At 61.4% G+C, this 56,702-nt stretch carries 50 protein-coding genes, 1 tRNA gene and 1 pseudogene (1 of these 52 running past the window's edge); 23 read left to right on the forward strand and 29 right to left on the reverse strand.

From position 1 onward, the window contains the following. The first annotated feature begins 62 nt into the window (after positions 1–62). Together E8E75_RS10905 and E8E75_RS10910 are read left to right on the forward strand one after the other, a co-directional pair. Positions 63–1,218, forward strand: a pseudogene (locus tag E8E75_RS10905) (IS3 family transposase). Positions 1,219–1,356: 138 nt separating this feature from the next. Then, positions 1,357–1,596 (forward strand): HNH endonuclease signature motif containing protein, encoded by a 240-nt coding sequence (locus E8E75_RS10910; protein WP_280358749.1) that lies wholly within the window; start codon positions 1,357–1,359, stop codon positions 1,594–1,596. Positions 1,597–1,713: 117 nt separating this feature from the next. Here the strand turns inward: E8E75_RS10910 and E8E75_RS10915 are convergent, their stop codons facing one another. The 8 genes from E8E75_RS10915 to rpsU form a co-directional block, all read right to left on the reverse strand. Then, entirely contained in the window at positions 1,714–2,364 is a 651-nt protein-coding gene (locus tag E8E75_RS10915; protein ID WP_153920424.1) for an RloB family protein, read from the reverse strand. Beyond that, complete coding sequence (locus E8E75_RS10920; RefSeq protein ID WP_153920426.1) at positions 2,364–3,683, reverse strand: ATP-binding protein; 1,320 nt, start codon at positions 3,681–3,683, stop codon at positions 2,364–2,366. The genes E8E75_RS10915 and E8E75_RS10920 overlap by 1 nt, the downstream gene beginning before the upstream one ends. Positions 3,684–4,112: 429 nt before the next feature. Beyond that, on the reverse strand, positions 4,113–4,883 hold the full coding sequence (locus tag E8E75_RS10925; RefSeq protein ID WP_153920428.1) for an NERD domain-containing protein: 771 nt from the start codon (positions 4,881–4,883) through the stop codon (positions 4,113–4,115). Positions 4,884–5,089: 206 nt separating this feature from the next. Beyond that, positions 5,090–5,166: transfer RNA gene (locus E8E75_RS10930), tRNA-Ile, on the reverse strand. Positions 5,167–5,181: 15 nt separating this feature from the next. Then, the gene (locus E8E75_RS10935) at positions 5,182–8,919 is read right to left on the reverse strand and encodes a bifunctional diguanylate cyclase/phosphodiesterase (protein ID WP_153920430.1); all 3,738 of its coding nucleotides are present in this window, start codon (positions 8,917–8,919) and stop codon (positions 5,182–5,184) included. A 138-nt stretch (positions 8,920–9,057) separates the two neighbouring features. After that, positions 9,058–10,911 (reverse strand): RNA polymerase sigma factor RpoD, encoded by a 1,854-nt coding sequence (rpoD, locus tag E8E75_RS10940; protein WP_120653330.1) that lies wholly within the window; start codon positions 10,909–10,911, stop codon positions 9,058–9,060. Positions 10,912–10,978: 67 nt separating this feature from the next. Continuing rightward, on the reverse strand, positions 10,979–12,967 hold the full coding sequence (gene dnaG, locus E8E75_RS10945; RefSeq protein ID WP_153920432.1) for a DNA primase: 1,989 nt from the start codon (positions 12,965–12,967) through the stop codon (positions 10,979–10,981). 189 nt (positions 12,968–13,156) lie between these two features. Continuing rightward, positions 13,157–13,372, reverse strand: coding sequence for a 30S ribosomal protein S21 (gene rpsU, locus E8E75_RS10950; protein ID WP_003085057.1), 216 nt, complete (start codon positions 13,370–13,372; stop codon positions 13,157–13,159). 206 nt (positions 13,373–13,578) lie between these two features. Between rpsU and tsaD the strand changes: the two genes are divergently transcribed. Continuing rightward, complete coding sequence (gene tsaD, locus E8E75_RS10955) at positions 13,579–14,604, forward strand: tRNA (adenosine(37)-N6)-threonylcarbamoyltransferase complex transferase subunit TsaD (RefSeq protein WP_153920434.1); 1,026 nt, start codon at positions 13,579–13,581, stop codon at positions 14,602–14,604. 29 nt (positions 14,605–14,633) lie between these two features. Here the strand turns inward: tsaD and plsY are convergent, their stop codons facing one another. Continuing rightward, a complete protein-coding gene (plsY, locus tag E8E75_RS10960) occupies positions 14,634–15,203 on the reverse strand; it encodes a glycerol-3-phosphate 1-O-acyltransferase PlsY (protein ID WP_120653327.1) in 570 nt (189 codons plus the stop codon). A 51-nt stretch (positions 15,204–15,254) separates the two neighbouring features. Here plsY and folB point away from each other — a divergent pair, with 51 nt between their 5' ends. Continuing rightward, positions 15,255–15,608: a dihydroneopterin aldolase gene (gene folB / locus E8E75_RS10965; protein ID WP_120653326.1), complete on the forward strand. Its 354-nt coding sequence runs from the start codon at positions 15,255–15,257 to the stop codon at positions 15,606–15,608. After that, a complete protein-coding gene (gene folK, locus E8E75_RS10970; protein ID WP_120653325.1) occupies positions 15,599–16,141 on the forward strand; it encodes a 2-amino-4-hydroxy-6-hydroxymethyldihydropteridine diphosphokinase in 543 nt (180 codons plus the stop codon). The genes folB and folK overlap by 10 nt, the downstream gene beginning before the upstream one ends. Here folK and E8E75_RS10975 read toward each other — a convergent pair. The 12 genes from E8E75_RS10975 to E8E75_RS11030 all read right to left on the reverse strand — a co-directional run bounded on the left by E8E75_RS10975 (position 16,114) and on the right by E8E75_RS11030 (position 30,762). After that, a complete protein-coding gene (locus E8E75_RS10975; protein ID WP_153920436.1) occupies positions 16,114–17,346 on the reverse strand; it encodes a multifunctional CCA addition/repair protein in 1,233 nt (410 codons plus the stop codon). The two genes, folK and E8E75_RS10975, sit on opposite strands and share 28 nt — an antisense overlap. 32 nt (positions 17,347–17,378) lie before the next feature. Further along, on the reverse strand, positions 17,379–17,888 hold the full coding sequence (locus tag E8E75_RS10980) for a DUF4136 domain-containing protein (RefSeq protein WP_120653323.1): 510 nt from the start codon (positions 17,886–17,888) through the stop codon (positions 17,379–17,381). Between the two features lie 64 nt (positions 17,889–17,952). Beyond that, on the reverse strand, positions 17,953–19,518 hold the full coding sequence (locus E8E75_RS10985) for a SpoVR family protein (RefSeq protein WP_120653322.1): 1,566 nt from the start codon (positions 19,516–19,518) through the stop codon (positions 17,953–17,955). 13 nt (positions 19,519–19,531) lie between these two features. Next, the gene (locus E8E75_RS10990) at positions 19,532–20,803 is read right to left on the reverse strand and encodes a YeaH/YhbH family protein (protein WP_120653321.1); all 1,272 of its coding nucleotides are present in this window, start codon (positions 20,801–20,803) and stop codon (positions 19,532–19,534) included. A 98-nt stretch (positions 20,804–20,901) separates the two neighbouring features. Then, entirely contained in the window at positions 20,902–22,824 is a 1,923-nt protein-coding gene (locus tag E8E75_RS10995; RefSeq protein ID WP_120653320.1) for a PrkA family serine protein kinase, read from the reverse strand. 287 nt (positions 22,825–23,111) lie between these two features. Next, positions 23,112–23,441: a thiosulfate sulfurtransferase GlpE gene (glpE, locus tag E8E75_RS11000; RefSeq protein ID WP_153920438.1), complete on the reverse strand. Its 330-nt coding sequence runs from the start codon at positions 23,439–23,441 to the stop codon at positions 23,112–23,114. Then, positions 23,434–24,261: a symmetrical bis(5'-nucleosyl)-tetraphosphatase gene (locus E8E75_RS11005; RefSeq protein WP_153920440.1), complete on the reverse strand. Its 828-nt coding sequence runs from the start codon at positions 24,259–24,261 to the stop codon at positions 23,434–23,436. Before E8E75_RS11005 ends, glpE begins: the two co-directional genes overlap by 8 nt. A 10-nt stretch (positions 24,262–24,271) precedes the next feature. After that, positions 24,272–24,652, reverse strand: coding sequence for a Co2+/Mg2+ efflux protein ApaG (gene apaG / locus E8E75_RS11010; protein WP_120653317.1), 381 nt, complete (start codon positions 24,650–24,652; stop codon positions 24,272–24,274). 30 nt (positions 24,653–24,682) lie between these two features. Next, a complete protein-coding gene (rsmA, locus tag E8E75_RS11015; protein WP_120653316.1) occupies positions 24,683–25,489 on the reverse strand; it encodes a 16S rRNA (adenine(1518)-N(6)/adenine(1519)-N(6))-dimethyltransferase RsmA in 807 nt (268 codons plus the stop codon). 121 nt (positions 25,490–25,610) lie between these two features. After that, positions 25,611–26,609 carry a 4-hydroxythreonine-4-phosphate dehydrogenase PdxA gene (pdxA, locus tag E8E75_RS11020; RefSeq protein WP_153920442.1) on the reverse strand — a complete coding sequence of 333 codons (999 nt, stop codon included), beginning with the start codon at positions 26,607–26,609 and terminating at the stop codon, positions 25,611–25,613. Positions 26,610–26,684: 75 nt separating this feature from the next. Then, a complete protein-coding gene (locus E8E75_RS11025) occupies positions 26,685–27,977 on the reverse strand; it encodes a peptidylprolyl isomerase (RefSeq protein WP_280358733.1) in 1,293 nt (430 codons plus the stop codon). Beyond that, entirely contained in the window at positions 27,958–30,762 is a 2,805-nt protein-coding gene (locus tag E8E75_RS11030; protein WP_153920444.1) for an LPS-assembly protein LptD, read from the reverse strand. The genes E8E75_RS11025 and E8E75_RS11030 overlap by 20 nt, the downstream gene beginning before the upstream one ends. A 126-nt stretch (positions 30,763–30,888) precedes the next feature. Between E8E75_RS11030 and E8E75_RS11035 the strand changes: the two genes are divergently transcribed. Genes E8E75_RS11035 through E8E75_RS11045 form a run of 3 tightly spaced genes read left to right on the forward strand, consistent with a single transcriptional unit; the run spans position 30,889 to position 33,351 of the window. Beyond that, entirely contained in the window at positions 30,889–31,914 is a 1,026-nt protein-coding gene (locus tag E8E75_RS11035) for a phosphotransferase (protein ID WP_153920472.1), read from the forward strand. Further along, a complete protein-coding gene (gene murU, locus E8E75_RS11040; RefSeq protein WP_120653312.1) occupies positions 31,911–32,582 on the forward strand; it encodes an N-acetylmuramate alpha-1-phosphate uridylyltransferase MurU in 672 nt (223 codons plus the stop codon). The genes E8E75_RS11035 and murU overlap by 4 nt, the downstream gene beginning before the upstream one ends. A gap of 1 nt (position 32,583) precedes the next feature. After that, a complete protein-coding gene (locus E8E75_RS11045) occupies positions 32,584–33,351 on the forward strand; it encodes a TerB family tellurite resistance protein (RefSeq protein ID WP_120653311.1) in 768 nt (255 codons plus the stop codon). A gap of 4 nt (positions 33,352–33,355) precedes the next feature. Here E8E75_RS11045 and E8E75_RS11050 read toward each other — a convergent pair whose 3' ends face one another. Further along, positions 33,356–34,372 carry an alpha/beta hydrolase family protein gene (locus tag E8E75_RS11050; protein ID WP_120653310.1) on the reverse strand — a complete coding sequence of 339 codons (1,017 nt, stop codon included), beginning with the start codon at positions 34,370–34,372 and terminating at the stop codon, positions 33,356–33,358. 135 nt (positions 34,373–34,507) lie between these two features. Here E8E75_RS11050 and E8E75_RS11055 point away from each other — a divergent pair, with 135 nt between their 5' ends. The 12 genes from E8E75_RS11055 (at position 34,508) to trpC (ending at position 47,783) form a co-directional block, all read left to right on the forward strand. Next, positions 34,508–36,898 (forward strand): sensor histidine kinase, encoded by a 2,391-nt coding sequence (locus E8E75_RS11055; protein WP_153920446.1) that lies wholly within the window; start codon positions 34,508–34,510, stop codon positions 36,896–36,898. Further along, positions 36,895–37,524, forward strand: coding sequence for a response regulator transcription factor (locus E8E75_RS11060; protein ID WP_120653308.1), 630 nt, complete (start codon positions 36,895–36,897; stop codon positions 37,522–37,524). The genes E8E75_RS11055 and E8E75_RS11060 overlap by 4 nt, the downstream gene beginning before the upstream one ends. 151 nt (positions 37,525–37,675) lie before the next feature. Next, on the forward strand, positions 37,676–38,785 hold the full coding sequence (locus E8E75_RS11065) for an ABC transporter ATP-binding protein (protein ID WP_077520863.1): 1,110 nt from the start codon (positions 37,676–37,678) through the stop codon (positions 38,783–38,785). A gap of 49 nt (positions 38,786–38,834) precedes the next feature. Further along, complete coding sequence (locus E8E75_RS11070; RefSeq protein ID WP_120653307.1) at positions 38,835–39,866, forward strand: ABC transporter substrate-binding protein; 1,032 nt, start codon at positions 38,835–38,837, stop codon at positions 39,864–39,866. Positions 39,867–39,978: 112 nt separating this feature from the next. Continuing rightward, positions 39,979–41,226 (forward strand): ABC transporter permease, encoded by a 1,248-nt coding sequence (locus E8E75_RS11075; RefSeq protein ID WP_153920448.1) that lies wholly within the window; start codon positions 39,979–39,981, stop codon positions 41,224–41,226. Between the two features lie 13 nt (positions 41,227–41,239). Further along, on the forward strand, positions 41,240–42,067 hold the full coding sequence (locus E8E75_RS11080; protein WP_120653305.1) for an ABC transporter permease: 828 nt from the start codon (positions 41,240–41,242) through the stop codon (positions 42,065–42,067). A gap of 139 nt (positions 42,068–42,206) precedes the next feature. Then, a complete protein-coding gene (gene rpe / locus E8E75_RS11085; RefSeq protein WP_153920451.1) occupies positions 42,207–42,875 on the forward strand; it encodes a ribulose-phosphate 3-epimerase in 669 nt (222 codons plus the stop codon). Position 42,876: 1 nt separating this feature from the next. Next, entirely contained in the window at positions 42,877–43,716 is an 840-nt protein-coding gene (locus E8E75_RS11090; protein WP_120653303.1) for a phosphoglycolate phosphatase, read from the forward strand. Between the two features lie 93 nt (positions 43,717–43,809). Then, positions 43,810–45,297: an anthranilate synthase component I gene (gene trpE / locus E8E75_RS11095; RefSeq protein WP_120655293.1), complete on the forward strand. Its 1,488-nt coding sequence runs from the start codon at positions 43,810–43,812 to the stop codon at positions 45,295–45,297. Between the two features lie 10 nt (positions 45,298–45,307). After that, on the forward strand, positions 45,308–45,901 hold the full coding sequence (locus E8E75_RS11100; RefSeq protein ID WP_120653302.1) for an aminodeoxychorismate/anthranilate synthase component II: 594 nt from the start codon (positions 45,308–45,310) through the stop codon (positions 45,899–45,901). Beyond that, the gene (gene trpD / locus E8E75_RS11105; protein ID WP_120653301.1) at positions 45,901–46,950 is read left to right on the forward strand and encodes an anthranilate phosphoribosyltransferase; all 1,050 of its coding nucleotides are present in this window, start codon (positions 45,901–45,903) and stop codon (positions 46,948–46,950) included. Before E8E75_RS11100 ends, trpD begins: the two co-directional genes overlap by 1 nt. Beyond that, the gene (gene trpC, locus E8E75_RS11110; protein WP_120653300.1) at positions 46,947–47,783 is read left to right on the forward strand and encodes an indole-3-glycerol phosphate synthase TrpC; all 837 of its coding nucleotides are present in this window, start codon (positions 46,947–46,949) and stop codon (positions 47,781–47,783) included. The genes trpD and trpC overlap by 4 nt, the downstream gene beginning before the upstream one ends. A gap of 60 nt (positions 47,784–47,843) precedes the next feature. On the opposite strand, the gene crp is transcribed toward trpC, so the two are convergent. Next, entirely contained in the window at positions 47,844–48,488 is a 645-nt protein-coding gene (crp, locus tag E8E75_RS11115) for a cAMP-activated global transcriptional regulator CRP (protein WP_028631060.1), read from the reverse strand. Between the two features lie 226 nt (positions 48,489–48,714). Here crp and E8E75_RS11120 point away from each other — a divergent pair, with 226 nt between their 5' ends. Together E8E75_RS11120 and speD are read left to right on the forward strand one after the other, a co-directional pair. Then, positions 48,715–49,140, forward strand: a complete 426-nt coding sequence (locus E8E75_RS11120) for an OsmC family protein (RefSeq protein WP_120653299.1) — start codon at positions 48,715–48,717, stop codon at positions 49,138–49,140. Positions 49,141–49,391: 251 nt separating this feature from the next. Then, positions 49,392–50,186: an adenosylmethionine decarboxylase gene (speD, locus tag E8E75_RS11125; RefSeq protein ID WP_120653298.1), complete on the forward strand. Its 795-nt coding sequence runs from the start codon at positions 49,392–49,394 to the stop codon at positions 50,184–50,186. Positions 50,187–50,246: 60 nt separating this feature from the next. Here speD and coq7 read toward each other — a convergent pair whose 3' ends face one another. Together coq7 and E8E75_RS11135 are read right to left on the reverse strand one after the other, a co-directional pair. Further along, on the reverse strand, positions 50,247–50,894 hold the full coding sequence (gene coq7, locus E8E75_RS11130) for a 2-polyprenyl-3-methyl-6-methoxy-1,4-benzoquinone monooxygenase (RefSeq protein ID WP_120653297.1): 648 nt from the start codon (positions 50,892–50,894) through the stop codon (positions 50,247–50,249). Positions 50,895–50,978: 84 nt separating this feature from the next. Next, positions 50,979–51,317, reverse strand: coding sequence for a histidine triad nucleotide-binding protein (locus E8E75_RS11135; RefSeq protein ID WP_120653296.1), 339 nt, complete (start codon positions 51,315–51,317; stop codon positions 50,979–50,981). Between the two features lie 90 nt (positions 51,318–51,407). Here E8E75_RS11135 and E8E75_RS11140 point away from each other — a divergent pair, with 90 nt between their 5' ends. Next, a complete protein-coding gene (locus E8E75_RS11140) occupies positions 51,408–52,889 on the forward strand; it encodes an AAA family ATPase (protein ID WP_120653295.1) in 1,482 nt (493 codons plus the stop codon). 6 nt (positions 52,890–52,895) lie between these two features. Here E8E75_RS11140 and E8E75_RS11145 read toward each other — a convergent pair whose 3' ends face one another. The 4 genes from E8E75_RS11145 to E8E75_RS11160 form a co-directional block, all read right to left on the reverse strand. Continuing rightward, the gene (locus E8E75_RS11145) at positions 52,896–53,684 is read right to left on the reverse strand and encodes an SDR family oxidoreductase (protein ID WP_120653294.1); all 789 of its coding nucleotides are present in this window, start codon (positions 53,682–53,684) and stop codon (positions 52,896–52,898) included. Positions 53,685–53,738: 54 nt separating this feature from the next. Beyond that, complete coding sequence (locus E8E75_RS11150) at positions 53,739–54,782, reverse strand: DUF805 domain-containing protein (protein WP_153920455.1); 1,044 nt, start codon at positions 54,780–54,782, stop codon at positions 53,739–53,741. A gap of 94 nt (positions 54,783–54,876) precedes the next feature. Then, a complete protein-coding gene (locus E8E75_RS11155) occupies positions 54,877–56,136 on the reverse strand; it encodes an alanine racemase (protein WP_153920456.1) in 1,260 nt (419 codons plus the stop codon). Beyond that, positions 56,133–56,702 carry the 3' portion of a nitronate monooxygenase family protein gene (locus E8E75_RS11160; protein ID WP_120653291.1) on the reverse strand. Its footprint extends 393 nt past the window's final position, so only the last 570 of its 963 coding nucleotides appear in the window; its start codon lies beyond the right edge, outside the window — the gene reads right to left on this strand; it ends in the stop codon at positions 56,133–56,135. Before E8E75_RS11160 ends, E8E75_RS11155 begins: the two co-directional genes overlap by 4 nt.

Here is a 56,702-nt window from a genome sequence, read left to right on the forward strand (position 1 = left end):
GGGTTCTACCCCGTTAGCACGGACACTTTCGAGTAAGCTCACGCTGAGCTGAAGGAGTGTTCATGTCCAAGCGCAAGAGATACAGCCCCGAGTTCAAGCGGGAAGCCATCGAGCTGGTTCGTCGTTCAGGGGCGAGCTGCCGACAGGTTGCCCTGGAGATTGGTGTTGCTCCGAACCTGCTCACCCGCTGGGTTAGAGAGTCGCAGCCAGGCGTAGAAAAGGCGTTTCCAGGAACCGGAAGTCCGCGAGATGAGGAGCTTGCCCGCCTCAAGCGTGAGTTGGCTCGGGTGACCAAGGAACGTGATTTTTTAAGAGACGCGGCAGCGTACTTTGCCAGGGAGTCATCGAGCGGTACTCGGTGATCCAGCGCTGCCGCAACGAGTACCCGGTACGACTGATGTGCCGTTGCCTGAAGGTTTCTGCCAGCGGCTATTACGACTGGCAGGATCGCGAACCAAGTCCACGCGCTCAAGAGAATGCGCGCCTAGTAAGGCGCATTCGGGAGATTCATGAGGACAGCCGTGGTGTGATCGGCGCTCCTCGTATGCGTGAGGATCTGCTCGACGAAGGTGAAACCGTCAGCCTGAACCGCGTTGCTCGCCTGATGTCCGCAGAGAGGATTCAAGGATGGCCACGTCGGAAGAAGCGCGGCCTTGGTCGAGTAGCCTCTGGTCGTCCAGCTGGCGTGAAAAATCTACTGGAGCGCGACTTCACCGCCGTGGAGCCGGAGCGCAAGTGGGTCACCGACATCACGGAAGTCGCCACCCTGGAGGGCAAACTGTTCTGTGCGTGGTGCTCGACCTGTACAGCAAGCTGGTGATTGGCTGGTCGATGCATCACCGTCAGGATCGGCAGATGGTGATCCGAGCGGTGGAAATGGCCATCTGGCAACGCCAGGGCGATTGGTCAGTAATCCTGCATTCGGATCGTGGCAGCCAGTTCACCAGTGCGGATTACCAGCGCTTTCTGACTCGCAACACGCTGGTTTGTAGCATGAGTGCCGTCGGGCATTGTGGCGATAACGCTGCCTGTGAAGGCTTCTTTGGCCTGCTCAAACGGGAGCGTGTTGCCCATCAAGCGTATCGAACGCGCGATGAAGCACGGGCGGATCTATTCGACTACATCGAGCGGTTTCATAACCCACGAATGCGTCGTAGAGTCGCCCGGCAAGATTTGAAGTTTTCAGCCCTTTTCAAACCGTCCGTGGAAATGGGGTAGAACCCTCTTGCTGAGCAGAAGGCTAAAGAGGCCCTCTCTCTCAGTGATGAGGAGGTGGAGCTAAGGGCAAGGCGTACAGGGCGGACTAAGGTGGGGCAGAGGGCTGCTACGGTGCAGCAGCACCAGCGCTCCCCCTATGTGGCAGAACATGCCAAGCGGCGTGCAAAGGGGCATTGTGAGCTTTGTAAGCAGCCTTCTCCTTTTGCTGACAAAGCAGGTCGCCCGTACCTAGAAACGCACCATATTGTCTGGCTGGCCAGAGGTGGCGCAGACACGATCGAAAATACGGTTGCGTTGTGCCCCAACTGTCACAAGCGCATGCACATTGTAGAGTGCATATATGACATACAGGCTTTGCAGCTTGCCGCGAGTAAATGACCCAAGCCGGCCAAGAGCGGGCAATCGACCTGAGAATAAATCTGCCCGCGTACTGAAACTTGTCATAAAAAAGATGGCTATTTAAGTGCGTTCCTAGCTTTTAATGGAATATAGAGCTTATCCCGTAAAATTATCTATGGCTTCAAGCAGCGCTGGCATGTCGGTATATGGATTAAGTTGATGCGGCTTAGTAATCCCAGGTGCGGCGGCTGCTAAAGTTTGAGCATTGATTGCGATCGCTCTCGCTCGGGCTTCAGCGACGTCACCTTTTACAATGTGATAGATATCACGAGAACCTTTTTCATAGTCCTTTCCGGTCTCCCTGCGAACGTGAGCTTTGAGAGCGCTTTTCGCAATCAGGTCGTTGAAGCAACTGTACGGTGCGTTTGAATTTTGAAAGTGTAGCAATAGCCAATACTCAAAGCACACATTAGAAAGGGCGATGTTAATTTCATGTTTTTTGGCTCGAATGTAAGCCTGATCATGAAGAGCGTCGGGGTACTTGTTGACGGATTCACGATCATAGACAACCCAATAAGAATCGCCTGATGGATTTTTACCGCTTTCCTTATCTTTTATAGCCTCCTCAACAAGCTGTACGGGGGTGTTTTTAGTAGTGTCTTCAATGCGTATTACGCTTCGAAGCTTCTTATCAGTTTGGCTATTAATATATGCTTGGATGTAGTTTGGTTCTGTTTTTTCTCCTTCGCAGTAAACGTGCATCTTCCTTGGTACAGGTTTAGTGTTCTTGGGGCGCGGCTTTGGCATTATTCTTCTTCCTCATCCCCAGTGGAGTTATTTTTGACTGATTCGTTTAAGTTCAATCTTTCGATCAGTTCTTTGGATATTTTTTCAAAATCAATAGATGGAATCGCTCCGAACCTTCCCTCTGCGTACCAAGCCCCATATGGGCTGGAGGGAGTTACCGTGCTTTTGTCAAACTCATCTAGGGAGTATAGTTTTGATGCGCCACCGCTCTTTTTGGTAAACCAAATTTGATCTCGGCGCATAAGGCCGGGGCTCATTAGCTCAAGATTATGGGTGGTAAAAATTAACTGCGCGTCATTTTTGTTAAGCTCAGGGCAGTTAAATATTTTTATGAGAAGTTCTGCGATGTGCGGATGAAAGCTATTTTCGAGTTCATCGATCAATAGTGTGCTGCCCATTTTCAATGAGCTCAGCATTACTGGGAGCATTTTAAAAAGTTGTTGCGTACCTTCAGACTCTTCATCTTTTTCAAGTGCGACGCTTGAACCTTCTCCGGTATCGTGATGAAACATGAAGTTATAGCGGTTTTCCTTGATTATTTGCTCTCTAATCTCCGACGGTATGCCGTCTGGAAAGTTGACTGGACTGAAGTCCATATCCTCTCTTGTGATTTTTGAGACCCCGGTGTCTATGTGTCTCAAAAAGCTTGCGGTTAGCTCAAGTGCACCATCAAGTTCATAAATGTCAGATAGGGAGACTTCATTGTTAAGTCCCCATACTAATATACTTCTGAAATATTTATAAACTTTCCTTATCATGCTGGGTGCGGCAGCGTTGTTGCCAGCCTTGGAAAGGTATAGATTGTTTTTGAAGAATGGGATCTTTTTCATGCCGCCTTTGTAGTGGCCGCCGAACGAGATAGTTTCCCAGGTATCCCCAGGCTTTCGCGTAAATATATTTGCGCGCTGCCGGGAAGGATAAAAGTCTAAGCTTTCCGATAGTACTTCGTGTCTATTAAAGCTTACTGCATAAATATATCTGCGATCACCAGGAATGATGAATTCAATTTCAAATTCTACTGGCGCGTCTTTATGTTCATCCGAGAACAGGAAAGGTTCGTAGCAGGGGATTTTTCTATCTTCTTTGAAGCTATCCGATTCAATAATTATCCAGCGTAGTGCTCTAACAGCAAGTAGTACATTGGATTTACCAGACGCGTTAGCGCCATAAATTACGGCTGACCTGAGTACGCCGATACCATCATCTAGTGGGTAACTGATGTTGCTCAGCAGGTTGGATTTGGGCTGATCCGCGTGCAGGCTCAGCACTGTTTCGTCTCTGAACGACCTGAAATTCTTGAAGCTGAAATCGACGATCATGATCGCCCAATCCTTTACTGGTGAACATTTTCTGCAATTTACCAGAAAAACGTCATGAGTAAGGGATTGTTGTAGTTTTTATGGGGGCGTTCGGTTCAACGGCAGGCAAATAACCGGCATTGGGAGCCTGGAGAGCAGCTCCATAGCGTTCGCGGTCGTGTCTCGTGTGTGGGGGGATTGAGCTAAACGGGGTGGTGCGAAAAGGCATGAGGAAAAGGGGAACAGATTTATTTACAAGCCAATTTGTTTGCTCCTGGCCGGCTTCAGTCTGTTGTGTTCGGCGAGCGTTGGTGGGAATTCATGCGCTGTGAGGCGCAGGCGATCCTTCTCGCATTTCCTTATAGTCGGAAAGCGGCGTATTTCGTGCTCTTATGACGATTTATGCACATTTGGCGCGCCAGATTGATCGGCCTGTTGGGGCTTTCGTGTTTAGAGGCTCTGCATGGTTCGGCATTTAGGAAAGGTGGAGCAGCCCCCAAATTGCTGCCCTGCTTTCGGGCCAGATTTCACGGTGCGAATCAGCAGTGGGCTCCCGCATTTCGGGCATTTTCGTTCAGCTGTGGGATCGCTTCGAAGCTTGAGATTTTGCACGTGCGCGCGGTGTGTAGCGAGGGTGGGTGCGCGACGGCCGGTTTGTAGGGTCTGTCGCATTCCGTGAACCTCAGCCTCGCTAAACACGGGCTGCTGGAATGACTTGATATAGCGGATAAAACCGATGCCCCGGGTTACGTTGGCTGGTACTTCGGTTTTGAAGGTGCTGCCACCGACAAAGGTGATTACCGAGTGCAGGTGCTCGGGGGTAGCTCCGAGGGTGGCTTCTAGGGCCTTAAGGTGCTTGTAGTTCTGTCGTAGTGGGTTCTGAAATTTGAAGCGCTGCTTGTAGATTTGCTGCGTCCACTGCGCCTGGTTCTCTCTACCAAAGATCCAGCCACTCATATTCTTGGTTTCCAGCACAAAGATGCCGTAAGGCGAGAGGAGCACGTGGTCGATCTGTGTCGTGCCGTCTGGCGTGTTCAGCGTGACGTTGTGTAGGCGGCGGTAAATTTGTTTATCCAGCTGAAAATGCGCAAACAACCGTACCAGCAGCTCGCCAATTTGGCCCTTAGCCCAAGGTGTTTTGAGTAGGCTGATCAGCAATAGCACAGGGATAAATGGGCTCAGCGTGCTCCAGAGCTGGGTGATGATAGGCGTGAAGTCCATTTCGCAGTCCTTAGGGCTATCTACCGCCAGGATCTTAGAGAAAGGTGCTGCGTAGGGGGAGGGGAGGGGCGTGAGGCGGTTGTACTGCCGTGTTGGAGCGGTTGCTGTGGTGGCCGCTTGCGAGGTGCCGTAATGGCGTTTGCCTACTATATGCCTACCAATAAAAAACGGGCTAGCGCGCAAGGCGTCTAACCCGTTGTTTTATATGGTGGGCCCACACGGACTCGAACCGTGGACCAAAGGATTATGAGTCCTCTGCTCTAACCGACTGAGCTATAGGCCCCAGAAGGCCGGCGGATTATACAGGCGCCTTTTGCTGGGCGCCAATCGCGGGCTGGGGGCTGAGGAATTTGCGGGCGAAAGTCTCGGCTGGCAGCGCTGCGCTGACGATAAAGCCTTGAATCTGTTCACATCCTTCGGCTGCGAGGAAGTGCTCCTGGGCCTTGGTTTCGACGCCTTCGGCGATGACGGTGAGTTGCATGCTGCGGCCGAGAGCGATGATGGCGCGGCTGATGGCAGCGTCATTGGGGTCGTCCGGCAGGCCACGTACGAACGACTTGTCGATCTTCAGCACATCCAACGGGAGGCGCTTGAGGTAGCTGAGTGAGGAGTAGCCGGTGCCGAAGTCGTCGATGGCCAGCTGCACGCCGAGGGTCTTGAGGCTGTGCAGCACACTGAGTGCTTCTTCTGCCTGGCTCATGATGAAGCTTTCGGTGATTTCCAGTTGCAGGCGCTGGGGCTCGAGTCCAAGTCCTTGGAGGAGCAGCCGCAAGCGTTCCATCAAGAGCGGTTGGCGCAATTGGGCGCCGGCGAGGTTCACCGAGAGTGGGCCGAACGGGGCATGGTCTTCCTGCCATTGCTGCATCTGCCTGCAGGCGTGTTCCAGCACCCAGTCGCCCAGCGGGAGGATCAGGCCGCACTCTTCAGCGAGGGGAATGAAGCGCTCCGGGGGAATCTCGCCGAATTGCGGGTGATACCAGCGCACCAGGGCTTCAGCGCCAACCAGTGTCTGGTGCTGGAGGCTGAACTTGGGCTGGTAGCTGAGGGACAATTCATTGCGTTCCAGCGCGCGGCGCAGTTCGGTCTCGAGGGCCATCCGCTCGGTCGCCTGGCTGGTGAGGTCGCGGGTGTAGAACTCGATGCGATTGCGGCCGCGGGCCTTGGCCCGGTACATGGCGGCGTCGGCATTCTTGACCACGGTGGCGACGTCGAGGCCGTGTTCGGGGAACAGGCTGATGCCAATGCTGGCACTCATGAAAAACTCGTGCTGGCCGGCAGGGATCGGCGCTTCGAAGCAGGCCAGCAGCTTGTTGGCTACGGTCTGCGCGTCGCTGGCATTGTGTAGGCCGGGCAGGAGAATGATGAATTCATCGCCGCCGAGGCGGGCCACGGTGTCGATGTCGCGCAGTTGTTCGCGAAGACGGGTGGCGATGCCCTTGAGCAGCAGGTCGCCCACGGGGTGGCCAAGGCTGTCGTTGATGTGTTTGAAGCGGTCCAGGTCAATGAACAGGACAGCGCCGTGGTGGTGCTCGGTGGCGGCGTCGGCCAGCGCCAGCTGCAGGCGGCTTTCGAACAGCAGGCGATTGGGTAGGCCGGTCAAGGAGTCGTGGTGGGCCTGGAAGTCGAGCCGTGCCTGGGCGTGCTTGAGTGGCGAGATATCGGCGAATACGCCGACGTAGTGGGTGACCTGCTGGTGGCGGTCGCGCACAGCGCTGATGGTGAGCCATTCGGGGTAGGGCTCACCGTTCCTGCGGCGGTTCCAGATTTCGCCCTGCCAGTGCCCCTCGCGCTCGAGCTGGTGCCACATTGCCGCGTAGAAAGCGCTGTCGTGCTGGCCGGAGGCGAGCATGCGCGGTGATTGGCCGAGAGCCTCGCTTTCGCTGTATCCGGTGATCTCGCTGAAGGCACGGTTGACGGCCGTGATGCGTTGTTCGGTGTCGGTGATCATCACGCCTTCGGCCGTACTTTCGAACACGGTGGCGGCTTGCAGCAGCTTTTCCTGCATTTGCTGGCGCTCGGTGACATCGCGGGCAATGGTCAGCATGCAGGGTTCGCCGCCAATAGGAATCGGCTGAGCGGAAAGCTCGCAGATTCGTATCTGGCCAGCCTTGGTGCGTACGGCGGTGGTGAAGTGATACAGGCTGCCCTGGTCGTGGATCGCCTGGATCATGAGCTTGCGGTCGGCCGGGTTGGCCCACAGGCCGAGCTCGAGGGTGGAGCGGTCGGCGATCTCGCGCTGGCTGTAGCCGGTGATCCGGGTGAAGCCATCGTTGGCTTCCAGCAGGCGCCCGTCGCTGATGCGGGTGATGAGCAGCCCGTCCGGCGAGGCGTGGAAGGCACTGGCGAATTTTTCTTCGGAGACTTGAAGCAGTTGCTGGGTTTCTTTGAGCTGGGTGACGTCGCGGACCACGACTACTAGCGCGGGGGTGTTGTCGAGGTCGATGTTCTGGGCAGAAATCAGCCCGATGAAGGTTTCGCCGTTGGCGCGGCGGAAGGGCATTTCCAGGTTGTGCAGCGGATTGCCCTGCTGCAGACGCTGGAGGAGCTTCGGACCAATGCCGGGAATGCCCCAGATATCGAGTTCGGTGGCGGTGCGACCAAGGGCCTCACTGGCCTTGAGTCCAATCTGCTGCTCGAAGGTCTGGTTGATCGCCAGGAGGCTGCCGTCAGTGCGTCGTGCGATGACGATGATGTCGGGGCAGTTGTGGAACACCGAGGCGAACTTCTGCTCGGAGAGTTGCAGCGCCTGTTCGGTCTGCTTGGTCTCGGTGATGTCGATCATCAGGCCGCGCATCATCTGTGTCTCACCGTGGGGGATGAGGGTGATGATGTCTCGCACCCAGAGCACTCGGCCGTCCGCGGCGATCATGCGGTAGTCGAGGCTGTGGTCGCGGCCGGCGATGGTTTCCGCTTCGCAGAAGGCATTGGCCCATCCAGCGTCGTCGGGGTGCAGGGTGCGGCGCCAGAACCCCTGTTCCAGCCAGTCGCTCAAGGGGTAGCCGAGCAAGCGTTCGGCATGGGGCGAGACGTAGGTGTAGCAGTAGTCTTCGACGCGCATCTCCCAGGCGATGGCATTGAGGCTTTCCACCAGGCCGCGATAGTGCTGTTCGCTGCTTCGCAGCTCATCCTGCAGGGCGGCGCGGCTGGTCATTTCATTGCTGAGACGGCGATTGACGCGCATGACGAATGCAAGCACACCGGCCAGCAGCAGCAGTGCCGGAAGGCCGTAGAGCAGGATGCGGTTCCAGTCGATGTGCTGGTAGAGGGCGTCGCCCACCCAGCGCTCCTGGATGGCAGCGGTTTCTTCCGGGGTGATCTCGGCGAATACCCGGTCGAGGATGCCGGCCAGCAGCGGATGGATCTTCGGTGTCGCCATGGCCAACTGGTAGCGATAGGGCGTTTCGCCGCTGATGCTGATGCCGTTCAGCTTGAGCTGGCGCAGGCTCCAGACGCTGGACGCGAGGTCGCCGACGAAGGCATCTACCTCACCGGTAGCCAGGGCCAGGAGCGCGGCGGCGACTGTGGGGTAGCCCTGCAAGCTCAGGTCGGGGTGCTGGTTACGCAGGAGTTCATGGGGGGCGTAATCGGATACGACCCCGACGCGCAGACCGTAGAGGTCCTGGATGTTCGAAGGCCGTGGGCCCTTGGTCTGGGACAGGATGGCGATGGGGAAGTCGAGGTATGGACGGGTGAAATTCAGGTACTGCTGGCGCTCCGGGGTGGACATGACGCCGGGCAGGATATCCAGCTCACCCTCGCGTGCTCGCTTGAGCACTTCTGCCCAACTGCTGGACTCGACCGGGGTGAGCTTCAGATTCAGCTTGCGGCGGATCAACTCGACATAGTCGGCAGCCAGGCCTTGGTGACGGCCGTGGGCGTCCCGGAATTCGAAGGGGGGCCAGGAGGTGTCTATGCCCAGTTGCAGCTCGCCGTGATTGTCGAGCCAGGCCTGTTCTTCCGGGGTGAGCGTCAGGGCGCCGGCCGGGAAGGTCCAGAGTGCCAGCCAGAACATCAGTAGGGCCCGCGCTCGCGCCATTGGCGGCCTCGTTCCTTGAAGGGATGTCAGACACGAAGTGTAGACGTGGCCGCTTGCCATCTGGAAGAGAAATGAGCGCGCTGAGCGCTGCTGCACGCAAATGAAAACCCCCGGACTGGCCGGGGGTTGTCGCATCGCTTATTCGTCGAGGAAGGAGCGCAGGTGCTCGCTTCGCGACGGGTGGCGAAGTTTGCGCAACGCCTTGGCTTCAATCTGGCGGATACGCTCACGGGTTACATCGAACTGCTTGCCGACTTCCTCAAGGGTGTGGTCGGTGTTCATGTCGATGCCGAAGCGCATGCGCAGGACCTTGGCTTCACGGGCAGTGAGGCCGGCCAGGACTTCGCGGGTCGCTTCCTTGAGGCTCTCCACTGTGGCTACATCGATCGGGGACTGCATGGTGCTGTCCTCGATGAAGTCGCCCAAATGAGAGTCTTCGTCGTCGCCAATCGGGGTTTCCATGGAGATCGGCTCTTTGGCGATCTTCAGTACCTTGCGGATCTTGTCCTCAGGCATCTCCATGCGCTCGCCAAGCTCTTCCGGAGTGGGCTCGCGGCCCATTTCCTGCAGCATCTGACGGGAGATGCGGTTGAGCTTGTTGATGGTCTCGATCATGTGCACCGGAATACGGATGGTGCGTGCCTGGTCGGCGATCGAGCGAGTGATCGCCTGACGGATCCACCAGGTGGCATAGGTCGAGAACTTGTAGCCGCGACGGTATTCGAACTTGTCCACCGCCTTCATCAGGCCGATGTTGCCTTCCTGAATCAGGTCGAGGAATTGCAGGCCGCGGTTGGTGTACTTCTTGGCGATGGAGATCACGAGACGCAGGTTGGCCTCGACCATCTCTTTCTTCGCCCGGCGAGCCTTGGCTTCGCCGATGGACATGCGACGGTTGACGTCCTTGATCTCGTTGACGGTCAGTTCGACCTCGTTCTCGAGATCCACCAGCTTCTGCTGGTTGCGCTTGATGTCGTCCACCAGCTTGCCGATGGCTTCGGCGTACTTGGCCTTGCCCTTGGCCAGGCCGTCGGCCCAGTCGAGGTCGACTTCGTTGCCCGGGAACAGGCGCAGGAAGTCGGCACGCGGCATACGGGCATCACGCACGCAGAGCTGCATGATGGCGCGTTCCTGGCCGCGGACGCGATCCAGGGCGCTGCGGACTTTTTCCACAAGGGCGTCGAACTGCTTCGGCACCAGCTTGATCGGCATGAAGAGCTCGGCCAGGGCCAGCAGCTCCTCGGTGGCCTGCTTGCTGTTGCGACCGTGCTTCTTCAGGGCCTTCTTGGCCTTTTCGAGCTGGTCGGAAACTGCGGTGAAGCGGCGCAGGGCTTCTTCCGGGTCAGGACCGCCGTCGCCTTCTTCCTCTGCGTCGTCGCCGTCGCCTTCTTCGTCTTCCTCGTCGTCCTTTTCCTTGGCCTTGGCGGAATCGTCCTTCAGCTCGACAGGCTCGACCTCTTCGGCCGGCAGGGTGCCGTCGTCCGGGTCGATATAGCCGCTGAGAACGTCGGACAGGCGACCACCTTCACTGGTGATGCGCTGATAGTCGGCGAGAATGCCGTCGACAGCGCCAGGGAAGTGGGCGATCGCGCTCATGACTTCGCGGATGCCTTCCTCGATGCGTTTGGCGATTTCGATCTCGCCTTCGCGGGTCAGCAGTTCCACGGTACCCATTTCACGCATGTACATGCGCACAGGGTCGGTAGTGCGGCCGATGTCGGTTTCCACCGCAGCGAGTGCGGCTGCGGCTTCTTCGGCTGCGGCTTCGTCGGTGTCGGCTTCGGCCAGCAACAGGGCATCCGCATCCGGAGCACTCTCGAATACGTTGATCCCCATGTCGTTGATCATGCGGATGATGTCTTCCACCTGTTCCGGATCGGAAATATCCTCCGGCAGGTGGTCGTTGACCTCCGCGTAAGTCAGGTATCCCTGCTCACGGCCACGGGCGATCAACTCTTTGAGGCGAGACTGCTGTTGCGCTTTTCCGGACATAGCACCCTATCCACTTAAGGTCTTGGCGGGCTGAAAACAAGCCGAGGATTATACCTGATCCGGGGCCTTACGCGCCAGTTGAGGTCGGAGTCAGGGGAGAAGTGTTGCGGTTGAGAAGATCGCGCAGCTGATCTTTTTCCTCTGCGCTGAGTTCGCTTTGCCGCGCTTTCCGCAGCAGATTTTCCAGGCGGCGTTCCCGCTGGCGAGCCGACAACCTAGTTATAGTGTCGAAAAACTGTTGTTCAAGGTTGTCTTCGGAAATCAGCCATTCCTTTTCCGCCAGAGCCCGTAACAGACGGCCCTGATCGGTACCGTGCCAGCGCGCTATCAGCTGCAGCGAACGAAGTTTCGGATTTTTCTGAACGGCTTCAACGAGCGACACCATGAGTTGGGCGTACGTGTCGTCTTCGGCTGCGAAGTGGCTGGCATCCTCGACCTTCTGCGCCAATGACGGATGGTGCAGCAAGGTGCGCAATGCCGTGAGGGTAGGGGATTCCACTTTCACCTCTGTGCGCGGCGGCCGCTTGAAATCATCGCGTCCCTGCTTGCTCCACTTCTTGCCGTCTTTTTTCCAATCGTCCTTTTTCCAGCCTTCCTTGCGCCGTTCGTCCTTCTGCCAATTTCCTGGTTGTGCGGCTGGCTGCTCGAAGTAGTGCGAATGGTCCGGCTCGTGTTGCTGGTCGTCGTAGCCCGCGAAGGATGCGTAGTACGCGTCGTCTGGATGGCTGAGACTCTCGCTGCTGACTGGCGCACTGCGGGCGAACTGGCCGAGTGCCTCGCCGTTGAGCCCGGTGATCTCGGCCAGCCGCTGGCGCATCAGGGCCTTGAGGTTGGCGCCTGGAATCCTCTCGATCAGTGGGGCGGCCAACGTAGCCAGGTGGGCCTTGCCTTCCAGGGAAGTGGGGTCGGCTTCCTGGGTCAGTTGCTGGAAGAAATAGTCCGCGAGCGGTTGCGCGTGCTGGTTGATTCGCGCCCTGAAGGCATCGGTGCCTTCCTTGCGGACCAGGCTATCCGGGTCTTCGCCCTCGGGCAGGAACAGGAAGCGCGCACGGCGTCCATCCTCAAGGCCGGACAGGGCTGCTTCCAGGGCGCGCCAGGCAGCCTTGCGCCCGGCTTGGTCGCCGTCGAAGCAGAAGAGAATGTTCGGCACCAGTCGGAACAGGCGGCGGATATGTTCTTCGCTGGTGGCTGTGCCCAGTGTTGCAACGGCATTACGCAGGCCCTGCTGGGCCAGGGCGATGACATCCATATAACCCTCGACGACCATGATTTCGTCGAGGTTGCGATTGTGCTTGCGTGCTTCGAACAGCCCGTAGAGCTCCTGGCTCTTATGGAAAACAGGGGTTTCCGGCGAGTTCAGGTATTTGGGCTTGTCGTCGCCAAGCACGCGCCCCCCGAAGGCGATGATGCGTCCACGGCTGTCGCGGATCGGAAATATCACGCGGTCGCGGAAGCGGTCGTAGCGCTTGCCCGAGTCGGCGTTCTCGATCAGTAGGCCGGCATCGATCATGTGCTTCTGCTGCAGGCTGTCGCCGCCCATGTGCTTGAGCAGGTTGTCCCAACCGGGCGGAGCGAAGCCGAGGGCAAAGTCGCGGGCTATTTCGCCGGTCAAGCCGCGCCCTTTCAGGTACTCGACGGCGGCCTTGCGAGTCGGATGCTGTTTCAGTGCGTGGCGGTAGTAATCGGATGCGGCGGTGAGCAGGGCGTAGAGCGGTGAATCGCTGGGCTGGCGCGGCCCACTGCTACGGCTGCCTTCTTCTCTTGGGACTTCCAGGCCTGCGCGCTTGGCCAGTTCCTCGACCGCCTGGGGGAATTCCAGGTGATCGTGATCCATGACGAAGCCGAGGGCATTGCCGCCGGCGCCGCAGCCGAAGCAGTAGTAGAACTGCTTGTCCGGGCTGACGCTGAAGGATGGTGTCTTTTCGTTATGGAATGGGCAGCGAGCAGTGTAGTTCTTGCCGGCCTTTTTCAGTTGCACGCGCGCGCCGACCACTTCGACTATGTCGGTGCGGTTCAGCAGGTCGTCGATGAAGCCTTGGGGGATCAGGCCGGCCATAGGGTGCTCGGGGCGCAGGAAGGTTCAAAGCATACTCGCGGCCGGTCGGAGGCGACAGAAGCGAGGTTAAGGCTGAAAAGCAAAAAACTCCGCGATTCGCCGGAGCGAAGCGGAGTTTCCTGTGTGCCCAGCATGCACTCGCCCGGCCGGAGCCGGGCGATGCGTGAGCGTGCGGCGTAGCCTGCTAACTCAGTACAGGCGCTCGCGGCGACGCTGCTCGCGCTGCACTTTCTTGGCGTGACGCTTGACCGCGGCGGCGGCTTTGCGCTTGCGCTCTGCAGTGGGCTTCTCGTAGAACTCACGGCTGCGAACTTCGGCCAGTACGCCGGCTTTCTCGCAGGAGCGCTTGAAACGACGCAGAGCTACGTCGAAGGGTTCGTTCTCTTTAACTTTGACGGCTGGCATCCAGGTCGTACCTTCATCAATTACCGAATGGTCGACGCATTCCGGCAAAAGCTGGCTCGGTGGCGCGTCGGATTTCAAGGGCTGCGGATATTAACGCCTCAGGGCACGGAATGCAAAGCCTTCAGTCGAAAACCGCTGGTCGGCGCTGGGGGTGGCGATTATGATTCGCGCCTTCTTCTTTTACCAGGCCAGAAAGGCTCGTACCCATGCTAGTGCTGGGGTTGGAAACCTCTTGCGACGAAACCGGCGTCGCACTTTACGACAGCGAACGCGGCCTTCTGGCTGACGCGCTGTTCAGTCAGATCGACCTGCATCGGGTCTACGGCGGGGTCGTGCCCGAACTGGCTTCCCGCGACCACGTGAAGCGCCTGCTGCCGCTGCTGCGCGAAGTGCTGGAAGAGGCCGGTCGCAAGCCCGAGGATATCGACGGTATCGCCTACACAGCGGGTCCCGGCCTGGTTGGTGCGCTGCTGGTGGGGGCCTCCTGCGCCCAGGCGCTGGCATTCGCCTGGGGCGTGCCGGCGCTCGGTGTGCACCATATGGAAGGCCATCTGCTGGCGCCCATGCTGGAAGAAACGCCACCGGAGTTCCCGTTCGTCGCCTTGCTGGTTTCGGGTGGTCACACCCAACTGGTACGGGTGGATGGTATTGGCCGTTACCAGCTGCTCGGCGAGTCGGTGGACGATGCCGCGGGCGAGGCCTTCGACAAGACGGCCAAGCTGATCGGCCTCGGCTATCCGGGTGGCCCGGAAATCGCGCGACTGGCCCAGAGCGGCACGCCTGGCCGCTTCGTGTTCCCGCGACCGATGACCGATCGTCCCGGCCTGGACTTCTCATTCAGCGGCCTCAAGACCTTTGCCCTCAATACCTGGCAGCGTTGCCGCGATGCTGGGGACGACGGCGAACAAACCCGTTGCGACATCGCTCTGGCCTTCGAACAGGCGGTGGTGGAGACTCTCACCATCAAATGCCGTCGGGCGCTAAAGCAGACCGGTCTCAAGCGTCTGGTGATCGCGGGCGGTGTCAGCGCCAACCAGTCGTTGCGCCAGTCGCTGGGCAAGATGCTCGGCGAACTGAAGGGTGATGTGTTTTATGCCCGGCCGCGTTTCTGCACTGACAACGGCGCGATGATCGCTTACGCCGGCTGCCAGCGTTTGCTGGCGGGCCAACAGGATGGTCCGGCGATAGGTGTGCAGGCGCGTTGGTCGATGGAGCAGTTGCCACCCGTCTGACGACGGGTGAGCCGATTTCACTCGGTCATTCAGAAATGCCGTTCGCGTCCGGCGAAAAGGTCGCGTAGATTTCCTCGATGGCGCCAGACGATGAGTCCGGTCAGCACTGTCATTGGCAGTAGCGCGCCAGGTTGCTGCCAGGCCAGCAAAGGCAGGGTTAGCGGCGTGGCGATAAGAGCCGCCAGCGAACTGGTGCGGGTCAGGTAGAACGTCAACAACCAGGCGCAGATGGCTAGAAGTGCCGCCGGAGGATAAAGGCCGAGCAGCATGCCGGCGGCGGTGGCCACGCCCTTGCCGCCGCGAAAGCGGAAGTACAGGGGATAGAGGTGCCCGACCACTGCTGCGAGGCCGACCCAGGCTTGCTGCTGGATGTCGAAGCCACAGAGTTGGGCGACCAGTACCGGCAACAAGCCTTTGAGCAGGTCGCCAAGCAGGGTCAGGATCGCAAGTTTCTTTCCCGCCACCCGCAGCATGTTGGTGGCGCCAGGGTTGCCGGAACCCTGGGCACGTGGGTCGCCCGTGCCGAATAGTCGGCTGAGCAGAATGGCGAAGGACAACGATCCGAGCAGGTAGGCGAGAGTCGCCAGCAGCCAAAACATGGTATCCATTCCGGGGCGAGGAAGTCCCGATTCTAGCGGGGCAGCACTGACGTGGACACGGTTTTCATCGAGGGTCTGGAAGTGGACACCGTAATCGGTGCCTATGACTGGGAACGCAGTATCCGTCAGTGCCTGCGGCTGGACCTGCAGCTGGCCTGGGACAACCGACCGGCCGCCGCTGGCGATGACCTCGAGAAAGCACTCGACTACGCCGCCGTTTCCCAGCGCATCCAGGCCTTCGCCGCCGAGGCGCAGTACCTTCTGGTGGAGACCTTCGCCGAGCGCCTGGTGGCGGTGCTGATGGCGGAGTTCAACATCCCCTGGGTTCGTCTGAAGCTGCACAAGCCTGGTGCCGTACCGGCGGCCAGCAGTGTTGGTGTGGAGATCGAGCGCGGATGCCGCTGACGCCTATCTACCTCGGTCTCGGCAGCAATATCGAGCGCGAGAGGAACCTGACCGCAGGGCTTGAAGCGCTGGACGGATTCCTCCAGGACATTCGCTGTTCCCCGGTGTTCGAGAGCTTCCCTGTGGGCATCAAGAGCGGGAATTTCTTCAATTTCGTGGTGACCGCCCTTACCGACCTGTCCCTGCATGAGCTGGATCGCCGTCTGAAGGAGATCGAGGCTGACAACGGTCGCTATGCGCCAGGTCGCAAAGGCCTGCCGCTGGATATCGACGTGTTGCTGTATGGCGACCGTGTGGGGAATTTCGACGGACTTGTCCTGCCGCGCCCGGAAGTGCTGAAGAACGCCTTCGTTCTCTGGCCTCTGGCGCTGCTGGCGCCTGAGCTGAAGCACCCCGGTGAACATCGCCGCTTCGCTGAACTCTGGGAAAACGCCGCCATCGAGCAGGCACTCTGGCCTGCGTCCTTCTCCTGGCGCGGCGTCGAACTGACGCCGCCTGGGCTGATTCAAGCCTTCCCGCAGCCTTCCTTGTAGGCCTTGAGGGTCTTGAGGCGCTCGCCCTTGAGCGCTTCGCCCAATTCGGCTCCTTTAAGTCCCTTATCAAGAAGGGGTTGTACGGCAACTTTCCGTGCGGCCTGCGCTGCACCGAGCAGGTAGGCCGCTTGTGGATAGTCTCGCTGCTCCAGACCGGTGCGACCGCGGGCGTCCATCTCGCTGGCCGCGACGAACTCTTCGAAGCGCTGCGGCCGGCGGTAGACGTCGAAGCTTTGCAGGAGCTCCAGCAAGGTGGATGCACGCAGTTCCAGGGCGCGATGGGCGTGAGTGTGATACTCGCCCACCAGCAACGCCAGTTCCTGGCAGTCGCGGGGTGCCTTGCAACGCTCGTTGATAGCCTGGATCAGTTTCAGCCCGCGTTTCTCGTGGGCGATGTGCTGGGGCCATTCTTCCGCTGGTGTCAGGCCCTTGCCCAGATCATGCAGCAGGCAGGCCCAGCGCACGGTCAGCGGCTGGTCGTGCTCGGCGCACTGGCGCAGGACGTTTAGCACGTGTACGCCGGTGTCCACTTCGGGATGATGTTTCGCCGGCTGCGGCACGCCAAACAGGCTGTCCACCTCTGGCAGCCAGGCTGCCAGGGCGCCGCAGTCATGCAGCACCTGGATGAATACGTCCGGGCGTGACTCCATCAGGGCGCGAGATATTTCCTTCCAGCTGCGCTCCGGTGTGAGGGCGTTCAGCTCGCCCGATTCGGCGATCTGCCGCATCAACTCCAGGGTCTCATTTGCGACGGTGAAGCCGAGGGGCGCATAGCGCGCGGCGAAGCGCGCAACACGCAGGACCCGCAGGGGGTCCTCGGCGAAGGCAGGGGAGACATGGCGCAAGACGCGGGATTCGAGGTCTTTCTGGCCGCCATACGGGTCGATTACGTTGCCGTGGTCATCTTCCGCCATCGCGTTGACCGTGAGGTCGCGGCGGATCAGGTCCTGTTCCAGGGTCACGTCCGGGCTGGCATGGAAGGTGAAACCACCATAGCCGCGGCCACTCTTGCGCTCGGTGCGCGCCAGCGCATATTCGTCGCCCGTTTGTGGATGCAGGAACACCGGAAAGTCCGCACCCACCGGACGGTAACCCTTTTCCAGCATCTCTTCGGCGGTTGCGCCCACCACGACCCAGTCATTCTCGGTGACCGGACGGTTCAACAGGCGGTCGCGAACCGCGCCACCGACTTTGTATATCTGCATGTATTGCCTCCGTGGCTGCGGAGGATAGCAGCCTAGCGGGCTGCAGGAATCTGCCCGACCAGGGCCCTTGCGGCGTTTTCCAGCAGTTCGGCGCTGTCCCGGGAAGGGCTGAGGCCGGTGCTGGCCAAGCCTTCCCAAAGTACGTTGCCGGCAGGGTCGGTCAAGCGCAGGCGCAATGTGCCGGTCTCATCACGTAGTCGGTGGATGGCCTGGTAGGGGCCAAGGGGGCTGGGTGGTGCCTGATTGACCTTGAATTCCAGCGGTTGGTTGTTCACCGCCAGCCAGTAGTACACCCGCAGCTGGGCATCGCTGTCGGCGCGATAACCGCGGGCCTCCAGTTCCTGACGGATCAGAGGGGTGAGCTGGGTATAGCGCTCTGGATAGGGCAACTCGCCGTTCACCGCCTGCTCCGGCGGAATCAGCGCAAAGCTGCTGCGTCCGGCCAGTTCGGTACTGGCCGGTTGCAGGATGCGAATCTGCGGGATGGAGGTGGTGCAGGTGGCCAGGGCCAGACACAGCAGCAGGACGAAGTACAGGCGCATCTGAGGACGGCTCCCATATGGGTGAACCGCATGCTCGGCGTGTGCCGGGCACGCGGTCAACCGATCAAATGGGTGGAATGATCAGGTCCAGGCGTGGGTATTCCCCGTCCTCAGTGCGCTCCCCCTTTGGGGGGACGTGATGACTCCCTGTGATCTGTTCACCGTGGCGCGTTTCCAGGTGGATATCGAAGCCCCAAAGACGGTGCAGGTGCTTGAGTACCTCCTCGGTGGACTCGCCCAGGGGTTTGCGGTCGTGCTGCTGGTGGCGCAGCGTCAGCGAGCGATCACCACGGCGGTCGACGCTCCAGATCTGCACGTTGGGTTCGCGGTTCCCGAGGTTGTACTGGGCAGCCAGGGTTTCGCGGATCAGCTTGTAACCCTGTTCGTCGTGAATGGCAGGTACGAACAGCTCATCCTTCTGATCGTCGTCGAGAATGCTGAACAGCTTGAAGTCGCGGATCACCTTGGGTGAGAGGAACTGCAGGATGAAGCTTTCGTCCTTGAAACTGTTCATGGCGAACTTGAGCGTCGACAGCCAGTCACTGCCGGCGATGTCCGGGAACCAGTGGCGGTCTTCCTCCGTGGGTTCCTCGCAGATGCGGCGGATGTCGCGGTACATCGCGAAGCCCAGGGCGTAGGGGTTGATGCCGCTGTAGTAGGGGCTGTCGAAGGGCGGCTGATAGACCACGCTGGTATGGGATTGCAGGAATTCCATCATGAAACCGTCGGTGACCAGGCCTTCGTCGTACAGGTCATTGAGGAGGGTGTAGTGCCAGAAGGTGGCCCAGCCTTCGTTCATCACCTGGGTTTGGCGCTGTGGATAGAAATACTGGGCGACCTTGCGCACGATACGCACGACTTCCCGCTGCCAGGGTTCCAGTAGCGGGGCGTGCTTCTCGATGAAGTAGAGGATGTTTTCCTGCGGCTCCGCGGGGAAGCGCTGGTTGTCCCGCTCGCCGCCCTTGCCGGCACCCTTGGGAATGGTGCGCCAGAGATCGTTGATCTGCTTCTGCAGGTGTTCTTCTCGGTCCTTCTGCCGACGCCGTTCCTCTTCGGCTGAAATGGGGTAGGGGCGCTTGTAGCGGTCCACGCCGTAGTTCATCAGGGCGTGGCAGGAATCGAGCAGGTCTTCCACCGCGTCGATGCCGTGGCGCTCTTCGCACTGGTTGATGTACTGCTTGGCGAACACCAGGTAGTCGATGATCGAACTGGCATCGGTCCAGGTGCGGAACAGGTAGTTGCCCTTGAAGAAGCTGTTGTGGCCGTAGCAGGCATGGGCGATGACCAGGGCCTGCATGGTGATGGTGTTCTCTTCCATCAGATAGGCGATGCAGGGGTCGGAGTTGATCACGATCTCGTATGCCAGACCCATCTGGCCGCGCGAGTAACCTTTCTCGGTTGCAAGGAAATGCTTGCCGTAGGACCAGTGGTTATAGCCAATAGGCATGCCGACTGAAGCATAGGCATCCATCATCTGCTCGGCGCTTATCACTTCGATCTGGTTTGGGTAAGTGTCCAGCGCGTAGCGCTCGGCGATCCTGCTGATCTCGCGGTCATAGGTGCGGATCAGGTCGAAGGTCCATTCCGACCCTGTGGAGATGGGCTTTCGTTCCTTCTTGCTGGCAGTCATTTCACGCCTCCCCTCAGGTCACGAGCCTGCGATGGAACAGCTCGCGGAACACCGGGTAGATATCCGCCGCCGAGACGATCTGTTGCTGGGCGAAGGTATCGCCGAACGCTTCGCAGACCTGTTCGTACTCGTACCACAGCGCCTGGTGCTCGCGCGGTGTGATCTCGACGTAGGTGTAGTACTGCACGAACGGCATGATCTGCTTGATCAGGATATCCCGGCAGATGGGTGAATCGTCGTTCCAGTTGTCGCCGTCCGAAGCCTGGGCGGCGTAAATGTTCCATTCGTTGATGGGGTAGCGCTCTGCCATGATCTCCTGCATCAGCTTGAGTGCGCTGGAGACTATGGTGCCGCCGGTTTCCCGGGAATAGAAGAATTCCTCCTCGTCCACCTCGCGGGCGCTGGTGTGATGGCGGATGAACACGACCTCGATCTTGTCGTAGTTCCGCTTGAGGAAGAGGTACAGGAGGATGAAGAAGCGCTTGGCGATGTCCTTGGTGGCCTGGGTCATGGAGCCGGACACGTCCATCAGGCAGAACATCACCGCCTTGGACGAGGGATTGGGCTGCTTGACCAGCAGGTTGTACTTGAGGTCGAAGGTGTCGAGGAAGGGGACTCGCTCGATTCTGGCGCGAAGCCTGGCGATTTCCGCCTCAAGCTCCTGGATATCGCCGAAGTTGTCCGGTTCCTCGCGCTTCAGGCGCTCCAGCTCCGCTTTCGCCTCTTTCAGCTTGCCGCGGCTACTGCCGGAAAGTGCGATGCGACGGGCGTGGGCCGAGCGAAGGGTGCGGACGATGTTGATCCGCGATGGATTGCCCTCATTGCTGATCCCGGCGCGGACAGTCTTGAATGTGTCGGAGCCGGTGAGGTGGCGCTTTACCAGGTTGGGTAGCTCAAGGTCCTCGAACATGAAGTCGAGGAACTCCTCCTGAGTGATCTGGAAGACGAAATCGTCCATCCCCTCGCCCTGGTTGCTTGCCTTGCCGCCACCACGCCCACCTCCGCCACCCTGAGGGCGAGGGATGCGGTCACCGCTGGTGAACTCCTTGTTGCCAGGGTGGACGATGGTCTGGCGACCACCGCGACCGTGATGCAGGACGGGCTCGTCGATGTCACGACCGGGGATGCTGATCTGTTCGCCATGCTCCATATCGGTGATGGAACGGCGGCTGACGGCCTCCTCCACGGCCTTCTTGATGTGCTCGCGGTAGCGCCGCAGGAACCGCTGCCGGTTCACGGTGCTCTTGTTCTTCCCGTTCAATCGCCTGTCGATGACGTAACTCATAGACCCCTCCGGGGAGCTTCAGGCTGCAAAGCGCGGAGGACGCCGTACGAGACGGCGCCTCCGGCTGGCGTGTTCCTGGCTTGCAGCTTGAGACTGTTTTACTGCGACTTGCGTACCCGCAGGTACCATTCGGACAGCAGGCGTACCTGTTTCTCCGTATAGCCGCGCTCGACCATGCGTTTGACGAAGTCGTTGTGTTTCTGCTGCTCCTCCTTGCTCCCCTTGGCATTGAAGCTGATGACCGGCAGGAGATCCTCGGTGTTGGAGAACATTTTCTTCTCGATGACCACGCGCAGCTTCTCGTAGCTCAGCCAGCTGGGGTTCTTGCCGTTGTTGTTGGCCCGGGCGCGCAGCACGAAATTGACGATCTCGTTGCGGAAGTCCTTCGGGTTGCTGATGCCGGCCGGCTTCTCGATCTTCTCCAGCTCCTCGTTCAGGGCTACGCGATTGAGGATCTCGCCAGTTTCCGGATCGCGGTATTCCTGATCCTGGATCCAGAAGTCCGCATACAGCACATAGCGGTCGAAGATGTTCTGGCCGTACTCGCTGTAGGACTCGAGATAGGCCGTCTGGATTTCCTTGCCGATGAACTCGATGTAGCGCGGGGCCAGGTATTCCTTGATGTAGCGCAGGTAGCGCTCACGCATCTCTGCCGGGAACTGTTCCTGCTCGATCTGTTGCTCCAGCACATAGAGCAGGTGCACCGGGTTGGCTGCCACTTCGTGCGGGTCGAAGTTGAATACCTTGGAGAGGATCTTGAAGGCGAAACGGGTCGAGAGTCCGTTCATGCCTTCGTCTACGCCTGCGGTATCGCGATACTCCTGGATCGACTTGGCCTTCGGGTCGGTGTCTTTAAGGTTCTCACCGTCGTAGACACGCATCTTCGAATAGATGTTGGAGTTCTCCGGTTCCTTCAGGCGTGACAGCACCGAGAACTGTGCAAGCATGCGCAGGGTGTCCGGCGCGCAGTGGGCATGGGCCAGGGAGCTGCCGACGAGCAGTTTGTCGTAGATCTTGATCTCGTCGGCAACCCGCAGGCAGTAGGGCACCTTGACGATGTAGATCCGGTCGATGAAGGCTTCGTTGTTCTTGTTATTGCGGAAGCTGTGCCATTCCGATTCGTTGGAGTGGGCCAGGATGATGCCGCTGAAGGGCAAGCCGCCCAGGCCCTCGGTGCTGTTGTAATTGCCTTCCTGGGTAGCGGTCAGCAACGGGTGCAGCACCTTGATCGGCGCCTTGAACATCTCGACGAATTCCATCAGGCCCTGGTTGGCCCGGCACAGCGCGCCCGAAAAGCTGTAGGCGTCGGCGTCGTTCTGTGGGAATTCCTCGAGCTTGCGGATATCCACCTTACCCACCAGGGCAGAAATGTCCTGGTTGTTCTCGTCACCGGGCTCGGTCTTGGCGATGGCGATCTGGTTGAGGATCGATGGATAGAGTTTGACCACGCGGAACTTGCTGATATCGCCGCCATACTCATTCAGGCGCTTGGTCGCCCAGGGCGAGATCACTGAACGCAGGTAGCGACGTGGGATGCCGTATTCCTCTTCGAGGATGGCACCGTCCTCATCCGCGTTGAACAGTCCGAGAGGCGATTCGAACACCGGCGAGCCCTTGATGGCGTAGAAGGGAACGCGCTCCATGAGCTGCTTGAGCTTTTCCGCCAGGGACGACTTACCACCACCCACTGGGCCAAGTAGATAGAGAATTTGCTTCTTCTCTTCCAGGCCTTGGGCAGCGTGGCGGAAGTAGGAAACGATCTGGTCGATGCACTCTTCCATGCCATGGAAGTCGGCAAAGGCCGGGTAGCGACGGATCACCTTGTTGGAGAAGATCCGTGACAACCTCGGATCGAGCGAGGTGTCGAGCAGTTCCGGGTCACCGATGGCCATGAGCATACGTTCGGCGGCGGTGGCGTAGGCGCTGCGGTCCTGCTTGCACAGGTCGAGGTATTCCTGAAGGGAATATTCCTCCTGGCGAGTCGCTTCGAAGCGTTGTTGGAAGTGGCTGAAAATGCTCATGACGTCACCTCGCTGGAATCAGGAAGCCGGCGCGGGGTCGGTTATGCGGGTGCGGGCAGTCAGCCGAAGAAGGTCGGCCGATTGAAATCCCCCAGAACACCTGAATGGTCGCTGCCGATGGCCCGGAACCGGTGTACCGGCTCTCCCCTTTTTTGGATGGCCTGAGCTAAGAGTAGTTCGTTATCGGCAAGGTCAAGCGTTACGGGACGATAACAGGGGATTACCGTCCGTCGGAGAAGTGACGCCAAGCCAGTGATGGCGCGGGGTTGCGCCTCACCGAAAAAATTTTATTCGACGCTGCCCTGGGCGACTTCCCCGGGATAGACGCTGCGCCACAGTTCGAAGCCGCCATCGAGGCTGTAGACCTCGGAGAAGCCCTGATGGGCAAGATAGGCGGCCGCGCCTTGGCTGGAGTTGCCGTGATAGCAGGTAACGATCAGCGGCTTTTCGAAGTCGGCCTGGGCGATGAAGTCAGGCAGGGAGTAATTGTCCAGGTGGTGCGAGCCGCTGATGTGACCCAGGGCGAAGCTCTGCGGGTCGCGGATATCCACGACCACGGCGCCTTGTTCGCGCAGGGTCTGCGCCTGTTCAGGCAGGATGCGTTTGAATTCACTCATGGCGGTTCTCCTCGCAGCTGCAGCTGATTTGCTCGCCACTGTCGATATTCAAAAGAGTCATGCTGCCGCCCCAGACGCAACCAGTATCGAGAGCGTACAGGCCGGGTTCATTGCATTTGCCTTCCAGGGCTGCCCAGTGGCCGAAGATGATCTTCTGCCCACGGGTCTTGCGCTCGGGGAAGCTGAACCAGGGGGCAAATCCCGGAGGCGCCGTGTCCAGGCCTTCCTTGGATTTGAGGTCCAGGGTGCCATCGGCACGGCAGAAGCGCATGCGCGTGAAGTAGTTGGTAATGACCCGCAGGCGCGTGACGCCGTGGAGGTCGCTGTCCCACTTGGCTGGCTCGTTGCCATACATGCCGTCGAGAAAGAGGGGCAGGCGGGCATCGTCCCGCAGCGCCTCCTCTACTTCGGCGGCACGTTTCAGCGCCTTCTTGAGCGACCACTGGGGTGGGATGCCGGCGTGAACGAGGGCGATATCCCGTTGCTCGTCGTAGTGCAGCAGTTTCTGCTGGCGTAGCCAGTCCAGCAGTTCGGCGCAGTCCGGTGCTTCGAGGATCTCGCGCAAGGTATCGGCCTTGCGCAGTCGCTCTATGTTGTTGGCCACGGCCAGAAGGTGCAGGTCATGGTTGCCCAGCACACAGACCACGGAGTCGCGGATCGAATATAGGAAGCGCAGGGTTTCCAGCGACTTCGGGCCGCGATTGACCAGATCGCCCACTAGCCAGAGTTCGTCCTTCGCCGGGTCGAATTGCACCCGCTCCAGCAGGCACTTCAGCTGATCCAGGCAACCCTGGAGATCGCCAACTGCATAGGTCGTCATGCCGGTTCTCTCAGTGCAGCGAGCCGGGAACGGCGAGGCGGAAGGGCGCGATGATGGCATCGAAGCGTTTGCCGTCGTCGGCGACCATCTGGTAGCTGCCCTGCATGCTGCCGACTCGTGTGGCCATGACGGTACCGCTGGTGTAGGTATGGCTGGCGCCCGGGTCGATCAGGGGCTGCTGGCCGACTACGCCGGCACCTCGGACTTCCTGCACATGGCCGTCGCCGTCGGTGATCACCCAGTGACGGGTAAGCAGCTTGGCGGGCAGCTCGCCGTTGTTGTGGATGGTCACGGTGTACGCGAAGGCAAAGCGATTCTCGTCCGGCTGCGATTGTTCCGGGAGGAAGCGGGTGACGACACTGACGTCGACCTTGTATCGGGGATCGGACACGCGAAGGCTCTCGAGTAGCTGGATATGAGTCTAGGGTTTGGGGTCTGCTGCAGCCAGTTGATCAGCCAGGCGGACAAAGGCAGCGAGGTCCAATTGTTCCGGACGCAGACCGCCGTCGACACCAGCCGCTTCGATTGCGGCGGCGTCCAGAAGGCCTTTGAGCGTATTGCGCAAGGTCTTGCGGCGTTGGTTGAAGGCTTCACGCACCACGCGCTCAAGCAGGGCGACGTCCTTGGCCGGATGCGGCAGGACCTCGTGCGGAACCAGCCTCACGATGGCTGAATCCACCTTGGGCGGCGGATTGAACGCGCCTGGGCCGACATTGAACAGGTGCTCCACGCGGCAGTGGTACTGGACCATGATCGAAAGCCGGCCCCAGTCGCCGCCGCCCGGCTCGGCAGCCAGGCGCTCCACCACTTCCTTTTGCAGCATGAAGTGCATGTCGCGGATAAGGTCTGCGTGGTCCAGCAGGTGGAAGATCAGCGGCGTGGAAATGTTGTACGGAAGGTTGCCCACTACCCGCAGGCTGTGTGGTTCGGCGTCGAGCCGGCGGAAGTCGAACTTCAGTGCATCGCCCTGATTGAGGCGGAAGTTGGGCAGCTGACCGAACTTGTGCTGCAGGATGGGGATCAGGTCGAGGTCCAGTTCGATCACATCGAGCTGGGCACCACTGCCAAGCAAACCTTCGGTGAGCGCGCCCTGGCCTGGGCCGATTTCCAGCAGGCGCTCGCCTTCGCGGGCGTGGATGCTGCGCAGGATGCGATAGATGACGCCAGCGTCGTGCAGGAAGTTCTGGCCGAAGCGCTTGCGCGCGCGGTGTTGGTAGTGTTCGGACATCGAAGGCTCCGGGCCTTGAGGCCAGGCCGAAGGGCCTGGCGTGGAAACTGAATCGCGCAGTTTATCAGGCCCCAGCCCGCGCCGCCTAAGACAGGACGTTAAAGCGGCGCGGGAGGCTGGATCAATGACTGCGTTGCTGTGCGGCCGCCATCTGGTAGGCCGTCTCCAGGGCGACTTCCAGGCTGCCGCAATCGATGCGGCCAGTGCCGGCCAAGTCCAGCGCGGTGCCATGGTCCACCGAGGTACGAATGATCGGCAGACCCAGGGTAACGTTCACCGCTGCGCCGAAGCCCTTGTACTTCAGCACCGGCAGGCCTTGGTCGTGGTACATGGCGAGCACTGCGTCGCAATGTTCGAGGTGCTTCGGCGTGAACAATGTGTCGGCCGGTAGCGGGCCGATCAGGTTCAGTCCTTCGGCGCGCAGGCCTTCCAGGGTTGGCTCGATGACCTCCAGCTCTTCCCGGCCGAGGTGGCCGCCTTCACCCGCGTGCGGGTTCAGGCCGCAGACCAGAATGCGTGGCTGGGTGATGCCGAACTTGTTCACCAGGTCGGCATGCAGGATGCGGCTGACGCGTTGCAGTCGCTCCGGGGTAATTGCCGCGGCGACGTCCTTGAGGGGCAGGTGAGTGGTCACCAGGGCTACGCGCAGGCCGCGAGTTGCCAGCATCATCACCACCTGGCGGGTCGCGGTGAGGTCGGCGAGGAACTCGGTATGCCCGGAGAAGGCAATGCCGGCTTCATTGATCACGCCCTTGTGCACTGGCGCGGTGATCATCCCGGCGAACAGCCCGTCGAGGCAGCCCTGACCTGCGCGGGTCAAGGTTTCCAGCACATAGTCAGCATTGGACGGCGACAGTTGGCCGGGAATGGCCGGGGTGCGCAGAGGCGTGTCCCACACATACAGGCTGCCAGCAGGGGCTGGTGTTTCTGGTAGCCGGGCCGGATCGACGTCAATCAGCTGAGTGGGCAGGCCCAATTCGGCAGCACGCTGTGCAAGCAGTTCGCGGCTGGCGACGGCAATCAGGGCATGAGGTTGGGCAGTGCGGGAGAGGAGCAGGCAGAGGTCGGGACCGATGCCGGCGGGTTCACCGGGGGTGAGCGCGAAACGAAGGGGAGTCATGGCGAGTCCTGTGCAGGGGGCCGATACGCTGGCGGGGATTGTACCGCCAGCGCACGGCTGAGACTCGCTTGGGATTTACAGCTTGGTTTCGACGTAGGCTTCGTCGCGGATCTGGCGCAGCCAGGCCTGCAGTTCTTCGTCGTATTTGCGGTTGCGCAGGATGTTCATGGCCTGCTGTTCGCGGAACTTCTCGCTGCTGTCGGTAGCGCGGCGACCCATCACTTCCAGTACATGCCAGCCATAGGCGCTCTTGAACGGCTTGGAGAGCTCGCCGGCTGGGGTCTTGCCCATGACTTCGCGGAACTCCGGCACCAGGGCATTGGGGTCGATCCAATTCAGGTCGCCGCCGTTGAGGGCCGAACCCGGGTCTTCGGAGAAGCTCTTGGCCAGTTCGCCGAAGTCTTCGCCAGATTGGATGCGCTCGTAAAGACGCTCGGCAAGGCGCTTGGTGTCTGCTTCGCTGCGAATTTCACTGGGCTTGAGCAGGATGTGGCGAACATGCACTTCGTCGCGAACCAGGGTGTCGCCACCGCGCTTATCCAGCAGCTTCAGGATAATGAAGCCGCCCGGAGTGCGGACGGGCTCGGTAACCTGGCCGGGCCGCAGGGCGCTGATCATGCCGTCGAAGGGCGGGGGCAATTGGGCCGCCTTGCGCCAGCCAATTTCGCCGCCTTCCAGAGCGGTTTCGCCGGCGGAGCGAGAAATGGCCAGCTGGGCGAAGTCGGCGCCTTGCTGGAGCTGCTGGTACAGCTCCTGGGCCTGGCGCTCGGCAGCCTGGATGGTGCTGGGCGAGGAGCCTTCCGGTACAGGGATCAGGATGTTGGCCAGGCGAAACTCTTCCGACAGCTGGATCTTGCCCATATCGGAAGTCAGGAAGTTCTGTACTTCCTGATCGGTGACCTGGATACGTTCAGCCACGCGGCGCTGGCGTACACGACTGATGACCATTTCGCGACGAACCTGGTCGCGTGCATCGTCATAGGACAGACCGTCACGAGCGAGCGCGCCGCGGAACTGCTCGACCGTCATGCCATTGCGCTGGGCGATGGCTTCGATGGCCTGGTTCAGTTCTTCGTCAGCGATACGGATGCCGGAGCGATCGCCAATCTGCAGCTGGATGTTCTCGATGATCAGGCGCTCCAGCACCTGCTGGCTGAGCACGTGCTCAGGCGGCAGGGAAGCACCGCGCTTGGCGATGGTTTGCTGTACTTCACGCAGGCGCTGGTCCAGCTGGCTCTGCATGATCACATCGTTGTCGACAATGGCGACCACACGGTCGATGGAGCGAACCTCGGCGTGCGCGAGGCCGCCGAGGATCAGGGCACCCAACAGCAGTGGGCGCAGACAATCAGAGAGCTTGGTCTTCACGTTCACGGTAACCTTGAATGCCTTTATCCAGGAAGCTTTCGGTCTGGTTGCCCACGACGCCACCGAGACCTTTGAGGACGATCTGCAGGAAGATCCCGCGGTCGCCGCTTTCGTTGGTCGGGTCCGGTGTCTGGTCGAATTCGTCGTAGTCGACCCAGTAGCGGTTGATCAGGCGCAGCTTCCAGCAGCAACTGTCGTACTCGAAGCCGCCAAAGGCTTCCAGCGTACGGTTGCGGTTGTAGTCGTACTGCCAGCGAGCGATGGCGCTCCACTGTGGGACCACCGGCCAGATGACGGAAAAGTCATGTTGGCTGATCTTGTAGTAGTCCTCGATGAAGCCCGGGGTGCCCGGAGTACCGAAGTCGCCACCGCCTACGTTCCAGGTACCGGTGGACTGGTCGAAGCGGATGGTGTCATTGCGGTAGCGATAGCCAGCGTTGACCACCTTGTTCGGATTGTCTTCAGGCTGGTAGTGGAACATCGCACTGCCGGAGCGGGTGCGGTGGGAGTCCGGGTCCCAGTTGAAGTCCGAATTGAAGCGCCAGTCGCGGTTGAAGCGGTACATGTACTCCAGCGCGTAGGGGGAGACCGACGACGTATAGTCCGCACGATCCTTCATTGGAGATGTGCCTGGGCGTCCGCTGAAATTGTCCGGCAGGGTTACTTCTCGATCCTTGAAGTAGAAGGCCTGGCCGATGCTGAATCGTTGCCGCTCGAAGCCGTTCGACTCGATCCAGCGATTGGTTGCTCCTAGGGATAGCTGGTTGGCGTCGCCAATGCGGTCGCGACCACTGAAGCGGTTGTCACGCCACAGCGACGAGTAGCTGAAGGTCGATTCGCCGGTGTCGAACAGCGGAATGTCGGTCTGGTCCTCTTCCGGTACGTAGAGGTAGAACAGACGTGGTTCCAGGGTCTGGGTGTAATTTTTGCCGAAGAACTGGGTCTTGCGGTCGAAGAAAAGGCCGCTGTCGAGGCTGTAGATCGGTACCTGGCGATCCTGGCTGCCATGGAAAGACTGCTCGGCAAAAAGAGAGGTTTTTCCTTGCTGGTCTAGGTCCAGGTCGTACTGGGTATAGGTGTACTTGACTTGCGGCTTGAGGAAGCCCCAGGTCCAATTCATCGGTAGGCTGACGCTTGGCTCTAGGTAGGTTCGGTCGCCATTGGCGCGGGCCAGCCCCTTAAGGTTGTTGTCATTCCAAAACGTGTCGTTGTTGCCGTCGATGTCGGTGAAACGGCCTTCACGCAAGTTGCGGTCGAAACGCACGAACTCGGTGTTGTAGGCGAAGTTCAGGCCACCGGGCTGGAAGGGCAAGGCACCGTTCAGAGTGATCTGCGGCAGGCGGTCATACGGCGTGATGTCCGAAATGGTCGCCAGTTCGTAGGCGTGGGCATTCAACCGCGCGGTGTAGCTATCGCCGCGATAGGTCAGGGTGCCGCGCTGGTTGACGTAGGTGGGGGTGTCCACACCCAGGTCGGTATCCAGGTCGTCGAAGTAGTACGGATCGCTGATGTCGGTGTAGTCGACTTCGGCCAGCAGTCGGGAGTCCAGGCCACCGGTGTGCTTCCAGTTGTACAGCCAGCGCTTCTTCTCGTACTCGGACATGAGCTCGCGCTCGTCTTCCTTGTCATCGAGATAGGCGGCGCCCAACTGGCCTTCGCTGCTGTGGGTCAGGTAGCGGAACTCGCCTTCCATCATCAGGCCGCGCTTGGCCATGTAGCGCGGATACAGGGTGGCGTCGTAGTTCGGCGCCAAGTTGAAGTAGTACGGCGTGACCAGCAGGAAGCCGGTGTCGCTGCTGCTGCCGATGGTCGGCGGCAGGAAGCCGGACTGGCGACGATCGTCGATCGGGAAATAGATGTACGGGGTATAGAACACCGGAATGTCCTTGACCCGCAGGGTGACGTTGGTCGCAGTGCCGAAACCGGTGGCCGGGTTCAGCTTGATGTTGTTGCCCTTCAGGTGCCAGGCGTTGTCACCCGGTTCGCAACGGGTGTAGGTGCCGTCCTTCAGGCGGATGATCGCGTCTTCCTGGCGCTTGGCGTACAGCGCGCTGCCGCGGGTGTGCGACTGGTGCAGGACGTACTCGGCGTTGTCGACCTTGGCTTCGCCGTTGTCCAGTTGCAGTTCGGCGCGGTCGCCGACAACCAGGGCGCCCTTGTCGCGCAGCTTGACGTTGCCGACCAGCTCGCCACGGTTTTCCGCCTGGTGCAGGTTGGCCTCGTCGGCCTCCACCTGCATGCTGCCCTGGCGCAGGACCACATCACCGGCGAGGGTGGCGACCTGTTTCTCCTGCTCGTAGCGCGAGGCCTTGGCGGAGATATAGGTCGGCGCGTCTTCCATCGGCGTGCGGTCGTCCATGCCTGGACGCGGCGGCTCGATGTAGGCACCGGCGCAGTAAGGGCCGGCTTCGGCCAGTTGTGCGGGTGTGAGCTTGTCGCGCGGTACCCAGTCGAGGTGACTGTAGTCAGCGCTGCGGGTTGCCAGGCCTTTGCCTTCTGCCTCGGTCACCAGGGTGGCTTTACTGCCTTCGGCCTCACCTTTCTGGGTGGCCTGCGGAGCGGCACCAATGGTCGAGCTCACGGCGCTGCCGCTATGCACGGGGCGTGGCGGCAGGCTCTCGGTGCTGGCTTTGGGGGCGCATGCCCACCCGCCAGTTGCGGAAGCCTGGCAGTCGAATTGCTCTGCGGCGACGACGAATGAGGTGGCTACTGGCTGGAGGGCCAGCAGGCTGCCGGTCACCAGCAGAGGGAACTTTCTACGAAACGCGGGGGATCTTACTGCCATCTTGTTAGTCCGGGCTTCCTGCGCGCCTTCGACCCGCTAGGGCCGCACGCCTCTCGATGGGCTGAAAAAGATGCTGGATAATAAAGCATGACCCGCACAACGGCTAGCGCCGCCGGAGACCACCCGATGCACCATGAAGACCTGCGACTTCAGCAGCTGAGCCAGTGGCTTGATCAGCAGTTGCCCACCCTGTTTGCTGCCGAAGGCTGGGGCCCCGTGCCGGCTGCCGAGCTGGTCCCGGCCAGCAGTGATGCCAGCTTCCGCCGCTACTTCCGCTGGCAAGCCGAAGGCCGCACCCTGATCCTGATGGATGCCCCTCCGCCCCGCGAGGACTGCCGCCCTTTCGTCAAGGTGGCTGGAATGCTCGCCGAGGCAGGCGTGCATGTGCCCCGCATCCTTGCCGCCGATGTGGAGCAAGGCTTCCTGATCCTCGACGACCTGGGACGCCAGACGTACCTCGAGGTCATCGATGCCGATAACGCCGACCAGTTGTTCGAAGATGCCCTGCAGGCTCTGCTGACATTCCAGAAACGCAGCCTCGATGTGCCCATGCCCAGTTACGACGACGCCTTGCTGCGCCGCGAGCTGCAGCTTTTCCCCGAGTGGTACCTGCAACGTCACCTGGGTATCGAGTTGGCAGGTGAACGCCTGGCAGCCTGGCAGCGCGTTTCCGACCTGCTGATCGGCAGCGCCCTGGCTCAGCCGCAAGTGCTGGTGCACCGGGACTACATGCCGCGCAACCTGATGCTCAGCACCCCCAACCCTGGCGTGCTGGATTTCCAGGACGCCGTGTACGGTCCGGTGACCTACGACGTGACCTGCCTGTTCAAGGATGCCTTCCTCAGTTGGCCTGAAGAACGAGTCGCCGGCTGGCTGGAGCGATATTGGAACCTCGCCCGCGATGCGGGAATCCCGGTCCAGTCCGATTTCGCCGAGTTCCGCCGCGCCAGCGACCTGATGGGGGTGCAGCGTCACCTCAAGGTCATCGGCATTTTCGCGCGTATCTGCCATCGCGATGGCAAGCCCAAGTACCTGGGCGATGTGCCGCGATTTTTTGCCTATATAAAGGAAGTGATCGAACGCCGTCCCGAATTGGCCGAGTTGGGTGATTTGCTGGCAAGCCTGCCCCGAGACGAGGCCGTTCAGCCATGAAGGCGATGATCCTCGCGGCGGGTAAGGGCGAGCGCATGCGTCCCCTTACCCTGCATACCCCAAAGCCCCTGGTTCGCGCCGCCGGGACCCCGCTGATCGAGTTTCACCTCAACGCCCTGGCGAGGGCCGGCTTTCAGGAATTGGTGATCAACCATGCCTGGCTTGGCCAGCAGATCGAGGATCATCTGGGCGATGGCGCACGCTTCGGCTTGTCCATTCGTTACTCGGCAGAAGGCGAACCCCTGGAAACCGGCGGCGGTATTTTTCGCGCCTTACCACTGTTGGGAGATGAGCCTTTTCTGATCGTGAATGGCGATGTCTGGACCGATTTCGATTTCAGCCATCTGCACCAACCACTGGACGGCCTGGCGCATCTGGTGCTGGTGGACAACCCGGCGCACCATCCCCACGGCGACTTCCTGCTGGAGAATGGTCGTGTGCGTGATGCGGTATCGGGCGAGCCCAGCCTCACTTACAGCGGAATTGCGGTAATTCATCCGCGCCTGTTTGAAGGGTGTCAGCCGGGCGCCTTCAAGCTGGCGCCGTTGCTGCGTCAGGCAATGTCCGCTGGACAGGTGACTGGCGAGCGTTTCTCCGGGCGTTGGGTCGACGTCGGTACCCACGAGCGCCTGGCGGAAGTCGAACGCCTGCTGATGACGGAGGCTTGAGTTGGTCTGGCCAGCTACCCTGATCGGTGCTGCTGCGGGATTCGCCCTGGCGAACATCCCGGGAGCCATGCTCGGCGGTTTGCTGGGGCATGTGCTTGACCGGCGCCTGCACCTGGACTCCTGGGGTGCGTTGCGTGCCCGCATGCGTGGCGACCCTGCTATCGACCAACAGGACCTGCTGTTCATCCTGTTGGGGCGCCTGGCCAAGAGCGACGGTCGGGTACAGGAGGCACACATTCAGCAAGCGCGATCAGAGATGAAGCGCATCGGTCTGGATGAAGCGGGTACCCGCCGGGCCATCGCAGCCTTCAGCCGGGGCAAGTCGGGTGGCGACAACCTGCACCCGGCGTTGCACAAGCTGAAGGGCGAGCGGGTAACGGTGGAGCGCTTGCTACGTAGCTGCTGGCAGATGGCGGCGGCAGATGGCCGGATCGGCCAGCGGGAGCGCGCGCTCATTCTGCAATGGGGAAGCTGGCTCGGGCTCGCGGCTCACCAGGTGGAGGCGCTCGGCGCGGGCTATGACACCCCCCAGGGCCTGCCTCCCAAGCGTGGCAATAGCTACAGAGACGCCCTGTCCCTGCTTGGCGTGACTGCCGACTGTGAACCCGCGGTGATCAAGCGTGCATACCGTCGCCTGCTCAGTCAGAACCACCCGGACAAGCTGGCCGGTTCAGGCGCCAGCCCTGCCGTAGTACGTGCCGCGACTGATCGCACCCGCGAGTTGCATAGTGCCTACAACCTGATCCGCGAGCGCCACGGTTTCCGCTGAGCTTTCAACCGTCGGTCAAGGCCTTTCCGGCGCCTGCTTCCAGATGCAGGGTCAACCAGCCACGAATACGGCGGATAAGCTGTTCCTGCTCGGTGGCGCGATCGCCCGGAAGGCCCTTCATGGCGATCTGGATATAGGCCGGGTGCTTCTGCCGCTTGCTCGCGTGGCTACGGCGCAGCGCGGCGTCACGGTCAGCCGGCTGGTCTTTGTAGTAGAAGTCGCCGGTGGCCAGTTTCAAATCGGGTAGTGAATCCTCCAACGCCGGCTCATAGCCTTCGGGCAGCTCCGCTGCCACCAAGAGGAGATTGCGCACATCCTTCGGCTCATTGGCGGCAAGGTACTGCGTCGCCCAATAGGCACCGGTGCCGTGTCCCAGCAACACAATCGCCTTGGGTTTCTGTTGGCGCGCGAAGGCTAGGGCTGCCTCGATTCGGGCGAACACCCGGTCTGTCTGGGTCTTCTGGATAGCGTCGCGGGATTGCGGCGGAGGCGCCGGGTCCGTGCTGGGTTCAGCGCTTCCAGCCTGCTCGGTATTGGCCGGGCCCTCTTCCTGGGCTTTCTCGGGGCTCACAGCAGGTTCCGCCTTCGTCGTTTCCTCGGTCTTCAGCGGGCGCGGTGGCAGCGGGTCGTCGCTGGGGTCTGGCAGCGTCAGGGCGAGGGTGCTCCAGCCGGAGTTCGGCAGGCTGCGCCGCAGTGGGCCGATCGCTTCCGGCCAGTTGGCCGTCTCGCCGTCGCCGGGTAGAAGGATCACCAGCCCACTGGGGTCGCTGACATTGGCAGGCTGCCACAGTGCGAGAAAGCGCTCCTCGCCAGCCTTGAGTTGTTGCTGTTCTCTACTCGGAATCTGGCGCTCCAGGCTGATGGAGTCCTCTTGGCTACGTTCCTCCAGCGGTGCCCGTTCCACTGCCGGTGCAGGTTCCTTGGGCGCTGCCGCGGAGCCCTCTTCCGCCAGCACGGCAGGAGAGGCGGGCAGCAGGGTGAGGCAAAGGGCCGCAAGGGGCAGGCGAATGGCGCGGAGCATCTGGACATTCCTGGTCGAGCTGGGAAACAGGAGCCTAATGGCTCAATGGTCTTTTGTCAGGCCGTGCCTTCGCATGGTTCGTCTTGGCTGGAGTAAGGTATGTCGGCTGTTTCCCCTTGTTGCGGTTGGTCCTCGATGATCCGTGCACTCCTTTCCCTCCTGTTCGCCTTCTGCCTGGCGATGCCTGTACTGGCTGCACCAGCTGGGCTGCCCCTGGACGAGGGGCAGCGGCAATGGCTCGAGAACCATGGACAGCTCCGCGTTGGTGCTGTGCTGCAGGCACCTTACGTCCAGCTGGATCGTCGCCTGCAACAGCTTTCGGGTGCCAACGTCGAGTTGATGAACTGGCTCGCGAAGGCCATGGGCGTCGAGCTGATCTGGCGCACCTATGACAGCCCCGGCGAACTGGAGCAGGCCCTGCGCTCCGGACAGATCGACCTCGCCCCCGGACTTGGGCAGACGCCCGCCGGACTGCGTCTGTGGCTGTTCTCCGATCCCTACATGCGCGTCTCGCAGTTGCTGGTCGGCGAGCGCGAAGGCAATGCCTCAGTGGACCTGGAGCAGCTTGACGCCACTTCGCCTGTAGCCCTGCGTCATCCGAGCGCCGTGGCCGATTACCTGCGCTCGACCTACTCCAACCTCAACCTCAGGCCCATGGACAGCGAGCGGCAGGCCCTGCAGGCCTTGCTTGCCGAGCAGGTACGCTATGCCGTGCTCGACGAGGCCCAGCTCAGCCGATTGTCTCGCGAGCAGGAATTCACCGGACTGGCCGTGGTCGGGGACATCGGTTTTCCGCAGTTGCTGCGCGTTGCATCAAGACGTGATTGGCCGGAACTGGCTGCCATCATCGATATCGCCCTGCGCAGTTTGCCGCCAAAGGACCTCGACCAACTGCATGAGCGCTGGTTGCAGCCCCATTATCCCCGCCTCGGCGAATCCAGCGGCTTCTGGCAGAACCTCAGCCTTTTGCTCGGCGTGCTGTTGCTCACTGCGGCGGCCATCATCGCCTGGCTTCGGCGGCAGCAGCGTCGACTGGAGCGGCAACTGCTGGATTCGCGTCACGCACTGCAGTTGCGCGACGCGGCCGAAGAAGCCCTGCGCCTTACCCAGTTTTCCATCGACCAGAGCACCTTGGGCATACTCTGGGTGAACTGGGACAGCCATGTGCGCTACGCCAACCGCGCCGCCGAACAGATGCTCGGCTATCGGCCGGGCAGTCTTGCGGATCGCCCTCTGGCGGATTTCCAGCCCGAGCTGAACATGGACCGCTGGCTCAATCTCTGGCGCCGCGCACGCAACAGTGACGAAGGCCCGCTGAGTTTCGAGACCCGTTGCCTGCGTCCAGACGGTTCCTGGCTTCCGGCGGATGTGTCGCTCAGCTTCCTGCGCTTCGGCTCCTCCGAATACCTGGTGGTGTTCCTCTCCGATGCCACCGAGCGCCGTCGTGCCCGGGAGGCCGTGGAAGAAAGTGAAGCGCGCCTCAAGGGCATCGCCTCCAACGTTCCCGGGCTCGTATTCCGTCTGGAACGGCCGAAAGCGGGCGCACCAACTGCTTTCGCGTTCATCGGTGAGGGCAGCGAAGGGTTGGTGGGCTACAGCGCCAGCGAGTTGCTGAGTACCGGCCGTGGCATTCGCGGTCTGGTCCATCCAGACGACCGCGACGGCTACTGGGAAAGCCAGCTACAGGCGCTGGATGCAGATCGTGACTGGCACTGGCAGGGCCGAATTCTCACTCGTGATGGCGCTCTGCGCTGGGCGGATATCAAAGCGAGTGCGCGGGTCTTCGAAGATGGCCGTGCGGTCTGGGACGGCGTCGTCTGGGATATCACCGAGAACAAGCAGATCGAGCTGGAGCTGGCGGCTTCCCGTGCGCAACTCCGGGAATTGTCGGCGCACCTGGAAAGCGTGCGTGAAGAAGAGAAGGCTCGCATTGCCCGCGAAGTGCATGACGAACTGGGCCAGGTGCTTACCGTGCTCAAGCTGGAGACTTCCATGTGCGAGCTGGCCTTCGCTGGGCTCGACTCAGGCCTGCGTGACCGTCTGGACAGCATGAAACGCCTGATTGCGCAGCTCTTCCAGCTGGTACGCGATGTGGCGACGGCGTTGCGCCCGCCGATCCTCGATGCCGGCATCGCTTCGGCCATCGAGTGGCAGGCCCGGCGCTTCGAAGCGCGAACACAGATACCGTGCCTGGTGGAAGTGCCTGAGCAGTTGCCGCAGCTGTCCGATGCCAAGGCTGTAGGCTTGTTCCGGGTACTGCAGGAGGCGCTGACCAACGTCATGCGCCACGCTGAGGCACATACTGTCGCGGTTCGCCTGAGCGAAGAAGATGGCGCGCTCTGCCTGCGTATCAGCGACGATGGCCGGGGGTTCGATACCGGCGCCAGACGCGGTAGTTCATTCGGCCTGGTGGGCATGCGCGAGCGCGTGCTGATGCTGGGCGGCAGCCTGCAGATAGAGAGCCAGCCAGGCGAGGGCACCACCCTTTGCGTGCGCGTAGCGTTGGATAAGGAGAAAGCGGCGTGATCCGAGTACTGGTGGCAGAAGACCACACCATCGTCCGTGAGGGCATCAAGCAGCTGATTGGCCTTGCCAAGGACCTCTGCGTGGTTGGGGAGGCCGGCAACGGCGAGCAGCTAATGGAAGTTCTGCGCCAGACACCCTGCGAGGTAGTGCTGCTGGATATCTCCATGCCCGGTGTCAACGGACTGGAAGCCATTCCGCGCATTCGCGCCCTCGGCAATCCGCCGGCGGTGCTGGTGCTATCGATGCACGATGAAGCGCAGATGGCTGCGCGGGCGCTGAAGATCGGCGCCGCCGGTTACGCCACCAAGGACAGCGACCCGGCCCTGTTGCTCACCGCCATCCGCAAGGTGGCCTCGGGTGGTCGCTACATCGACCCGGACCTGGCCGACCGCATGGTCTTCGAGGTAGGGCTGACCGATGCCCGCCCGGCCCATACGCTGCTTTCGGAGCGCGAGTTCTCGGTTTTCGAGCGTCTGGTCCGTGGCGAAGGTGTGAATGAAATCGCCCAGCAACTGGCGGTCAGCAGCAAGACGGTGAGTACCCACAAGGCGCGCCTGATGCAGAAGCTGGGGATGCACTCGGTCGCGGACCTGGTGAAGTACGCGGTCGAGCACAAACTGCTGTGAATGTCCGACAATCGCGCTGTGAATTGTAGGGCGATCCCTACAAGGAATCCTCTCCAAGCCTTATAGCAATCTCTCATACCGCCCGATTTGCGTGGCCTGCCGCCTTCTCTACGCTTTCCACTACGGCAGACACAAAAACAAAGGTGCGGTTATGGCCGAGACACAAGGCAACGACATCCTGGTCAGCTTTCGCGGCGTGCAGAAGAGCTACGACGGCGAGACCCTGATCGTCAAAGACCTCAACCTGGATATTCGCAAAGGCGAATTCCTCACCCTGCTCGGGCCATCCGGCTCCGGCAAGACCACCAGCCTGATGATGCTCGCCGGGTTCGAAACCCCCACCAGCGGCGAGATTCTCCTGGCCGGTCGTTCCATCAACAACGTGCCTCCGCATAAGCGCGACATTGGCATGGTGTTCCAGAACTACGCGCTGTTCCCGCACATGACGGTGGCCGAGAACCTGGCCTTCCCGCTCTCTGTGCGCGGCATGAGCAAGACAGACGCCAGTGAGCGGGTCAAGCGCGCTCTCTCCATGGTCCAGCTGGATGCATTCCGCAATCGCTACCCCGGCCAGCTTTCCGGTGGCCAGCAGCAGCGTGTCGCCCTGGCCCGTGCTCTGGTGTTCGAGCCCCAGCTCGTGTTGATGGACGAGCCCCTCGGTGCACTGGATAAGCAGTTGCGTGAGCACATGCAGATGGAGATCAAGCACATCCATCAGCGCCTGGGCGTCACCGTGGTCTACGTGACCCACGACCAGGGCGAGGCGCTGACCATGTCCGACCGTGTGGCGGTATTCCACCAGGGCGAGATCCAGCAGATCGCTCCGCCGCGCGAGCTTTACGAACTGCCGAAGAACACCTTCGTGGCCAACTTCATCGGTGAGAACAATCGCCTGAACGGCCAGCTGGAAAGCCGCGACGGCGAACGTTGCGTCGTGCGCCTGGGCCGTGGTGAGAAGGTCGAGGCCCTGGCAATAAACGTCGGCCAGCCGGGCGAGCCGGTGACCCTGTCAATTCGTCCCGAGCGCGTGCGCATCAACGGTCACAGCGAGAGTTGCGTGAACCGTTTTTCCGGTCGCGTCGCCGAGTTCATCTACCTGGGCGACCACGTGCGTATCCGCATGGAGGTCTGTGGCAAGCCCGATTTCTTCGTCAAGCAACCTATTGCTGAGCTCGACCCCGCACTGGCGGTAGGCGATGTGGTGCCGCTCGGCTGGCAAGTGGAGCACGTCCGCGCACTGGACCCGCTTCTGGCGGAATGACGCGGCGGCGCCAAGGCATAAGCAACCCTGCACTGTGGAGAAAACAACAATGTCGAAATCCCTGAAACTTACCGCCATCGCCCTCGGGTTGGCCTGCGCCGCTCAGGCAATGGCCGCCGACCTGACCGTGGTGTCCTTTGGTGGAGCCAACAAGAATGCGCAGGTCAAGGCGTTCTACGAGCCCTACCAGCAGAGCACCGGCAACAAGATCATCGCAGGCGAGTACAACGGTGAAATGGCCAAGGTGAAGGCCATGGTCGACACCAACAGCGTTTCCTGGAACCTGGTGGAAGTGGAGTCGCCAGAGCTGTCCCGCGGCTGTGACGAAGGCCTGTTCGAAGAACTGGACGCTGCCCAGTTCGGCAAGGCTGAAGATTTCGTTCCCGGCGCCGTCCAGCCTTGCGGCGTCGGCTTCTTCGTCTGGTCCACCGTGCTGGCCTACAACGCCGACAAGCTGAAGTCCGCCCCCACCAGCTGGGCTGATTTCTGGGACGTGAAGAAATTCCCCGGCAAGCGCGGCCTGCGCAAGGGTGCCAAGTACACCTTGGAATTTGCCCTGATGGCCGATGGCGTCGCTCCCAAGGACGTCTACAGCGTGCTGGCCACCAAGGAAGGCCAGGATCGCGCGTTCAAGAAGCTCGACGAAATCAAGCCGAGCATCCAGTGGTGGGAAGCCGGCGCCCAGCCGCCGCAGTTCCTCGCCTCGGGTGACGTGGTCATGAGCTCGGCCTACAACGGCCGTATCGCTGCCGTGCAGAAGGAAAGCAACCTGAAGGTCGTATGGGCCGGCGGTATCTACGATTTCGACTCCTGGGCCATTCCGAAGGGTGCCAAGGATGCCGACAAGGCCAAGGAGTTCATCGCCTTCTCGGTCAAGCCCGAACAGCAGAAGATCTACTCCGAGAACATCGCCTATGGCCCGGCCAATACCCAGGCGGTGCCGTTGCTGGACAAGGGCCTGCTGAAGGACATGCCGACCACTCCGGAGAACATCAAGGATCAGGTCGCCATGGACGTCACCTTCTGGGCTGACTACGGCGAGCAGTTGGAGCAGCGCTTCAACTCCTGGGCGGCCAAGTAAGTCCGCCTGTATCGCCCCTCTCCCGATGGGAGAGGGGCGGGGGGTGAGGGGGGTTCCCTCACCCGGCCCCGGTGGGGCCTGAACCTAAATACCTGTTCCAACGGAGTTCGCCATGGCCACTGCAGTGCCCCTGAACGAGGTCGCCGGCCCCAGCCTCAAGCAGCGCCTCGCCCGAGCCGAGCGGATGAACCGCCTGAAGTCCCAGGCGCTGATCCTGCCGCTGCTGATTTTCCTCCTGCTGACCTTCCTGGTGCCCATCGGCGCGTTGCTTTACAAGAGCGTGAACAACCCGGAAGTGGTCGGCTCCATGCCGCGTACGGTCGAAGCCATTTCCAGCTGGGACGGCAAGGCGCTGCCCGCCGAGTCTGTGTACAAGGCCTTGGCCGAAGACCTCGCCGCGGCGCGCAAGAACCAGACAATCGGCGACCTCTCCAAGCGTCTGAACATGGAACTGGCCGGCTACCGCAGCCTGATGGCCAAGACCGCCCGCGCCCTGCCGTTCAAGGCTGAGCCAGCTTCCTACAAGGACGCGCTGGAAAGCCTGGACGAGCGCTGGGGCGACCCTGCGTACTGGCAGGCGATTCGCCGCAACGCCAGCCACCTGACCCCCTATTATCTGCTGGCCGCCCTCGACCATCGCATCGATGATCTGGGAGAGCTGGCCCCGGCTACCCCGGACCAGGCCATCTATCTGGATATCTTTGTCCGCACTTTCTGGATGGGCGCGGTCATCACCGTGATCTGCCTGCTGCTGGCCTATCCGTTGGCCTACCTGCTGGCCAATTTGCCGACGCGCAAGAGCAACCTGTTGATGATCCTGGTGCTGCTGCCGTTCTGGACCTCCATTCTGGTGCGTGTGGCAGCGTGGATCGTGCTGTTGCAGTCCGGCGGTCTGATCAACGGAGCGCTGCTCAAACTGGGTCTGATCGACCAGCCGTTGCAACTGGTGTTCAACCGCACCGGCGTCTACATCGCCATGGTGCACATCATGCTGCCGTTCATGATCCTGCCGATCTACAGCGTGATGAAGGGCATTTCCCCGAGCTACATGCGGGCGGCGATCTCCCTTGGCTGCCACCCCTTCGCCAGCTTCTGGAAGGTGTACTTCCCGCAGACCGTGGCCGGCGTTGGCGCCGGGTGCCTGCTGGTGTTCATCCTGTCCATTGGCTACTACATCACACCGGCACTGCTGGGTAGCCCGAACGACCAGATGGTCAGCTACTTCGTCGCCTTCTTCACCAACACCACCATCAACTGGGGCATGGCCACGGCCCTGGGCGGCATGCTGCTGTTCGCCACCCTGATCCTCTATGTGGTCTACAGCTGGCTTGTCGGCGCTGGCCGTCTGCGTCTGGGTTGAGGAGAACAAGAAAATGCTGAGTCCCTACATGTCTCCGGTCGAGCGCCTGTGGTTCTACACGCTGCGTGGCCTTTGCGGCCTGGTGCTGCTGTTCCTGATCCTGCCGGTGCTGGTGATCATCCCGCTGTCGTTCAATTCCGGCACCTTCCTTGTGTACCCGCTGCAGGGCTTTTCCCTGCGCTGGTACGCCGACTTCTTCAACTCGGCGGAGTGGATGCGCTCTTTGACCAACAGCATGATCGTTGCCCCGGCAGCGACCGTACTGGCGATGGTCTTCGGTACGCTGGCGTCCATTGGCCTGACCCGTGGCGAATTTCGCGGCAAGGCACTGGTGATGAGCCTGCTGATTTCGCCAATGGTGGTTCCAGTGGTGATCATCGGTGTGGCCAGTTACCTGTTCTTCGCCCCGTTGGGCCTGGGTAACAGCTACCTGTCGCTGATACTGGTGCACGCGGTGCTCGGCGTGCCGTTCGTGATCATCACGGTGTCGGCGACCTTGCAGGGCTTCAACTACAACCTGGTGCGTGCCGCCGCCAGCCTGGGCGCACCGCCGCTGACCGCGTTCTTCAAGGTGACCCTGCCGCTGATCGCACCGGGAGTGATCTCGGGGGCGCTGTTCGCCTTCGCCACCTCCTTCGACGAAGTGGTGGTGACCCTGTTCCTCGCCGGCCCCGAGCAGGCGACCCTGCCGCGGCAGATGTTCAGTGGCATACGCGAGAACCTCAGCCCCACCATCGCCGCCGCTGCAACCCTGCTGATCGGCTTCTCCATTGCGCTGCTGCTGGTGCTGGAGTGGCTGCGCGGCCGCAGCGAGCGCATGCGCACATCCATGCCGGAGTAAACGTCTTTAACCTTCACCTGTCCGCGTCCCCGTCGCGGGCAGGTGCTTTTCCGCCCCGCCTCAGTCATCGGTCGAATCCCCGCGCGCCATCCATCCCGGCTACAATTCGCGCCACCGTGATTCTGCCCTGAGGTCAGCCATGCAGCCTTTCGCCATCGCACCGTCGATTCTTTCCGCCGATTTCGCCCGCTTGGGTGAGGAAGTGGAGAACGTTCTCGCCGCCGGCGCCGACATCGTTCACTTCGACGTGATGGACAACCACTACGTGCCCAACCTGACCATCGGCCCCATGGTCTGTTCGGCGTTGCGCAAGTACGGCATCACTGCGCCCATCGATGCGCACCTGATGGTCAAGCCGGTGGACCGCATCATTGGCGACTTCATTGAAGCCGGCGCCACCTATATCACCTTCCACCCGGAAGCCTCCGAGCACATCGACCGCTCCCTGCAACTGATCCGCGACGGCGGTGCGAAGGCCGGCCTGGTGTTCAACCCGGCCACTCCGCTGGACGTGCTGAAGTACGTGATGGACAAGGTCGACATGATCCTGCTGATGAGCGTCAACCCTGGCTTCGGTGGGCAGAAGTTCATTCCCGGCACCCTCGACAAGCTTCGCGAGGCCCGCGCCCTGATCGATGCCTCAGGTCGCGACATCCGCCTGGAGATCGACGGCGGCGTCAACGTCAAGAACATCCGCGAGATAGCCGCTGCGGGCGCCGATACCTTCGTCGCCGGTTCGGCCATCTTCAATACGCCGGATTACGCCGAAGTCATTGCCGCCATGCGCGCCGAGCTGGCCCAGGTCTGATATGGGCACGTTGCACCGGCTGTTCGATGGGCGTCTGCCACGCCTGGTGATGTTCGACCTGGACGGTACCCTGGTGGATTCGGTGCCGGACCTCGCGGCCGCCATTGATCGCATGCTGGTCGCCTTGGGGCGCCCAGTGGCTGGCGTCGAGCAGGTCCGCGAATGGGTTGGCAACGGCGCCCGGGTGCTGGTACGCCGTGCCTTGGCCGGCGGCCTCGACCATTCCTCCGTGCATGACAGCGACGCCGAACGCGGCCTGGAGCTGTTCATGGAGGCCTACGCCGACAGCCATGCGCTGACCACTGTCTATCCCGGTGTGGCAGAAACCCTGAAGTGGCTGAAGAAGAAGGGCGTGGAGCTGGCGCTGATCACCAACAAGCCCGAGCGTTTCGTTGCACCCTTGCTGGACGAGATGAAGCTGGGCCGATATTTCCCGCTGATCATAGCTGGCGACACCCTGCCGCAACAGAAGCCTGACCCGGCCGCGTTGCTCCATGTGATGCACATGACTGGCGTCAGCCGCGGCGAGGCCTTGTTCGTCGGTGATTCGCGCAATGACGTGCTCGCTGCCAAGGCCGCCGGGGTCAAATGCGTGGCCCTGAGCTACGGTTACAACCACGGCCGGCCCATCGCCGAAGAGGAGCCGGCGCTGGTGGTGGATGACCTGCGTGAGCTGCTTCCCGGCGGTTGCGCCGCCCACGGCGCTGCGCTAATGTCGCCGAACTCCTCCGACAATCCGCCTCAACGAGACAGACACGTGGTGGTTCCCTGCAAGCATTGGCTCGAACGAGCCGGAATGAAGATCATCAAGGCCGTCGCCCGTTGGCGCTGGCGCGCCTAATTCATTCTGGCCGGATACTCCGGCGCGCTTTCACACCGACGTCTTTTTCTCCAGGAACCCCTCAAAGGGGTTCCCCGCCCCATGAGGCTGATCATGACCCGCGAAGAATTCCTGCGTTTGGCCGCCGAAGGCTATAACCGCATTCCGCTTGCGTTCGAAACCCTGGCGGATTTCGATACCCCCCTTTCCCTCTACCTGAAGCTCGCTGATACCCCGTACTCCTACCTGCTGGAGTCCGTGCAGGGCGGCGAGAAATGGGGCCGTTACTCCATCATCGGCCTGCAGAGCCGCACTGTACTGCGCGCCCACGGCCCGAAAGTCAGCGTCAGCGTCGATGATGTCGAAGTTGAGTCCCACGATTGCGAAGACCCGCTGGCCTTCGTCGAAGCGTTCAAAGAACGCTATCAGGTGGCGCCCATCGCTGGCCTTCCGCGTTTCAACGGCGGCCTGGTCGGCTACTTCGGTTACGACTGCGTGCGCTACGTAGAAAAGCGTTTGGCCAATTGCCCGAATCCCGATCCGCTGGGCACTCCGGACATCCTGCTGATGGTTTCGGACGCTGTGATCGTGTTCGACAACCTCGCTGGCAAGCTGCACGCCATCGTCCTGGTCGATCCGACTCAGCCCGAGGCCTACGAGAAGGGCCAGGCGCGCTTGGTCGAACTGCGTCAGAAACTGCGCCAGCCGGTAGTGCCGCGCCTGGGCGTGGACCCCAGCCTGCCTGTCGGGGGTGAGCCGGACTTCCGCTCCAGCTTCACCCGTGAGGACTACGAGCAGGCGGTGCGTGAGATCAAGGAGTACATCCTGGCCGGTGACTGCATGCAGGTGGTGATATCCCAGCGCATGTCGATTCCCTTCCAGGCCGCTCCCATCGATCTGTACCGCGCCTTGCGCTGCTTCAACCCAACGCCTTACATGTACTTCTTCAACTTCGGTGACTTCCACGTAGTGGGCAGTTCGCCGGAAGTGCTGGTGCGCGTCGAGGATGGCCTGGTCACCGTGCGCCCGATTGCCGGCACTCGCCCGCGCGGCGCGACCGAGGAAACCGACCGCGCCCTGGAAGAAGACCTGCTCTCCGATGCCAAGGAGTTGGCCGAGCACCTGATGCTGATCGACCTCGGCCGCAATGACGTCGGCCGCGTTGCCAGCACGGGCAGCGTCAAGGTCACCGAGAAGATGGTGATCGAGCGTTACTCCAACGTGATGCACATCGTTTCCAACGTCACCGGCCAGCTCAAGGAAGGCATCTCCGCAATGGAAGCCCTGCGCGCCATCCTGCCGGCCGGCACGCTTTCCGGCGCACCGAAGATCCGCGCCATGGAGATCATCGACGACCTCGAACCGGTCAAACGTGGCGTCTACGGTGGTGCCGTGGGATACCTGGCCTGGAACGGCAATATGGACACTGCCATCGCGATCCGCACGGCGGTCATCAAGGACGGCGAGCTGCACGTGCAGGCCGGCGCCGGCATCGTCGCCGACTCAGTCCCGGCACTGGAATGGGAAGAGACGCTGAACAAGCGCCGCGCCATGTTCCGTGCCGTGGCTCTCGCCGAACAGACCGCCAAGACCGACGCCTGAGGATTGCACCATGCTGCTGATGATCGACAACTACGATTCCTTTACCTACAACGTGGTGCAGTACCTCGGTGAGTTGGGCGCGGACGTGCATGTGATCCGTAACGACGAGCTCTCCATCGCCGAGATTGAAGCGCTGAACCCGGAACGCATCGTGGTCTCTCCCGGCCCCTGCACGCCCAACGAAGCGGGCGTGTCGCTGGAGGTGATCCGCCACTTCGCCGGCAAGCTGCCGATTCTCGGCGTCTGCCTGGGTCACCAGAGCATCGGTCAGGCTTTCGGCGGCGATGTGGTGCGCGCGCGCCAGGCCATGCATGGCAAGACCAGCCCGGTGTTCCACAAGGACCAGGGCGTCTTCCAAGGCCTGAACCACCCACTGACCGTCACCCGCTACCACTCCCTGGTGGTGAAGCTGGAAACCCTGCCCGGCGAGCTGGAAGTCACCGCCTGGACCCAGCATGCCGATGGCACCGTCGACGAGATCATGGGGCTGCGTCACAAAACGCTGAATATCGAGGGTGTGCAGTTCCATCCGGAGTCCATCCTTACCGAACAGGGCCATGAACTTCTGGCCAACTTCCTCAAGCAGACCGGCGGAGTGCGCTGATGGACATCAAGGAAGCCCTGAACCGGGTGGTCAACCAGCTGGACCTGACCATCGAAGAAATGCAGGACGTGATGCGCCTGATCATGACCGGCCAGTGCACTGATGCGCAGATCGGCGCCTTCCTCATGGGGATGCGCATGAAGAGCGAGACCATCGAGGAAATCGTTGGTGCGGTCTCGGTGATGCGTGAGCTGGCGACACGAGTCGAGCTTTCCAGCCTCAAGCACGTGGTGGATGTGGTCGGTACCGGCGGTGATGGCGCCAACATCTTCAACGTTTCGTCCGCCGCCACCTTCGTGGTCGCCGCTGCGGGCGGCAAGGTTGCCAAGCACGGTAACCGAGCGGTTTCCGGCAAAACCGGCAGCGCCGACGTGCTGGAAGCCGCTGGCATCTATCTCGACCTCAATCCCGAACAAGTCGCCCGTTGCATCGAGAGCATCGGCGTCGGCTTCATGTTTGCCCAGGCTCATCACAAGGCCATGAAATACGCTGCCGGCCCACGTCGTGAGCTGGGTCTGCGCACCCTGTTCAACATGCTTGGCCCGCTTACGAATCCGGCCGGTGTGAAGCACCAGGTCGTGGGCGTGTTCAGCCAGACGCTGTGCCGTCCGCTGGCCGAGGTGCTCAAGCGCCTGGGCAGCGATCACATTCTGGTCGTGCATTCGCGCGATGGTCTGGACGAGGTGAGCCTCGCCGCGCCGACCCATGTCGCAGAGCTGAAGAACGGCGAAGTGACCGAGTACCAGATCCAGCCCGAGGACTTCGGCATCAAGAGCCAAAGCCTGATCGGTCTGACTGTTGGCAGCCCACAGGAATCCCTTGAACTGATCCGCGATGCCCTGGGCAGGCGCAAGACCGAAAATGGCCAGAAGGCCGGCGACATGATCGTGTTGAATGCCGGTGCGGCCCTCTATGCTGCAGACCTGGCCTCCAGCCTGAAGGAAGGTGTGCGTCTGGCGCAGGACGCTCTGCACACCGGCCTCGCCCGCGAGAAGCTGGACGAGCTGGCCTCCTTTACCGCGGTGTTCCGAGTGGAGAATGAAGCGTGAGCATCCCAACCGTTCTTGAGAAGATCCTGGCGCGCAAGGCTGAGGAAGTGGCCGAGCGCCGTGCCCGCGTTTCCCTGTCCGAGGTCGAGGCGCTGGCTCGCTCTGCCGACGTACCTCGTGGTTTCGCCCGCGCGCTGCTGGAACGGGCCGAGCGCCACGAGCCGGCAGTGATTGCCGAAGTGAAGAAAGCCTCGCCCAGCAAGGGCGTGCTGCGCGAGGACTTCAACCCTGCGCAGATCGCCAGGAGCTACGAGGCTGGCGGTGCAGCCTGCCTGTCGGTCCTGACCGACGTGGACTTCTTCCAGGGCGCCGATGCGTACTTGCAGGAGGCTCGTGCCGCCTGCTCCCTGCCGGTGATCCGCAAGGACTTCATGATCGACCCGTACCAGGTGGTCGAAGCTCGCGCTATCGGCGCGGACTGCATCCTGTTGATCGTCTCCGCGCTGGACGACGTACGCATGAAGGAACTGGCCGCCACCGCCAAGGATGTCGGCCTCGACGTGCTGGTGGAAGTGCATGACGGTGAAGAGCTGGATCGCGCGTTGAACTGCCTGGATACCCCGCTCGTGGGCATCAACAACCGCAACCTGCACACCTTCGAGGTCAGCCTGGAAAACACCCTCGATCTGTTGCCACGTATTCCACGTGATCGCCTGGTCATTACCGAGAGTGGCATTCTCAACCGCGCCGACGTAGAGCTGATGGAAGTCAGCGGCGTCTATGCGTTCCTGGTAGGCGAAGCGTTCATGCGCGCCGAAGAGCCGGGCGTCGAACTGGGCCGCCTGTTCTTCCCCGATCGCAACCGCGTGGTGGCGGGAATCGATCCGGATTGATCCGGTTCGGTCCTCCAGAAATGAAAAAGCCGGCTTGCGCCGGCTTTTTCGTTGGGGGCTTCAGCGCGTGCCGAAGACCACCATCGTCTTACCCTTCACGTGCACCAGGCCCTGTTCTTCAAGGCTCTTGAGTACGCGGCCGACCATCTCGCGGGAGCAGCCAACGATCCGGCCGATTTCCTGGCGGGTGATCTTGATCTGCATACCGTCCGGATGGGTCATGGCATCGGGCTGCTTGCACAGGTCGAGCAGGGTGCGCGCAACACGGCCGGTGACATCGAGGAAGGCCAGGTCGCCCACTTTGCGGGTGGTATTGCGCAGGCGGTCAGCCATCTGGCTGCCCAGTGCGTAGAGGATTTCCGGGTCCTGCTGGGTGAGCTCGCGGAACTTGGCGTAGCTCAGTTCAGCCACTTCGCATTCCGTCTTGGCTCGAACCCAGGCGCTGCGCTCCTTCTCCGCCCCTTCCTTTTCGAACAGCCCCATCTCGCCGAAGAAGTCGCCGGCATTAAGGTAGGCGATGATCATTTCGCGCCCATCGTCGTCCTCGATCAGGATGGTGACGGAGCCTTTGATGATGAAGAAGAGGGTTTCGCAACGATCACCTGCATAGATGATGGTGCTCTTGGCCGTGTAACGGCGGCGGTGACAATGCGCGAGTATTTTGTCCAGGCTCTTTATTTTTGGTGTAAGGGTAATTGCGACCATGCCCGAGTCCCGAAAAAGAGAAGGTAAGCCTTTGTCCAACAGGCAATTTTCTAATAGTTGTCCGGCCAAGTGTGCCAGTAATCCGGCGCCAGCTTAACAGAGGTCCCTGATTCGACAATGTGATTTTGCGACGCATCTAACACCTGCTCAGGAACTATTTGCGGGCCGGCGGGGAAAAGGCGCTGTGATAAGCTACCGCACCTTTTTCCGAGCGGAGTTTCAGGCGATGAAAGCACGCATCCAATGGGCAGGCGAAGCCCTGTTCCTTGGCGAATCCGGCAGCGGCCATGTCGTAGTGATGGACGGTCCACCCGAGTCCGGTGGTCGCAACCTGGGCGTGCGTCCCATGGAAATGTTGTTGCTTGGCCTGGGCGGCTGCACCAACTTTGACGTGGTGAGCATCCTGAAGAAGTCCCGCCAGCCCGTGGAAAGCTGTGAAGCTTTTCTTGAGGCCGAGCGCGCCAGCGAAGACCCCAAGGTATTCACCAGAATCCACGTGCATTTCGTGGTGAAAGGGCGCGGCCTCAAAGAGGCCCAGGTCAAGCGCGCGGTGGAGCTGTCCGCCGAGAAGTACTGCTCGGCCTCGATCATGCTTGGCCGTGCCGGCGTCGAGATCACCCACGATTACGAGATCGTCGAACTCGGCGCGTGATTTCCAATTAGCCGACGGCCGGATGGCGCAGGACATCCGGCCATCATATTTGCGCGGCAAACTCTGGCAGACGGCGCCCGTCGTCTGCATAATTCGCCCCCTTCCAATTTCCGGGGCATCGGGCTCCGAACCTACGACCACAATCGCCAACGCGAAGAGGTGTAAACCGTCCTACGCAGAAGTGTCGTGCGCTTCTGACGGGCATGCTCAACCACGCGGCAGAGCCGCATATGCACAGAGAGCTCTCAACGGTGAAAAGCAAACTCAAGCTCCACGGGTTCAACAACCTGACAAAGACCTTGAGCTTCAACATCTATGACATCTGCTACGCGGAAACCCCCGAGGACCAGCAGGCCTACGTCCAGTACATCGACGAAGAGTACGATGCCGAACGCCTGACCCAGATCCTCACCGACGTAGTCGACATCATCGGTGCCAATATCCTCAATATTGCCCGCCAGGATTACGATCCCCAGGGCGCGAGTGTGACCATCCTGATCTCCGAGCAGCCGGTGACCCCCACCGACAGCCAGATCGAGGAATCTCCTGGCCCGCTGCCGGAGACCATCCTGGCCCACCTCGACAAGAGCCACATCACCGTTCACACCTATCCGGAAATCCATCCGGTGTCGGGTATCGCAACCTTCCGGGTGGACATCGATGTTTCCACGTGCGGCGTTATCTCACCGCTGAAGGCGCTCAACTACCTGATTCACCAGTTCGACTCGGATATCGTCACCGTGGACTATCGCGTGCGCGGGTTCACCCGTGACGTGGAAGGCAAGAAGCACTTCATCGACCACGAGATCAACTCGATCCAGAACTACCTCTCCGACGACACCCAGGACGCCTATCAGATGACGGACGTCAACGTGTACCAGGAGAACATGTTCCACACGAAGATGCTGCTCAAGGACTTCGAACTGGACAACTACCTGTTTGGTGACGCCACCAACAACCTGACGCCTGAACAGCGAAAGGAAGTCGAGGAGCGCGTGCGCCACGAAATGCTGGAAATCTTCTACGCGCGGAACATGCCTCACTGATGTAGTTTCGCAGTGGAAACGAAAAGGGCGCCTGGTGGCGCCCTTTTTCATGTGCGGGTTTCAGACCCGGTAGGTGCTCTTGGTCATGACCTTCGACAGCAGCGTCATGCCGAACTTCACTGGGGCGGGGAAGCGCAGGCCGCCAGCTTCCAGGGCGCTGGTGGCGTGTTGCTCTTCGTCGGTACGCATCTGCTCGAGGATGGCTCGCGACTTGGCATCATCGGCAGGCAACTGCGCCAGGTGTTCGTCGAGGTGCTTGCATACCTGGTCTTCAGTCGCTGCGACGAAACCCAGGCTGACCCGGTCGCTGATCAGGCCGGCCACGGCGCCGACGCCGAAGGACAGTCCATAGAAGATCGGGTTGAGGACGCTAGGGCGGCTGCCGAGCTCGCGGATGCGCTGTTCGCACCAGGCCAGGTGGTCGATCTCTTCCTCGGCCGCATGTTCCATGGCTTCGCGCACTTCCGGCAGCTTGGCGGTCAGCGCCTGGCCCTGATAGAGCGCTTGCGCGCAGACCTCGCCGGTGTGGTTGATGCGCATCAGTCCGGCGATATGGCGAGCGTCCTCAGGTTTGAGTTCGGCATCGGCCTGGCCTTCGGCAGGGGAGGGTCGGAATGGCTGGCCGGTAAACGGCAGCAGCGTGCGCAGCGCGGCATCGGCCTGCAGCAGCAGACGGTCGGCGGGGGAATAGGAACGTTCGCTGGCCATGCGGCACCTCCGTGGAATATCGGTGGGCATTCTACCGCAAGGGGATGACCGAGGCTTGACCGGTATCAGGCCCCGGCCGATGGGTCAGCCCGGCGGCCAGTGCATCTGGCGCTGGCCGAGGACATGCATGTGGATGTGGTAGACGGTCTGGCCGCCTTGCTCATTGCAGTTCATCACCAGGCGGAAGCCCTCATCGCAGCCTTGTTCGGCAGCGAGGCGCTGGGCGGTATAGGCAATGTGGCCGACCAGTGCCTTGTCACCTTCAGTGAGTTCGGTGAGGGTGCGGATGTGCTTCTTCGGGATCACCAGGAAGTGCACGGGGGCCTGCGGCGCAATGTCGTGAAAGGCGACGACCTGGTCATCTTCATAGAGCTTGCGCGCGGGAATTTCTCCGGCGGCGATTTTGCAGAACAGACAGTCCACGGGAATTCTCCGGCCTGTTATAAGAGGTCCCGAGTTTAACGGTGAGCGATTGCCCCGGCCAGCGCTGGCCGATGCCCACAAGGAGCCCCTGTGAAGAACGATATCCACGACCTCGGCCTGGTACTGGACTCACGCGTGAAGCTGATCCTGATCGAGTCATGGGACGAGCGCCGGGTGCTGGAAACGCTCACCAGCCTTGCGGTCAAACGTGGGCTCGGACTCTTCACCTGGGCCATCAGCGAAGGGCTGCAGCGCCTGGGTTTTGGAGGCGAAGTCCTGGGCGAGGGTGATAGCCGCGAGCCGGAAACGGCGCTCAAGCTGATCAAGGCCGATCCGCAACCGAACCTCTATGTGATGTGCGACCTGCACCCGTTCCTCAGTGACAACCCCAAGGTGGTGCGCCTGCTCAAGGAGGTGGCCATGGCGGAGGGTAATCACAAGCCGACGCTGGTGCTGGTTTCTCACGCGCTGAAGTTGCCGCCGGAGGTGCAACGCTATGCCGCCCGTTTCGATCTGGCGCTGCCCAATGAAGACGAGCTGCTGAGCATCGTTCGGGAAGAGGCGTCGCGCTGGAGCGAGCGCAATCGGGGCGCGCGGGTCCGGACGGACAACCGCACCCTGCAGCAGGTGGTGAAGAACCTGCGCGGCATGAGCCACGGAGAAGCGCGCGCGTTGGCGCGCAACGTGATCTGTGACGACGGTGCCATCACCCAGGAAGACTTGCCGGAGCTGAATAAGGCCAAGTTCCAGTTGCTGGATCTGGAAGGCGTACTCAGCTTCGAATACGAGACCGCCCGGTTCGCCGAAGTGGGCGGATTGGCCAACCTCAAGCGTTGGTTGGCCGAGCGCCAGGCTGCGGTGCTGGACGAAAAGGCGGTGGACCGGCCGAAGGGTGTCCTGTTGGTCGGCGTACAAGGCGGCGGCAAGAGCCTGGCGGCCAAGGCCGTTGCCGGCCTCTGGGGCTTGCCACTGCTACGCCTGGACTTTGCCTGCCTGTACAACAAGTTCTTCGGCGAGACCGAACGCAACCTGCGCGAGGCCTTGAAGCTCGCCGAGCAGATGGCGCCCTGCGTGTTGTGGATGGATGAGGTAGAGAAGGGGCTGGCCAGCGGTGACCATGACGGTGGCGTGAGCCAGCGCGTGTTGGGGACCCTGCTGACCTGGATGGCCGAGCGCAAGGCGCCGGTGTTCATGGTCGCAACCGCCAACGCGATTGATCGCCTGCCACCGGAGTTGCTGCGCAAGGGACGTTTCGACGAGCTGTTTTTCGTCGACCTGCCGCAGCCCGAGGTTCGTTCCGAGATATTCCGCATTCACCTCGTTCGCCGCGAACTGGACCCGGCGCAGTTCGACCTGCATCAGCTGGTCGCCGCCAGCGATGGTTTCTCGGGCGCCGAGATCGAGCAGGCGGTGGTGGGGATGCTCTATGCGTCGCAGGCCCAGCAATGCCCGGCCGACCAGACCCTGCTGCTATGTGAACTCAAGGGGACGGCGCCGCTTTCGGTGCTGATGGCCGAGCAGTTGGCAAACTTGCGCGCGTGGGCGGATGGGCGTTGCGTAAAGGCTGATTGAGCCTGTTCAGGGCTGGGCGAAGCGGCGAATGATCCGGCCCAGTAGGCGGCGTACCAGCCAGCGTGGTGCCAATCGCGGGAGCTGCGCTGCAAGCCGGTTTCGCCAGCCAGGAATGATGATCGCGCGGTTCTTTTCCAGTGCACGTACAGCGAACAGTGCCAGTTCTTCTGGGCTCATCATCAGCTTGCTGCCCTCAAGCTTCCCGACTTCCAAGTGGGCGCCGCGGAAGAAGGCAGTGCGGGTGGGGCCGGGGCACAGAACCGAGACTTTCACGCCGCGCGGTCGCAATTCCTCACGCAGACCTTCTGAGAAGCTCAGCACGTAGGCCTTGCTGGCGTAGTAGTTGCTCATCCAGGGGCCGGGCTGGAAGCCCGCTACTGAGGCAACATTGAGGATCTGTCCGCCGCCCTGCCGCGCCATCAGACCGCCGATGCCGTGGCAGAGCCGCGCGAGCGCGAGGATGTTCAGTTCGATCAGTTCCTGCTCACGGCCCCAGTCCTGGTCGACGAATGTCCCGGAAGAACCTATGCCGGCATTGTTCACCAGCAGGTCGATTTCCCGTTCGCCCTGCTCCAGGTCCATCAGCAGGCCGGATACGTGAAGGGGTTCGGCGAGGTCGCAGTAGCGGAACAGCACTTCCACACCGAAGCGCTGGGTCAGTTCGCAGGCGATGCTTTCGAGCGCGTCCCGATTCCGGGAGACCAGCAAAAGGCGACGGCCCCGTCGCGCCAGTGCCTCGGCCAGAGCCAGGCCAATACCGCTGGAGGCGCCGGTGATCAGGGCATAACGAGGCATCTGGGGTTCTCCATAACAGGGCCGGGTTGGACAACGCCGGCCCCGGGAGGTTGCTTACTCTGCGGACTCGCCTTCGAGGGCGGGCGCATCGCCCGGCTGCTCGAAGCTTGCGGCGTCGCCCATCTGGGTGCGCATCAGATAGTCCTGGTAAGCCGGTAACGAAATGGCGGCGACTATACCGATAACCGGTACCAAAATAATCAGCCATGCCAGCACTTTTACCCCTCGGCTGTTGGGCGGCGGCGGTGGGCCATAGCGGTTGGGGCCGTCTGTACCTGGCATGAACAGCATGATCAGGGCGAACACACTGCCTATGATCGGGACGAAGTTCAGCAGCCAGAGCCAGCCGGACCAGCCGATATCGTGGAGGCGCTGCACACCGATGCACACGCTGACCACCACCAGAGCAAGGCAGGCCACTAGGGTCAGTAGCGCCGCCAGTGCGTCGGAGAGTGCAAAGCTGCCGAGGATCACCCCTCCAATCGGCAGGAACGCCAGCATCAGCGCCATGCTCCAGCCCAGATAGCGCACCCGGCCGATCCGGCCGCTGGTGCCGAGGACCTTCAGTTCCCCGAACTCTGGCAGTTGCTCGCCGACCTGTGCTCTGGGTGGCGCGTAGGGGGAGGTCGTTTCGCTACTGATGACGGATGGCTTTACCTGCGGCGCCTCTTCTGTCAGTTGCGCCTGGCGCGCCAGGTACTTGTCGATGATGATCCCACAGGCCTGACACTCGGCTGCCTTGGCCTGCTCGTGGCCGCACTTGGGACAGTTCATGGTGTCAGTGCCAGTGCTGGTTTCTGCAGCAGCGGCTGCGGTGACCGGGGCAGGGTGATCTTCCGTGGCCACCAGGCTCAGGCCGGCTGCAATGTCTTGCTCCTTGCGCACCATCGCGCCGGCTCGCTGCAATGCGGTGAGGTACTTATCCGCCTCGGCTTCCACCAGATCGCGCTTGAGCGCGACGCTGCGGCCGCCGAACAGGCTGTCGATCTTGCTGGCATCGCTCTTGAACAGACGGGCGAGGTTTTCCTTGACGGTCTCCAGCGCCACACCGGGCATGGGCTCACCGTCGAAGACGATTTTGAAGCGGGCTTCGGTCATGCGGGCATCCTTGTCAGCGACAGAAAGAATGATGGCACAGCGTAATTGCGCGCTGGCCCACGGCACAAGCGGCCTGGCGCACAAAAAGTGGGGCTCAGGCCAGGCTCAGCGGGTTCCAGCGGCCGACCAGGTTGCCACGGCGCAGCAGGCGCAAGTCAGCGAACTCGCCAAGGGTTCCTTCGGATTGGGTGGGGCGCAGAAATACCCAGTCGTCCACGGCAAGCCCCGTGCTCCGGGACCCAATCAGGCGTTCCTGGTTGGCGCTGCGGCCATAGAGGCTGTCGTAGCCCAACCCTGCGGGGGAGACCGGCTCTGCCTGCCAGTTGCCGCCGTAGAGGTAATGAGCGCGCTGGCGATTAGGGTTCCAGCCCTGCAGCAGGCCCTGAACGTTGTCCAGATAGGGCAGGGTGCCATCGAGCACCTTTAGCACAGGGCTGGCTATCCATAGGGCCGCCTGGTGTTCCCGGAGTAATTCGCTGTCAAAGGCGGCGGGCTTGAGCAGGGCGGAACCCACAGCGACCTCGCTCAGGGGCCCGTTGCCAGCGACGTGTAGTGGGTAGGTCTGGCTACCGCCGCCATTCAGCAGGGGGTCCTGTGGCCAGATCGGGAATGTGCGGGCCACCTGGATGAATGCCTGGTAGCGCGCATTACTTTCTCTCAGGGCCCGTTCCTTGCCGATCCAGAATGGCGCGTGGGCGACCTGAGCGTCATATCCCATAAGCCCGCGCAGTTTCAATGGAGACGCAGACGCCGTCATTTGCGAAAGGACGTTGGCCAGTGCGTCGGGTGAAGAGAGCCCACCGCGCGCGAGACCGATGTCGATCTCCAGCGCAACCTGCAGCGATTGGCCAAGCGCACGGCTCAACTCGGTGTATTCCTGCAAGCGCTGGGCGCTGTCCACGAGCCAGGTGACCTGATTGCTCGGGTCGAAACCGAGGTGACGGGGCAACTGCTGGTAGAAGGCCAGGGCTGCGGCGGTGGGTAAGGGTTTGCCCAGCAGCAGGTCGGCGGAGGGGAAGAGGCGAGCCAACTGGTTCAGCTGCGGCTGGTGGAAAACCATGAAGCGCGTGCAGTTCAGGCGGCGTGCCAGGTAATCGAGCAGTCCGCCGGACGCCAAAGACTTTGCCACCAGGCGCAATTGGCGCGAACCCAGCCTGGCGGCGAGCAAATCGGCGTTGGCATCCAGGCGATCAAGGTCGATGACCATTTGCGGGACGCCGCCACCGTCTTCGCGAAACAGTTGGTTAAGGCGTGTGAAGTAGGCGTCGTGGGGGCGGCCATGATCAGTCGGGCGCGCCGCCCAGATGCCAAGCGCGCCAAGCGCGCCAATACCGAGCAGAGTTCGTCGCCTCATCGTGCCCAGCGTTGGCCCAGTTGCACGGACTTGTCGCGGGCCGCGCGGTATTCCTGGTCGAGTCGGGCGATGAGTTCGTCCACGGTCGGCAAGTCGCGGATGTTGCCGACGCCTTGGCCGGCGGACCACACGGTCTTCCAGGCCTTGGCTTCATCGCTGACCGGTTTCAGCTTCTCGCCGTAGTCGACACTGCCCTTGTCGGCGAGGCGTTTCATGTCGTAGCCGGCTGCCTCCAGGCTCTGGCGCATGAAGCTGGCCGGCACGCCGGAGACGGCTGGCGTATGAATGATGTCGGCGGCTCGGGCGTCGAGGATCATCTGCTTGTAGCGAGTTTCGGCGTCGCTTTGCTGGGTGGCGATGAAACGGGTGCCGAGATAGGCCAGATCGGCGCCGAGCATCTGGGCCGCGAAGATTTCGTGGCCGTGGTTGAGGCAACCGGCGAGCAGCAGCGTCTTGTCGAAGAACTGGCGAATCTCGGCGACCAGGGCGAAGGGACTCCAGGTGCCGGCATGGCCACCGGCGCCGGCGGCAACCGCGATCAAACCGTCCACGCCCGCCTCGGCGGC

Source organism: Pseudomonas sp. BN606 (assembly GCF_029873115.1).
Classification (GTDB): Bacteria; Pseudomonadota; Gammaproteobacteria; order Pseudomonadales; family Pseudomonadaceae; genus Metapseudomonas.

Excerpts from the sequence above, each read along its gene's own strand:
- E8E75_RS10915 (WP_153920424.1), bottom strand. The coding sequence starts at position 2,364 with ATGCCAAAGCCGCGCCCCAAGAACACTAAACCTGTACCAAGGAAGATG.
- E8E75_RS10920 (WP_153920426.1), bottom strand. The coding sequence starts at position 3,683 with ATGATCGTCGATTTCAGCTTCAAGAATTTCAGGTCGTTCAGAGACGAA.
- E8E75_RS10925 (WP_153920428.1), bottom strand. The coding sequence starts at position 4,883 with ATGGACTTCACGCCTATCATCACCCAGCTCTGGAGCACGCTGAGCCCA.
- E8E75_RS10935 (WP_153920430.1), bottom strand. The coding sequence starts at position 8,919 with ATGGCGCGAGCGCGGGCCCTACTGATGTTCTGGCTGGCACTCTGGACC.
- rpoD (WP_120653330.1), bottom strand. The coding sequence starts at position 10,911 with ATGTCCGGAAAAGCGCAACAGCAGTCTCGCCTCAAAGAGTTGATCGCC.
- dnaG (WP_153920432.1), bottom strand. The coding sequence starts at position 12,967 with ATGGCCGGCCTGATCCCCCAAGGCTTCATCGACGACCTGCTGAACCGC.
- rpsU (WP_003085057.1), bottom strand. The coding sequence starts at position 13,372 with ATGCCAGCCGTCAAAGTTAAAGAGAACGAACCCTTCGACGTAGCTCTG.
- tsaD (WP_153920434.1), top strand. The coding sequence starts at position 13,579 with ATGCTAGTGCTGGGGTTGGAAACCTCTTGCGACGAAACCGGCGTCGCA.
- plsY (WP_120653327.1), bottom strand. The coding sequence starts at position 15,203 with ATGTTTTGGCTGCTGGCGACTCTCGCCTACCTGCTCGGATCGTTGTCC.
- folK (WP_120653325.1), top strand. The coding sequence starts at position 15,599 with ATGCCGCTGACGCCTATCTACCTCGGTCTCGGCAGCAATATCGAGCGC.
- E8E75_RS10975 (WP_153920436.1), bottom strand. The coding sequence starts at position 17,346 with ATGCAGATATACAAAGTCGGTGGCGCGGTTCGCGACCGCCTGTTGAAC.
- E8E75_RS10980 (WP_120653323.1), bottom strand. The coding sequence starts at position 17,888 with ATGCGCCTGTACTTCGTCCTGCTGCTGTGTCTGGCCCTGGCCACCTGC.
- E8E75_RS10985 (WP_120653322.1), bottom strand. The coding sequence starts at position 19,518 with ATGACTGCCAGCAAGAAGGAACGAAAGCCCATCTCCACAGGGTCGGAA.
- E8E75_RS10990 (WP_120653321.1), bottom strand. The coding sequence starts at position 20,803 with ATGAGTTACGTCATCGACAGGCGATTGAACGGGAAGAACAAGAGCACC.
- E8E75_RS10995 (WP_120653320.1), bottom strand. The coding sequence starts at position 22,824 with ATGAGCATTTTCAGCCACTTCCAACAACGCTTCGAAGCGACTCGCCAG.
- glpE (WP_153920438.1), bottom strand. The coding sequence starts at position 23,441 with ATGAGTGAATTCAAACGCATCCTGCCTGAACAGGCGCAGACCCTGCGC.
- E8E75_RS11005 (WP_153920440.1), bottom strand. The coding sequence starts at position 24,261 with ATGACGACCTATGCAGTTGGCGATCTCCAGGGTTGCCTGGATCAGCTG.
- rsmA (WP_120653316.1), bottom strand. The coding sequence starts at position 25,489 with ATGTCCGAACACTACCAACACCGCGCGCGCAAGCGCTTCGGCCAGAAC.
- pdxA (WP_153920442.1), bottom strand. The coding sequence starts at position 26,609 with ATGACTCCCCTTCGTTTCGCGCTCACCCCCGGTGAACCCGCCGGCATC.
- E8E75_RS11030 (WP_153920444.1), bottom strand. The coding sequence starts at position 30,762 with ATGGCAGTAAGATCCCCCGCGTTTCGTAGAAAGTTCCCTCTGCTGGTG.
- E8E75_RS11035 (WP_153920472.1), top strand. The coding sequence starts at position 30,889 with ATGCACCATGAAGACCTGCGACTTCAGCAGCTGAGCCAGTGGCTTGAT.
- murU (WP_120653312.1), top strand. The coding sequence starts at position 31,911 with ATGAAGGCGATGATCCTCGCGGCGGGTAAGGGCGAGCGCATGCGTCCC.
- E8E75_RS11050 (WP_120653310.1), bottom strand. The coding sequence starts at position 34,372 with ATGCTCCGCGCCATTCGCCTGCCCCTTGCGGCCCTTTGCCTCACCCTG.
- E8E75_RS11055 (WP_153920446.1), top strand. The coding sequence starts at position 34,508 with ATGATCCGTGCACTCCTTTCCCTCCTGTTCGCCTTCTGCCTGGCGATG.
- E8E75_RS11065 (WP_077520863.1), top strand. The coding sequence starts at position 37,676 with ATGGCCGAGACACAAGGCAACGACATCCTGGTCAGCTTTCGCGGCGTG.
- E8E75_RS11070 (WP_120653307.1), top strand. The coding sequence starts at position 38,835 with ATGTCGAAATCCCTGAAACTTACCGCCATCGCCCTCGGGTTGGCCTGC.
- E8E75_RS11075 (WP_153920448.1), top strand. The coding sequence starts at position 39,979 with ATGGCCACTGCAGTGCCCCTGAACGAGGTCGCCGGCCCCAGCCTCAAG.
- E8E75_RS11080 (WP_120653305.1), top strand. The coding sequence starts at position 41,240 with ATGCTGAGTCCCTACATGTCTCCGGTCGAGCGCCTGTGGTTCTACACG.
- rpe (WP_153920451.1), top strand. The coding sequence starts at position 42,207 with ATGCAGCCTTTCGCCATCGCACCGTCGATTCTTTCCGCCGATTTCGCC.
- E8E75_RS11090 (WP_120653303.1), top strand. The coding sequence starts at position 42,877 with ATGGGCACGTTGCACCGGCTGTTCGATGGGCGTCTGCCACGCCTGGTG.
- trpE (WP_120655293.1), top strand. The coding sequence starts at position 43,810 with ATGACCCGCGAAGAATTCCTGCGTTTGGCCGCCGAAGGCTATAACCGC.
- E8E75_RS11100 (WP_120653302.1), top strand. The coding sequence starts at position 45,308 with ATGCTGCTGATGATCGACAACTACGATTCCTTTACCTACAACGTGGTG.
- trpD (WP_120653301.1), top strand. The coding sequence starts at position 45,901 with ATGGACATCAAGGAAGCCCTGAACCGGGTGGTCAACCAGCTGGACCTG.
- crp (WP_028631060.1), bottom strand. The coding sequence starts at position 48,488 with ATGGTCGCAATTACCCTTACACCAAAAATAAAGAGCCTGGACAAAATA.
- E8E75_RS11120 (WP_120653299.1), top strand. The coding sequence starts at position 48,715 with ATGAAAGCACGCATCCAATGGGCAGGCGAAGCCCTGTTCCTTGGCGAA.
- coq7 (WP_120653297.1), bottom strand. The coding sequence starts at position 50,894 with ATGGCCAGCGAACGTTCCTATTCCCCCGCCGACCGTCTGCTGCTGCAG.
- E8E75_RS11145 (WP_120653294.1), bottom strand. The coding sequence starts at position 53,684 with ATGCCTCGTTATGCCCTGATCACCGGCGCCTCCAGCGGTATTGGCCTG.
- E8E75_RS11150 (WP_153920455.1), bottom strand. The coding sequence starts at position 54,782 with ATGACCGAAGCCCGCTTCAAAATCGTCTTCGACGGTGAGCCCATGCCC.
- E8E75_RS11155 (WP_153920456.1), bottom strand. The coding sequence starts at position 56,136 with ATGAGGCGACGAACTCTGCTCGGTATTGGCGCGCTTGGCGCGCTTGGC.